General features: G+C 61.2%; 61 protein-coding genes and 1 tRNA gene (2 of these 62 cut by a window edge). 30 read left to right on the plus strand and 32 right to left on the minus strand.

Annotation, left to right across the window (positions count from 1 at the left end):
* From MY55_RS06570 to MY55_RS06585, 4 genes are all read right to left on the minus strand, one after another.
* Positions 1-460, minus strand: the 5' portion of a protein-coding gene (locus MY55_RS06570) for a hypothetical protein (protein WP_152681556.1). Its footprint begins 173 nt before the window's first position; only the first 460 of its 633 coding nucleotides appear in the window; its start codon is at positions 458-460; the stop codon falls past the left edge of the window.
* Complete coding sequence (locus MY55_RS06575; protein ID WP_043580999.1) at positions 453-794, minus strand: FKBP-type peptidyl-prolyl cis-trans isomerase; 342 nt, start codon at positions 792-794, stop codon at positions 453-455. Before MY55_RS06575 ends, MY55_RS06570 begins: the two co-directional genes overlap by 8 nt.
* Before the next feature lie 66 nt (positions 795-860).
* Positions 861-1,664: a 2,5-didehydrogluconate reductase DkgB gene (gene dkgB / locus MY55_RS06580; RefSeq protein ID WP_099049611.1), complete on the minus strand. Its 804-nt coding sequence runs from the start codon at positions 1,662-1,664 to the stop codon at positions 861-863.
* 53 nt (positions 1,665-1,717) lie between these two features.
* Entirely contained in the window at positions 1,718-2,911 is a 1,194-nt protein-coding gene (locus MY55_RS06585) for an MFS transporter (protein WP_065202136.1), read from the minus strand.
* A gap of 98 nt (positions 2,912-3,009) precedes the next feature.
* Between MY55_RS06585 and MY55_RS06590 the strand changes: the two genes are divergently transcribed.
* Complete coding sequence (locus MY55_RS06590; protein ID WP_043581003.1) at positions 3,010-3,957, plus strand: LysR family transcriptional regulator; 948 nt, start codon at positions 3,010-3,012, stop codon at positions 3,955-3,957.
* Positions 3,954-4,724, plus strand: a complete 771-nt coding sequence (locus tag MY55_RS06595; protein WP_047238079.1) for a substrate-binding periplasmic protein — start codon at positions 3,954-3,956, stop codon at positions 4,722-4,724. The genes MY55_RS06590 and MY55_RS06595 overlap by 4 nt, the downstream gene beginning before the upstream one ends.
* Positions 4,725-4,908: 184 nt before the next feature.
* Here the strand turns inward: MY55_RS06595 and MY55_RS23140 are convergent, their stop codons facing one another.
* Positions 4,909-5,064: a DUF3309 domain-containing protein gene (locus tag MY55_RS23140; protein ID WP_101527478.1), complete on the minus strand. Its 156-nt coding sequence runs from the start codon at positions 5,062-5,064 to the stop codon at positions 4,909-4,911.
* Positions 5,065-5,544: 480 nt separating this feature from the next.
* On the opposite strand from MY55_RS23140, the gene MY55_RS06600 reads away from it, so the two are divergent.
* Positions 5,545-6,327, plus strand: a complete 783-nt coding sequence (locus tag MY55_RS06600; protein WP_043581005.1) for a 3-hydroxybutyrate dehydrogenase — start codon at positions 5,545-5,547, stop codon at positions 6,325-6,327.
* 9 nt (positions 6,328-6,336) lie between these two features.
* On the plus strand, positions 6,337-7,545 hold the full coding sequence (locus tag MY55_RS06605; protein WP_047238081.1) for a patatin-like phospholipase family protein: 1,209 nt from the start codon (positions 6,337-6,339) through the stop codon (positions 7,543-7,545).
* A gap of 76 nt (positions 7,546-7,621) precedes the next feature.
* On the opposite strand, the gene MY55_RS06610 is transcribed toward MY55_RS06605, so the two are convergent.
* Entirely contained in the window at positions 7,622-8,359 is a 738-nt protein-coding gene (locus tag MY55_RS06610) for an SDR family oxidoreductase (RefSeq protein WP_047238082.1), read from the minus strand.
* A gap of 103 nt (positions 8,360-8,462) precedes the next feature.
* Here MY55_RS06610 and MY55_RS06615 point away from each other — a divergent pair, with 103 nt between their 5' ends.
* The gene (locus MY55_RS06615) at positions 8,463-9,392 is read left to right on the plus strand and encodes an AraC family transcriptional regulator (protein WP_047238083.1); all 930 of its coding nucleotides are present in this window, start codon (positions 8,463-8,465) and stop codon (positions 9,390-9,392) included.
* Positions 9,393-9,528: 136 nt separating this feature from the next.
* Here MY55_RS06615 and MY55_RS06620 read toward each other — a convergent pair whose 3' ends face one another.
* The 3 genes from MY55_RS06620 to MY55_RS06630 all read right to left on the minus strand — a co-directional run bounded on the left by MY55_RS06620 (position 9,529) and on the right by MY55_RS06630 (position 11,981).
* Positions 9,529-9,831, minus strand: a complete 303-nt coding sequence (locus MY55_RS06620) for an FKBP-type peptidyl-prolyl cis-trans isomerase (RefSeq protein WP_244270662.1) — start codon at positions 9,829-9,831, stop codon at positions 9,529-9,531.
* A 271-nt stretch (positions 9,832-10,102) separates the two neighbouring features.
* Positions 10,103-10,738 carry a hypothetical protein gene (locus MY55_RS06625; RefSeq protein ID WP_052941288.1) on the minus strand — a complete coding sequence of 212 codons (636 nt, stop codon included), beginning with the start codon at positions 10,736-10,738 and terminating at the stop codon, positions 10,103-10,105.
* A 271-nt stretch (positions 10,739-11,009) separates the two neighbouring features.
* A complete protein-coding gene (locus MY55_RS06630) occupies positions 11,010-11,981 on the minus strand; it encodes a LysR family transcriptional regulator (RefSeq protein WP_047238084.1) in 972 nt (323 codons plus the stop codon).
* A gap of 127 nt (positions 11,982-12,108) precedes the next feature.
* Between MY55_RS06630 and MY55_RS06635 the strand changes: the two genes are divergently transcribed.
* The 3 genes from MY55_RS06635 to MY55_RS06645 all read left to right on the plus strand — a co-directional run bounded on the left by MY55_RS06635 (position 12,109) and on the right by MY55_RS06645 (position 14,553).
* Entirely contained in the window at positions 12,109-12,954 is an 846-nt protein-coding gene (locus MY55_RS06635) for an SDR family oxidoreductase (RefSeq protein WP_047238085.1), read from the plus strand.
* Between the two features lie 64 nt (positions 12,955-13,018).
* The gene (locus MY55_RS06640; RefSeq protein WP_047238086.1) at positions 13,019-14,077 is read left to right on the plus strand and encodes an NAD(P)-dependent alcohol dehydrogenase; all 1,059 of its coding nucleotides are present in this window, start codon (positions 13,019-13,021) and stop codon (positions 14,075-14,077) included.
* Positions 14,074-14,553 carry a (R)-mandelonitrile lyase gene (locus tag MY55_RS06645; RefSeq protein ID WP_065202137.1) on the plus strand — a complete coding sequence of 160 codons (480 nt, stop codon included), beginning with the start codon at positions 14,074-14,076 and terminating at the stop codon, positions 14,551-14,553. Before MY55_RS06640 ends, MY55_RS06645 begins: the two co-directional genes overlap by 4 nt.
* A 244-nt stretch (positions 14,554-14,797) precedes the next feature.
* Here the strand turns inward: MY55_RS06645 and glmS are convergent, their stop codons facing one another.
* A complete protein-coding gene (glmS, locus tag MY55_RS06650; RefSeq protein ID WP_065202138.1) occupies positions 14,798-16,627 on the minus strand; it encodes a glutamine--fructose-6-phosphate transaminase (isomerizing) in 1,830 nt (609 codons plus the stop codon).
* Positions 16,627-17,421, minus strand: a complete 795-nt coding sequence (locus tag MY55_RS06655; protein WP_065202139.1) for a DeoR/GlpR family DNA-binding transcription regulator — start codon at positions 17,419-17,421, stop codon at positions 16,627-16,629. The genes glmS and MY55_RS06655 overlap by 1 nt, the downstream gene beginning before the upstream one ends.
* Before the next feature lie 177 nt (positions 17,422-17,598).
* Between MY55_RS06655 and MY55_RS06660 the strand changes: the two genes are divergently transcribed.
* Entirely contained in the window at positions 17,599-18,000 is a 402-nt protein-coding gene (locus MY55_RS06660) for a DUF6404 family protein (protein WP_047244106.1), read from the plus strand.
* A 91-nt stretch (positions 18,001-18,091) separates the two neighbouring features.
* On the opposite strand, the gene glmU is transcribed toward MY55_RS06660, so the two are convergent.
* The 14 genes from glmU to mnmG form a co-directional block, all read right to left on the minus strand.
* Positions 18,092-19,456 (minus strand): bifunctional UDP-N-acetylglucosamine diphosphorylase/glucosamine-1-phosphate N-acetyltransferase GlmU, encoded by a 1,365-nt coding sequence (gene glmU / locus MY55_RS06665; protein ID WP_047257700.1) that lies wholly within the window; start codon positions 19,454-19,456, stop codon positions 18,092-18,094.
* An 85-nt stretch (positions 19,457-19,541) separates the two neighbouring features.
* A complete protein-coding gene (locus MY55_RS06670) occupies positions 19,542-19,964 on the minus strand; it encodes a F0F1 ATP synthase subunit epsilon (RefSeq protein WP_043581011.1) in 423 nt (140 codons plus the stop codon).
* Between the two features lie 11 nt (positions 19,965-19,975).
* The gene (gene atpD, locus MY55_RS06675) at positions 19,976-21,373 is read right to left on the minus strand and encodes a F0F1 ATP synthase subunit beta (protein WP_043581012.1); all 1,398 of its coding nucleotides are present in this window, start codon (positions 21,371-21,373) and stop codon (positions 19,976-19,978) included.
* Between the two features lie 41 nt (positions 21,374-21,414).
* Positions 21,415-22,281, minus strand: coding sequence for a F0F1 ATP synthase subunit gamma (atpG, locus tag MY55_RS06680; protein WP_043581013.1), 867 nt, complete (start codon positions 22,279-22,281; stop codon positions 21,415-21,417).
* A 40-nt stretch (positions 22,282-22,321) separates the two neighbouring features.
* Positions 22,322-23,866 (minus strand): F0F1 ATP synthase subunit alpha, encoded by a 1,545-nt coding sequence (gene atpA, locus MY55_RS06685; RefSeq protein ID WP_043581014.1) that lies wholly within the window; start codon positions 23,864-23,866, stop codon positions 22,322-22,324.
* Positions 23,867-23,874: 8 nt separating this feature from the next.
* A complete protein-coding gene (locus MY55_RS06690; RefSeq protein ID WP_043581015.1) occupies positions 23,875-24,411 on the minus strand; it encodes a F0F1 ATP synthase subunit delta in 537 nt (178 codons plus the stop codon).
* A gap of 7 nt (positions 24,412-24,418) precedes the next feature.
* Positions 24,419-24,889: a F0F1 ATP synthase subunit B gene (locus tag MY55_RS06695; protein WP_043581016.1), complete on the minus strand. Its 471-nt coding sequence runs from the start codon at positions 24,887-24,889 to the stop codon at positions 24,419-24,421.
* A gap of 61 nt (positions 24,890-24,950) precedes the next feature.
* Positions 24,951-25,238, minus strand: coding sequence for a F0F1 ATP synthase subunit C (gene atpE / locus MY55_RS06700; protein ID WP_043581017.1), 288 nt, complete (start codon positions 25,236-25,238; stop codon positions 24,951-24,953).
* Positions 25,239-25,303: 65 nt separating this feature from the next.
* Positions 25,304-26,116, minus strand: coding sequence for a F0F1 ATP synthase subunit A (gene atpB / locus MY55_RS06705; RefSeq protein WP_043581018.1), 813 nt, complete (start codon positions 26,114-26,116; stop codon positions 25,304-25,306).
* Between the two features lie 10 nt (positions 26,117-26,126).
* Positions 26,127-26,465, minus strand: coding sequence for an ATP synthase subunit I (locus MY55_RS06710; RefSeq protein ID WP_230623458.1), 339 nt, complete (start codon positions 26,463-26,465; stop codon positions 26,127-26,129).
* Between the two features lie 115 nt (positions 26,466-26,580).
* Entirely contained in the window at positions 26,581-27,438 is an 858-nt protein-coding gene (locus MY55_RS06715) for a ParB/RepB/Spo0J family partition protein (protein WP_043581022.1), read from the minus strand.
* A gap of 4 nt (positions 27,439-27,442) precedes the next feature.
* Entirely contained in the window at positions 27,443-28,234 is a 792-nt protein-coding gene (locus MY55_RS06720) for a ParA family protein (RefSeq protein ID WP_065202140.1), read from the minus strand.
* Complete coding sequence (gene rsmG / locus MY55_RS06725; protein WP_047244099.1) at positions 28,231-28,860, minus strand: 16S rRNA (guanine(527)-N(7))-methyltransferase RsmG; 630 nt, start codon at positions 28,858-28,860, stop codon at positions 28,231-28,233. Before rsmG ends, MY55_RS06720 begins: the two co-directional genes overlap by 4 nt.
* Positions 28,857-30,758 (minus strand): tRNA uridine-5-carboxymethylaminomethyl(34) synthesis enzyme MnmG, encoded by a 1,902-nt coding sequence (gene mnmG / locus MY55_RS06730; RefSeq protein ID WP_047237834.1) that lies wholly within the window; start codon positions 30,756-30,758, stop codon positions 28,857-28,859. The genes rsmG and mnmG overlap by 4 nt, the downstream gene beginning before the upstream one ends.
* A 193-nt stretch (positions 30,759-30,951) precedes the next feature.
* On the opposite strand from mnmG, the gene MY55_RS06735 reads away from it, so the two are divergent.
* From MY55_RS06735 to MY55_RS06750, 4 genes are all read left to right on the plus strand, one after another.
* Positions 30,952-31,701: a GNAT family N-acetyltransferase gene (locus MY55_RS06735; RefSeq protein WP_043581029.1), complete on the plus strand. Its 750-nt coding sequence runs from the start codon at positions 30,952-30,954 to the stop codon at positions 31,699-31,701.
* Positions 31,702-31,753: 52 nt separating this feature from the next.
* Positions 31,754-32,440: a tRNA (N6-threonylcarbamoyladenosine(37)-N6)-methyltransferase TrmO gene (gene tsaA / locus MY55_RS06740; protein WP_047237833.1), complete on the plus strand. Its 687-nt coding sequence runs from the start codon at positions 31,754-31,756 to the stop codon at positions 32,438-32,440.
* Between the two features lie 66 nt (positions 32,441-32,506).
* On the plus strand, positions 32,507-33,508 hold the full coding sequence (locus MY55_RS06745; RefSeq protein WP_043581033.1) for a Tim44 domain-containing protein: 1,002 nt from the start codon (positions 32,507-32,509) through the stop codon (positions 33,506-33,508).
* Between the two features lie 167 nt (positions 33,509-33,675).
* A complete protein-coding gene (locus MY55_RS06750) occupies positions 33,676-34,878 on the plus strand; it encodes a sensor domain-containing phosphodiesterase (RefSeq protein WP_043581035.1) in 1,203 nt (400 codons plus the stop codon).
* A 34-nt stretch (positions 34,879-34,912) separates the two neighbouring features.
* On the opposite strand, the gene MY55_RS06755 is transcribed toward MY55_RS06750, so the two are convergent.
* From MY55_RS06755 to MY55_RS06775, 5 genes are all read right to left on the minus strand, one after another.
* Positions 34,913-35,350 (minus strand): hypothetical protein, encoded by a 438-nt coding sequence (locus MY55_RS06755; protein ID WP_043581037.1) that lies wholly within the window; start codon positions 35,348-35,350, stop codon positions 34,913-34,915.
* 90 nt (positions 35,351-35,440) lie between these two features.
* Entirely contained in the window at positions 35,441-36,028 is a 588-nt protein-coding gene (locus MY55_RS06760; RefSeq protein WP_047244095.1) for a BON domain-containing protein, read from the minus strand.
* Between the two features lie 2 nt (positions 36,029-36,030).
* Positions 36,031-36,621: a phosphoheptose isomerase gene (locus tag MY55_RS06765; RefSeq protein ID WP_043581041.1), complete on the minus strand. Its 591-nt coding sequence runs from the start codon at positions 36,619-36,621 to the stop codon at positions 36,031-36,033.
* 23 nt (positions 36,622-36,644) lie between these two features.
* A complete protein-coding gene (locus MY55_RS06770; RefSeq protein WP_047257707.1) occupies positions 36,645-36,983 on the minus strand; it encodes a YraN family protein in 339 nt (112 codons plus the stop codon).
* Positions 36,980-38,119 carry a penicillin-binding protein activator gene (locus MY55_RS06775; RefSeq protein WP_047238724.1) on the minus strand — a complete coding sequence of 380 codons (1,140 nt, stop codon included), beginning with the start codon at positions 38,117-38,119 and terminating at the stop codon, positions 36,980-36,982. Before MY55_RS06775 ends, MY55_RS06770 begins: the two co-directional genes overlap by 4 nt.
* A 60-nt stretch (positions 38,120-38,179) precedes the next feature.
* On the opposite strand from MY55_RS06775, the gene rsmI reads away from it, so the two are divergent.
* The 9 genes from rsmI to MY55_RS06815 all read left to right on the plus strand — a co-directional run bounded on the left by rsmI (position 38,180) and on the right by MY55_RS06815 (position 45,942).
* Positions 38,180-39,010 carry a 16S rRNA (cytidine(1402)-2'-O)-methyltransferase gene (gene rsmI, locus MY55_RS06780; protein WP_043581047.1) on the plus strand — a complete coding sequence of 277 codons (831 nt, stop codon included), beginning with the start codon at positions 38,180-38,182 and terminating at the stop codon, positions 39,008-39,010.
* 57 nt (positions 39,011-39,067) lie between these two features.
* Positions 39,068-39,152: transfer RNA gene (locus MY55_RS06785), tRNA-Leu, on the plus strand.
* A 242-nt stretch (positions 39,153-39,394) separates the two neighbouring features.
* Positions 39,395-40,573 carry a tyrosine-type recombinase/integrase gene (locus MY55_RS06790; RefSeq protein WP_065202141.1) on the plus strand — a complete coding sequence of 393 codons (1,179 nt, stop codon included), beginning with the start codon at positions 39,395-39,397 and terminating at the stop codon, positions 40,571-40,573.
* Positions 40,574-40,660: 87 nt separating this feature from the next.
* Positions 40,661-41,776 (plus strand): hypothetical protein, encoded by a 1,116-nt coding sequence (locus MY55_RS23335; protein ID WP_157889269.1) that lies wholly within the window; start codon positions 40,661-40,663, stop codon positions 41,774-41,776.
* A 400-nt stretch (positions 41,777-42,176) separates the two neighbouring features.
* Positions 42,177-42,842 carry a hypothetical protein gene (locus MY55_RS22580; RefSeq protein WP_208856027.1) on the plus strand — a complete coding sequence of 222 codons (666 nt, stop codon included), beginning with the start codon at positions 42,177-42,179 and terminating at the stop codon, positions 42,840-42,842.
* A gap of 576 nt (positions 42,843-43,418) precedes the next feature.
* Positions 43,419-43,889: a helix-turn-helix transcriptional regulator gene (locus MY55_RS24250; RefSeq protein WP_244270663.1), complete on the plus strand. Its 471-nt coding sequence runs from the start codon at positions 43,419-43,421 to the stop codon at positions 43,887-43,889.
* A 30-nt stretch (positions 43,890-43,919) separates the two neighbouring features.
* Entirely contained in the window at positions 43,920-44,645 is a 726-nt protein-coding gene (locus MY55_RS06805; protein ID WP_065202144.1) for a hypothetical protein, read from the plus strand.
* A 14-nt stretch (positions 44,646-44,659) separates the two neighbouring features.
* The gene (locus tag MY55_RS06810; protein ID WP_065202145.1) at positions 44,660-45,649 is read left to right on the plus strand and encodes a P2 family phage major capsid protein; all 990 of its coding nucleotides are present in this window, start codon (positions 44,660-44,662) and stop codon (positions 45,647-45,649) included.
* 11 nt (positions 45,650-45,660) lie between these two features.
* Positions 45,661-45,942: an Ogr/Delta-like zinc finger protein gene (locus MY55_RS06815; RefSeq protein ID WP_065202146.1), complete on the plus strand. Its 282-nt coding sequence runs from the start codon at positions 45,661-45,663 to the stop codon at positions 45,940-45,942.
* Positions 45,943-45,976: 34 nt separating this feature from the next.
* On the opposite strand, the gene MY55_RS23340 is transcribed toward MY55_RS06815, so the two are convergent.
* Complete coding sequence (locus MY55_RS23340) at positions 45,977-46,576, minus strand: hypothetical protein (RefSeq protein WP_152681558.1); 600 nt, start codon at positions 46,574-46,576, stop codon at positions 45,977-45,979.
* 327 nt (positions 46,577-46,903) lie between these two features.
* Here MY55_RS23340 and MY55_RS23985 point away from each other — a divergent pair, with 327 nt between their 5' ends.
* From MY55_RS23985 to MY55_RS06835, 8 genes are all read left to right on the plus strand, one after another.
* Complete coding sequence (locus tag MY55_RS23985; RefSeq protein WP_167595291.1) at positions 46,904-47,080, plus strand: hypothetical protein; 177 nt, start codon at positions 46,904-46,906, stop codon at positions 47,078-47,080.
* Positions 47,077-47,403, plus strand: a complete 327-nt coding sequence (locus tag MY55_RS06820; RefSeq protein ID WP_065202147.1) for a DUF1484 family protein — start codon at positions 47,077-47,079, stop codon at positions 47,401-47,403. Before MY55_RS23985 ends, MY55_RS06820 begins: the two co-directional genes overlap by 4 nt.
* Positions 47,404-47,493: 90 nt before the next feature.
* A complete protein-coding gene (locus tag MY55_RS06825; RefSeq protein WP_065202148.1) occupies positions 47,494-48,516 on the plus strand; it encodes a DUF7146 domain-containing protein in 1,023 nt (340 codons plus the stop codon).
* A complete protein-coding gene (locus MY55_RS06830; RefSeq protein WP_065202149.1) occupies positions 48,503-50,317 on the plus strand; it encodes a DUF927 domain-containing protein in 1,815 nt (604 codons plus the stop codon). The genes MY55_RS06825 and MY55_RS06830 overlap by 14 nt, the downstream gene beginning before the upstream one ends.
* A gap of 546 nt (positions 50,318-50,863) precedes the next feature.
* Positions 50,864-51,370, plus strand: coding sequence for a hypothetical protein (locus MY55_RS23345; protein ID WP_157889270.1), 507 nt, complete (start codon positions 50,864-50,866; stop codon positions 51,368-51,370).
* Entirely contained in the window at positions 51,363-52,103 is a 741-nt protein-coding gene (locus MY55_RS23350) for a hypothetical protein (RefSeq protein WP_157889271.1), read from the plus strand. Before MY55_RS23345 ends, MY55_RS23350 begins: the two co-directional genes overlap by 8 nt.
* A gap of 160 nt (positions 52,104-52,263) precedes the next feature.
* The gene (locus MY55_RS22585; protein ID WP_157889272.1) at positions 52,264-53,223 is read left to right on the plus strand and encodes a reverse transcriptase family protein; all 960 of its coding nucleotides are present in this window, start codon (positions 52,264-52,266) and stop codon (positions 53,221-53,223) included.
* 1,037 nt (positions 53,224-54,260) lie between these two features.
* Positions 54,261-54,677, plus strand: coding sequence for a DUF1484 family protein (locus tag MY55_RS06835; RefSeq protein ID WP_047248647.1), 417 nt, complete (start codon positions 54,261-54,263; stop codon positions 54,675-54,677).
* A gap of 160 nt (positions 54,678-54,837) precedes the next feature.
* On the opposite strand, the gene MY55_RS06840 is transcribed toward MY55_RS06835, so the two are convergent.
* Positions 54,838-54,877 carry the end of a DUF3761 domain-containing protein gene (locus MY55_RS06840; protein WP_047249952.1) on the minus strand. Its footprint extends 242 nt past the window's final position, so 40 of the gene's 282 nt are visible here — the last part of the coding sequence; its start codon lies beyond the right edge, outside the window; its stop codon occupies positions 54,838-54,840.

Genomic DNA, 54,877 nt, shown 5'->3' on the forward strand with positions numbered 1-54,877 from the left:
GACGCTCGGACCAGGCCTGCGGCAAGGTCATGCTCAGGCAGCGGCCCATTTCGTCCGTCACCAGCTGGGCCAGCCGCGCCCGCTCCTCGTCCGCCTGCTCAGTGTTCTTCAACTGGTACAAATCGCTGGCCAACACCGCCAGCGCTTGCGGCTGGCGATCGAAATACGGGTCGCCGGAATGCAGCAGCAACAGCGGGTGATCATAGCCGCCAACCTCGAACAGCAAGCGGTTGGCCTGCACCAGCGCGGCCCAGCGCACGCTGCCGTGGTTGAACAGCAGCCTCTGCTGGCGATAGATTTCCTGCAGGCCGTCCTCTGCCGCGATGAAGGTTGGCGGATGGGTGTGCAGCAGGCGCCCGCACACGCCGTGCCACCATCTGGGACGCTTGGCGAAATTGCGCCGGGTTTGCGCCAGCAGCTCGCCCATCGAGGTATCGACAAAAAACTCCGGCTTATTCATCGCGCGTCAGCACTTCCAGCAACTCGATCTCGAACACCAGATTGGAATGGGCCGGAATGCGGTCGCCGATCTGGCGCTCGCCATAGGCCAGGTGCGCCGGCACCCACAGCTTGCGCTTGCCGCCCACTCTCATGCCCATCATCCCCTGGTCCCAGCCCTTGATCACGCGGCCGGTGCCGATCACGCACTGGAACGGCCGGCCCTTGTCGATGGAGGAGTCGAACTGGGTCCCATCCTCCAGCCAGCCGGTGTAATGGGTGGTGATCAGAGCGCCGCGCACGGCTTCCTTGCCCTCGCCCACCACCAGGTCTTCCATCTTCAATTCTTCGCTCATTGCTCTTCATCCACCAACGCCGCGCGGGCGCAAACCGCTATTGTACTCCGCGCGGCGAGCGATGGATCAGGCGTCCCAGGCCGGGGCGAAATCCGGATCGGCGATGCGGCCGCCGTCTTCCAGCTTGGCGATGCGCGCCATGTCGTCCTCGTCCAGGCGCAGCGTCAGCGCGTCCAGATTGGCCGCCAGATTGGCGCGTTTGGTCGACGACGGAATCACCGCGATGTCCTGCCGCAGCTGCCAGGCCAAGGCCACCTGCGCCGCCGTCGCGCCATGCTTCTGGCCGATGGCTTGCAGAACCGGATCGCTGACAACGCGACCGTAGGCCAGCGGCATGTAGCCGGTCAGCGCGATGCCGTGCTCGCGGCAAAAATCGCGCACCTTCAGGTTTTGCAGGTAGGGATGCACTTCCAGCTGGTGGGTGCCGATGGCGTCGGCGCCGACGGCGTCCATCGCCTGCTTCAGGTGGGCGATGGTGAAGTTGGACACGCCGATGTCGCGGGTCAGGCCCAGTTGCTTCGCCTCCGCCAGCTGTTCCATGTACACCGCCACCGGCACTTCGTCCTTGGGCGACGGCCAATGGATCAGCGCCATGTCCACGCTGTCCAGGCCCAGCTTGTCCAGGCTCTCGCGCAGGCTGGGGATCAGCAGGCCGGGGCCGAACTTGTCGGTCCAGATCTTGGTGGTGACGTAGAGTTCGCCGCGCGGCACGCCGCCCTTGGCGATGGCGCGGCCGACGTCGGCCTCGTTGCGGTAGATCTGCGCGGTGTCGATGTGGCGGTAGCCCAGCTCCAGGCCCATCGCCACCGATTCTTCGGCTTGTTGATCCTTCAGGCGGAAGGTGCCCACGCCCAGTTTCGGCATTTTCATCATGCGTTTCCTTTTGCGATGTGAGGCCGAGCGGCGCGCGCCCGGCGAGAGAATCAGATGCGGCCGGCGGCAACCGTCATGCCCGAAGCATGGCCGGCATCCAGCCTACCCGACCAGGCGGTCAACAGCCAGGCCCCCAGCACGATCAATGCGCCTATCCAAGGCGTGGCCATCAGCCCCAGGCTGGCCACCACGTGGCCGCCCAGCCAGGCGCCGCCGGCTATGCCGACATTGAAAGCCGCGATATTGAGGCCGGAGGCCACGTCCACCGCCTGCGGCACCCGCGCCCTGGCCTGCGACACCACGTACAGCTGCAGTCCGGCCACGTTGCCGAAGGCCACCGCGCCCCAGGCCAGCACCGTCAGCGCCACCAGCCACTTGGAGCCGGCGGTGAAGGTCAGGGCCAGCAGCACCAGCGCCAAGCCCGCGAAAATGATCTTCAGCGCGGCCACCGGCCCCTTGCGGTCGGCCAGGCGGCCGCCCCAGATATTGCCGATGGCTACCGACACGCCGTACAGCAGCATGATCAGCGCCACCGCGCCCGGCGCGAAGCCGCTCACAGTCTCCAGCATCGGCGCAAGGAAAGTGAAAGCGGTGAAGGAGCCGCCGTAGCCCAGCGCCGTCATCGCGTACACCAGCAGCAGCCGCGGCTGCGCCAGCACCGCCAGCTGGCTGGACAGCGAAGCCGGCGCCGGCTTGGGCAGATTGGACGGCACCAGCGCCAGGCTGCCCAGCAGCGCCACAACACCCAGCAGCGACACCGCCAGAAAGGTGGCCTGCCAGCCGAAATGCTGGCCGATGAAGGTGCCCAGCGGCACGCCGGTCACCAGCGCCACGGTCAGGCCGGAGAACATCAGCGCGATGGCGCTGGCGCCCTTGTCCTTGGGCACCAGGCCGGTGGCCAGCGTCGAACCTATCGAGAAGAACACGCCGTGCGCCAGGCCGGTCAGCAGCCGGGCGGCAATCAGCGCCTGGTAGCCCGGCGCCTGCCAGGCCACCAGATTGCCGATGGTGAACAAGGCCATCAGCCCGATCAACAGCCATTTGCGCGGCAGGCGGCCGGTCAGCGCGGTCAGCAGCGGCGCGCCGACGGCCACGCCCAGCGCGTACAGGCTGACCAACAGGCCGGCCGACGGCAGCGACACGCCGAGGCTGGCGGAGATGGTGGGAATCAGGCCGACGATGACGAATTCCGTCGTGCCGATGGCGAAGGCGCTGAGCGTCAGCGCCCAAAGTGCGAGAGGCATGATGCGCTCCGGTTGGGAATCAGGACGCCGATTGTCCGCGCTTGCCTTCCGCGGAAAAATGGGCTGTAGTGACAAGGTCTTTTGCGTAAAAATTGATAATGCTGAGCACGGAAAGCCTGATTACCTTTATCGCCATCATGGATTGCGGCTCGTTCACCGCCGCCGCCGAGCAACTGGGCGTCACCGCGTCCAATGTCAGCCGCAGCCTGGCGCAGCTGGAAAAGCAGCTGGGCGTGCGCCTGCTCACCCGCACCACGCGGCGGCTGGAGCTGACCGAGGAAGGCGCCTGGCTGCTGGAGCGCGCCCGCGCCATCGCGCAAAGCCTGGACGACGCCGAACAGCAGCTGCAGGCCGCGGCGGCGCGCCCGTCCGGCCTGGTGCGCGTCAACGCCGCCATCCCGGTGCTGAATCATCTGCTGGCGCCGCTGCTGGCCGGTTTCCAGGCGCGCTATCCCGACATCCGGCTGGAGCTGACCGGCGCCGAAGCCGTGGTGGATTTGATAGAGGAACGCGCGGACCTGGCGATACGCGTCGGCCCGCTGGCCGACTCGACGCTGAACGCGCGGCTGCTGTGCGAAAGCCCGCTGCGCATCGTCGCCGCGCCCGGCTATCTGCGGCAACGCGGCCATCCCCGAAGCGCGGCGGACTTGCCGGGCCACCGCCTGCTCGGCTTCACCAGCCCGGCCACGCTGAACCTGTGGCCGCTGGGCGCGCGCGGCCTGAAAGTGTCGCCGTCGCCGGCCGCCTCCAGCGGCGCCACGCTGCGCGCGCTGGCGCTGCAAGGCTGCGGCATCGCCTGCCTGGCGGACTTTCTGGTGGGGCCGGACATCGCCGCCGGCCGCTTGGCGGACATCCGCTTGCCGGAACAGCAGGACTGGAAACAGCCGATCTGGGCGGTGTTCTACAAACAGGGCCGGCCGCAACCGCGCGTCGCCTGCCTGGTGGACTACCTGGCGGCGGCGCTGGCGGAGCCGGCCGGCGGCTCCCCGCCCGCAAGCCAGCACGCCGCCGCGGCCGCCAACCCTTCCCCCGCCCATCCAACATGAAACGGCTGCCTCCCCTGTTGCTGGCCTGTTGGGCCGTCAGCGCCACTGCAGCCTCGGTGGTGGTGGGCGTCGGCGACCAGGCGTTTCCGCCATACAAGCTGGGCAACCAGACGCTGGACCCGCGCCGCCCGGGCCTGTCGGTGGAGCTGGTTCGCCTCGCCAGCCAAAGCTGCGGACTGCAGGCCGATTTCCGGCTACTGCCCGGCGCCCGGCTGTTGAAGGAATTGGAAAACGGCAATGTCGACGCGGTGATGATGCTTTCCTACACGCCTGAACGCGCCCGCTTCGCCGTCTATCCGCTGCGCAGCGGGCTGCCGGACGAAGCCCGCCGGCTAGCGACGCTCAGCTACGTGCTGTACGCGCTCAAGGGCAGCCGGCTGGCCTGGGATGGCCATCATCTGTCCAATCAAAAACGCGCCATCGGCACCAACGCCGGCTGGTCCATCAACCTGGATCTGCAGCGCATGGGGATTCCGGCCGAGGCCGCCAACAGCGTCGAACAGAATTTCGACAAGCTGCTCAGCCGCCATATCGACGGCTACGCGGTGCACGAATCGCTGGGCGACGCGTACCTGGCGCGCCATCCGGCGCTGCCGGCGCGCAAGCTGTCGCCGCCTATCAGCACCAAGCCCTACTTCCTGCCGTTTTCGCGCCGCTACGCCGCCACGCAGCCCAGGCAGATGCAGTGCGTCTGGCAAGCCATCGCCGCCAATCGCGACGAATTGCTGCGGCAGCGCATCGCCGCTTATCTGGACGACAAGCGCTGAAACGGGGCGATATTCGGTCAGCGGAGCGATAACACTGCCCGCCGGGATGAAAAACACGCCGGCGCGACGGCGCCGCGGGCGATAGCGAACCTGGGAAAATTAGAACAAACAACAGCAAACGCCGCTCGCAGGCCAGCGAACAGCCAAACGCCAACAGGCGGATATGAAGGATATGAGGCGGAATTTACCTGCGCTGCTTAAGCTGCACCAACGCCATCACGATCAGCAACAGCAGCAGGATGGCTGCCACGCCAATAGGCGCCAGCCCCCACCAAACACTGTTGCCGGAAAGATACGCCACCAGCGCAATCAACAAGCTCAACAAGATGAAAATCTTCATTCGCATACACTACCTGGGGCCCCGCCATGACAGTCGAACGACGCCTCGACACAGCCTGGCCCGTGCTGGAAAAACAAAAATAGTTACACTTATTCAATATGTTACATCAGAAACCAGCCATCGTTCCCTCTATGGCGGCATTCAATAATAGGTACTTAAAATAGTATGCATTGTGAAATATGATATCACGCCAAACCTACTGACGGCTGATGCCATCCGCGCGCTTGCGCCGACACGCATAGCCATCATTCTGCCAGTCGCCCCACCCCGCATGCTACAGACGGCTCATCTCCCGCGCGGCTCCACCAGCCGTCATTGCCGCTAAGCTCTCTCCCCTGCACTACAATACCAAAAGCATAAATCTCCCTATCTTTGTCCGCGGGAACTTCGCCGGAGAACGCACTTCCTAGCAATAAGCGCGCCATCAGCAGCACCGTATCGCCATACCGCATCCATCCCGGAATCCACTGGAGAAACGCCATGCAATTGAACGGAAAAGTCGCCCTGATCACCGGAGCCGCCAGCGGCATAGGCAAGGAAATCGCCATTGTGTACGCCAAGGCCGGCGCGGCGGTGGCCATCGCCGACATCAATCTGGACGCCGCCCGCAAGACCGCCGACGAAATCGCCTCCGCCGGCGGCAAGGCAATCGGCGTGGCGATGGACGTCACCAACGAGGACGCGGTCAACCAGGGCACCCAGCAGGTGGTGGACGCCTTCGGCCGGCTGGACATCCTGGTGTCCAACGCCGGCATCCAGATCGTCAATCCCATCGTCAACTACAGCTTCGCCGACTGGAAAAAGATGCAGGCCATCCACGTGGACGGCGCCTTCCTCACCACCAAGGCCGCGCTGCAGCACATGTACAAGGACAAGCAAGGCGGCGTGGTGATCTACATGGGATCGGTGCACTCGCACGAGGCCTCGCCGCTGAAATCGGCCTACGTCGCCGCCAAGCACGCGCTCTTGGGCCTGGCCCGGGTGCTGGCCAAGGAAGGCGCGCCCTACAATGTGCGCTCGCACGTGATCTGCCCCGGCTTCGTGCGCACGCCGCTGGTGGACAAGCAGATTCCGGAACAGGCGAAGGAGCTGGGCATCAGCGAGGACGAAGTCGTCAAGCGCGTGATGCTGGGCAATACCGTCGACGGCGTGTTCACCACGGTGGACGATGTGGCGCAGACCGCGCTGTTCCTGGCCGCCTTCCCCAGCGCCGCGCTGACCGGACAATCTTTCGTGGTCAGCCACGGCTGGTTCATGCAATAAGGGGCCGGCATGGCGCAAACCAAGCTCAACCCGGCCTGCCACGTCGACGCCGGCATCCACCACAGCCCCGCCCTGCCCGCCGGCCACCGCTACCAGGTGGTGGCGCTGGTGCTGCAAGGCGGCGGCGCGCTGGGCGCTTATCAGGCCGGCGTCTACCAGGGGCTGGCCGAGGCGAACCTGCACCCCAACTGGGTGGCCGGCATCTCCATCGGCGCCCTCAACGCCGCCATCATCGCCGGCAACCCGCCCGAAACGCGCGCCGACAAGCTGGAGCAGTTCTGGAACACCATCAGCCGCCAGCCGCTGCTGCCGCCCAGCCCGCACAATCTGCTGGACCTGGGGCAGACGCTGCCGCCGTCGCTGCAGGGCCTGTTCAACGGCTGGGAAGCCTGGCGCGCGCTGACCGAAGGCCAGAACGGCTTCTTCGTGCCGCGCAAGCTGGTCGGCGCCGGCAGCCTGCTGCGCCCCGGCAACGCCAGTTTCTACGACACCTCGCCGCTGAAGAGCACGCTGGAAAAGCTGGTGGATTTCGACCGCCTCAACGACAGCGGCGAAATGCGGGTGTCGGTGGGCGCGGTGAACGTGAGAAGCGGCAACTTCGTCTACTTCGACAACACCCGCGAAAGGCTGCGCGCCGAGCACTTCATGGCCTCCGGCGCGCTGCCGCCGGGCTTTCCAGCGGTGGAGATAGACGGCGAGCACTACTGGGACGGCGGCATGGTGTCCAACACCCCGCTGCAGCAGGTGCTGACGGCCCAGCCGCGCAAGCATTCGCTGGTGTTCCAGGTGGACCTGTGGAACGCGCGCGGCGCGCTGCCGGAAGACTTGTCCAAGGTGGCGCTGCGGCAGAAGGACATCCAGTTCTCCAGCCGCACCCGGATGATCACCGGCTATATGCAGGAAGCCCAGCAGTTTCGCCAGATGCTGCGCGAAGTGCTGGAACTGGTGCCGGAGGAGAAGCGGCAGGCGCCGGCCTACCGACGCGCCGCCCAGCAAGCCTGCGACCGGCTGTTCAACGTCATCCACCTGATCTATCAGGACAAACCCTGCGAAGGCCACTACAAGGACTACCAGTTCAGCGCCAGCACCATGCGCGAACACTGGCAGAGCGGGCTGTCCGATATCCGCCGCAGCCTCAGCCACCCCGACTGGCTGCAGATGCCGCCGCCGGAGCGGCCCTTCACCACCCACGACGTGCACCGGCTCCACCAGGCCTAACCCCCTCGCCCGCCGCCGTCCTCCCGGACGGCGGCAAGCCAGATCCAGCCCCAGAGGCTTTCGACGCGGCGCCGGCCTAAGCCTGCGCCGTCGGCCGGATGATGATTTCGCCCACATCGACATCAGCCGGCTGTTCGATGGCGAAGGCTATCGCGCGGGCCACCGCTTCCGGCGGCAGCGCGAATGCCTGCATGCTGGCGGCGATGTGCGCTTTCACCGCCCGATTGGTCATCGATTCGGCGAAGTTGGTGCGCGTGAAGCCAGGGGAGATCACAGTGACCCGCAGCTTGTCGCCGGCCTCCTGCCGCAGGCCTTCCGAAATCGCGCGCACCGCGGCCTTGCTGGCCGCATACACCGCCATGTTCGGCAGGATGCGCTGCGCGGCGGTGGACGCGGTATTGATGAAATGGCCGAAACCCTGCGCGCGAAACACCGGCAAAGCAGCGTAAATTCCATACAGCACGCCTTTGATGTTGACGTCCACCATCTGCTCCCAATCGTCGACGCGCAATTCGTCGAGAGGGGAGATCGGGCCGACGCCGGCATTGTTGATCAACGCATCCAGCCTGCCGTAGCGTTCGCACGCCAGCCGCACCAGCCGCGACGCGTCCTCCCGCCGCCGGACATCCGCGCAAGTCCAGGCGCAATGTCCGCCTGCTTGCGCTATCCGCTCGGCCAGGCCGCGCAAGCGCCGCTCGCCGCGGGCCGCCAGCACCACCTTCGCTCCGCGCTCCGCCAACAGCAGCGCGGTCGCCGCGCCGATTCCGCTGCTCGCGCCGGTAATGGCCACCACCTTGTCTTGGATTGCCGCCATGATGTTCTCCTTTCCGCGTGTCCAGAAGCGCCATATTCATCCAACCCCGTCGTTCAATCTATAATCAATCAGGCAAAATTATTAATTGATCGTACAAATCTCCATGGACCCGCTTTCCGATATCTTCCACCTGCTCAAAGTCGAAAGCGTGCTGTCGGCGCGGATCGAGGCGCATGGCGCTTGGTCGCTGCGGTTTTCCGCCTACCAGCACATCAAATTCGGCGGCGTGCTGGCAGGCTCCTTCTGGCTGTGGTTTGAAGATGGCGCGCCGCCGCTCCGGCTGAAGCCAGGCGACTTCTACCTGCTGACCCAAGGACAGCCGTATTGCGCCGGCAGCGATCCGGCGCTCGCTCCTGTCGACGGCCGCGAGGTGCTTGCCGCAAACCTGTGCGCGGATGGCATTGTACGTTATGGCCAGGGCGGGGAGACGGTCAGCGCGGCAGGCGGCCGCTTCGTCTTCGAGCCCCACTCCAGCGCCTTGCTGCTGCAAGCGCTGCCGCCGCTGATCCATATTCCGGCGGCGTCGGCAAGCGCGCAGGCCTTGCGCGCCACACTGGAGCTGCTGCGCTTGGAAACGGAGGCATCCCGCCCCGGCGCGTCGATGGCCGCCGCCAGCCTGGCCAATATGGTGCTGGTGCAGGTGCTGCGCGCCCACCTGGCTTCCGGCGCGCATACACCGGGCTGGCTGGGCGCGCTGGCCGACCCCAGAATCGGCAAGGCCTTGGGCCTGATGCATGCCGACGTGGCCCGGCATTGGAAAGTGGAGGAGCTGGCGTCGGCAGTGGCGATGTCGCGCACCAGCTTTGCCGAGCGCTTCCGGGCGCGGGTCGGCATGGCGCCCATCGACTACCTGACCCGCTGGCGCATCGCCAAAGCCGGCGCCGCGCTGAGAGCCGGGCAAAGCCTCGCCGCCGTCGCCCAAAGCATAGGCTATGGCTCCGAAGCCGCCTTCCACACCGCCTTCAAGCGCATCGTCGGGCATAGCCCGGGCCGCTATCGACGGCGGCAGGCCGCGGAACCCGCCCAACGCTAGCCGCGCGCAGCGCGGCCAAGCCTAAAACGGGAAAGCGTGGAAGACTAGCGGCGGAGCAGTCCGGCCACGCCCCGCTGCCGGACAAAACAAAGCCCTCCCGAAACGGGAGGGCTTTGTTCATGCGGAACCGGTGCGATCAGTGTTGATGCCCATGCTCGCCATGCACATGCTGGTGAGCGATTTCCTCGGCGGTCGCCTCACGCACATCGATGACTTTGAGGGCGAAACGCAGGTCTTGGCCGCACAGCGGGTGGTTGCCGTCCAGCAATACCGTCGGGCCTTTGATCTTGGTGACGAAATAGTAGAGCGGCTGGCCATCCGGGCCGGGACGCTGCAATTGGCCGCCTACCTTGATGCCGGGCGGGAAATCAGCCTTGGACATGGTGGTGACCAGCGCTTCGTCGCGTTCGCCGAAGGCGTCTTCGGCAGCCAGCGCCACAGTGATTTGAAAACCGGACTCCTGGCCTTCAAGCGCGGCTTCCAGCTTGGGGAAAAGATTGTCGTAATCGCCGTGCAGGTAAGAGACGGGGTGCTTGCCATCGTCGTAAACCAGACCCTGCTGTCTGTGACTTTCATGCGCAGGGTGACGGCGGAAAAATGGAAGCGGGAAGGTTGGCAGCTCAACGCGGGAGTGTCAACTGGACGACGCCGGTTCTCAAGAGGATATTGCCCAACGCGAAAATGCCGGGGGCGCCCGCAGAAGCGAGGAATTAGCTATCGGATTGCGCAGTGCCATGCTGATGCAGCTTTGAAGCTAAATCCAGCCTTGCCGCCCGAAGCAACGCATCGGATGGCGTGGCATCCGCTCTGGATCGGAACATTTCCGCAAGGTTGGAAATGATTTGCGCAGGCGTGATGATCAAGCCCCACGGCATGCCCCACCAACCGAATGCGAAGGAGAAGATGAGGCATGCGAAGTTGGTCTTCCGGCCACAAGAATGGCAACAAATATGCGTTCGTTTGGTCCATCGCGTAAGGATGCCGATTGACCAGACCCGATAGTAAGGGCGGACCTCCGTCGTGGAGGATGCCTTCTTGCACAAGGAGCAGGAACCTTGTTTGATGCGGCATGCATGCTGGAAGATCATGTCCGTCGGGATATCTTCCGAGATCTCAAGTAACCGCGCCTCCCTCAGGCAAGCCTGGCGACAAAACCGCTGCCCCCCATCCACCACCGCCGAGCGCCCAGCCCAGCTGCCGCAGAAGTCGCACTCCATCCAGCCCTTGGTTTGACGATAAGCCGCCTTGCGCGCCGCGAGAGCCAATGGCGGCAATATCGACTCATCCAGGCCTCTGGACTGCAACAAGGAGCGGATGGCCTCTTTCGCCTCATCGGTAAGATCCATCGTAGCGTAACGCCGCAAGAGTTCTTCAGTTTCCTCTGCCTTGAAACGCTCTAAATGGACTCCCCGCGTCTCCCAAACACAAATCTCCCCGCACAAGGAGGATGCCCAAGGAGGGCTGGCGACTGGTTCTCGGCCGAAGCGGTCGACAAGCTGACTATCTAACAATGGCAGGTATGCACAAAAACCCGGACACGTTCAAACGCAAGAAATCACTAATTTGAATAACAATGGATTTCGGCAGTATTTTTTGTGGCAAATCCGGCATCCGTACTCATAGCGGATACCGTCGCGCGGCAAATGCGGCGTGAGCGGCAGCCAGCTCGATTGAAGACAGCACATAGTCTGGGCTGTCAGATAACTTCGATATGGCCAGATCGAGAAATGACCGCACTCGGCTGGGTTGTGCCGCCCGGCTGCCATAGTAGACATGGAGGGCAATGGGTGCGCTCATAAAAGGCAACAGTACCGGAATCAGACGGCCTGCACGGATATGCGGCGCTGCCGACAGATTAGCAACTTGTCCGATCACCTGACCGGCCAGCATGGCCTGCAGCTCCAACTCGGTATCGTTGCTGTAAAAAGCAGGTGAAAAGTGGCGCTGCACCACGCTGCCGTCGATAGTTAGATACCAGGGTGAAACCTTGCCGCTACTGGGGTGGCGGAAAATACTGCAACGGTGCGCTGCCAGCTCTTCCAGCGTATCTGGCATGCCATGCCTTGCCAGATAATCAGAGGCAGCGCAAACGATTAGCTGGATGGGGAATAGGCGGCGGCTGATCACCCCATCTTGTGCCGACGCCCCGATCCGAAAGCCCACATCCACCCGTTCCAGCACCCAGTTGCCAATGCCGTCGTCCAGCTGGACATCAGGACGAACGCCAGGGTGCTCGCGGCAAAAAGTGTCCAGCAAGGGCATCAGGATGCTGGCAAAGGATGACTTGGGCCCGACAATGCGCAGCGGACCGCTAATCCCCTCCCTACCCGCACGGGCGGTACTTACTGCGCGCTCCAATGTAGCCAGTGCCGGCTGCGCATCCTCCAAAAACTGCAGGCCTTCTTCAGTCAGTGCCAAGCTGCGCGTAGTCCGGTGCAGCAGACGCACCCCCAGATGTTTTTCCAGCAAAGCAATGGTCTGAGTCGCCGCTTGCGGTGATACGCCTTGGGCCTGCGCCGCCTTGCGGATGCTGCCAAGCTCTACCGCTTTGGCAAACATGGAGATAGAGCGCAATTCATTGATGGGCATGAGAGTACCTGCTGTGTCTGCCGAATTATCAATAAAAAATTGCCACTGATGCAAGGTTTTATCGGCTACTCGATTGATATTTAACGACTTATAGTCACCTCATCAATTTGCGCTAGAGGTGAATCATATGAAAGAAACCCTTGTCGTCGTCGGAGCCGGGCAGATCGGCCAGGCCATCGCGCGCCGAATTGGCGTTGGCAAACAGATCATGCTGGCTTCGCTACGAATAGAAGAGGCCGAACAGGCGGTGGAACTGTTTCGCCATGCCGGTTTCAGCGCCACCGCAGCCAGTGTGGACGTGAGCTCGCGCGCTTCTGTCAGCGCATTGGTGGAACAGGCCTGCCAGTTGGGGCCGATCACCGGGCTGATCCACGCCGCCGGCGTATCGCCCTCTCAAGCGCCGGTTGCCGCCATTTTGCGGGTGGATCTGTATGGTACGGCGCTGGTGTTGGAGCTGTTTGGCAATGTCATGGCCTCCGGGGGCTCTGCCGTGGTCATCGCCTCGCAGTCTGGCCACCGCCTGCCGGCACTGAGTCAGCAGCAGGATCGGTTACTGGCGCTGACACCAACGGAAGAACTGCTGCAACTGGATTTTCTGCAACCTGGGCAAGTGCTTGACACCCTGCATGCCTACCAGTTGTCCAAACGTGCCAACTCACTGCGGGTGATGGCCGAGGCGGTACGCTGGGGCCCGCGTGGAGCGCGGGTGAATACCATCAGCCCCGGCATCATCATCACCCCGTTGGCCAACGACGAGTTGAACGGCCCGCGTGGCGCCGGCTATCGCAGCATGATTAGCGCCAGCCCGGTGGGACGTGCCGGAACCCCCGACGAAGTAGGCCATGTCGCGGCCCTGCTGATGGGGCCGGATGGCACTTTTATCACAGGCAGCGACATTCTGATGGATGGCGGCGTGACCTCAGCCTTCCGTTTTGGGGACATTGCACAGCCGGTCGCGCAGGGAGGAGCCTGATTGCGCGGCGATCAGCTGATGCGAGACAAGATTAACGATTGAACCATTCAGAAAGAACCGAACAATGAGCTACCGCGTTAAAAGTTATGCGGCACAATCCTCCAGCAGTCCGCTGGCCCCGTTTCAGTTTGAACGCCGCATTCCCCGTGCAGACGATGTGGTGATCGAGATTCTGTATTGCGGCGTCTGCCATTCCGATGTCCACAATGTACGTAACGATTGGGGCAATGCCAATTATCCCATGGTTCCCGGTCATGAAATCATCGGCAGGGTCATTGCCACCGGAGCTGGCGTTACTCGTTTCAAGGAGGGCGATCACGTCGGTGTTGGCTGCCTGGTGGCCTCCTGCCAGCGCTGCGACGCCTGTGACCATGGCCACGAGCAGTACTGCCAGAATGGCGCTACCTACACCTATAACCACACCGACCCGATAGACGGCACGCGCACTTTTGGCGGTTATAGCGAAAAGATCGTGGTGGCGGAAGACTTTGTCCTGAAAGTACCGAATACGCTGGACCTGGCCGGTGCGGCACCCTTGCTGTGCGCAGGCATCACCACTTATTCCCCACTGCGCCACTGGAAAGTGGACAAGAGCAGCAAGGTGGCGATTGTCGGCCTGGGGGGGCTCGGACACATGGGATTGAAGTTGGCCAAGGCCATGGGGGCGGAGGTGACATTGTTCAGCCGTTCGCCGGGCAAGGAGCGTGACGCGCGCAGGCTGGGGGCTGACCATATCGTCATTTCCACCGATGTACAGCAGATGGCCGCCATTGCGGGCCGCTTCGACCTCATCATCAACACGGTGCCCTACAAGCATGATGTCAACCCCTACATTCCGACGCTGGCCTCCGGCGGCACCATGGTGATGGTGGGCTATCTGGGGCCGCTGGATAACTTCAATACCGGACCGCTGGTATTCCGCCGCAAGGCATTGGCCGGTTCGCTGATCGGCGGCATTGCCGAAACTCAGGAAATGTTGGATTTCTGCGGCCTGCACGGCATTCACTCCGATATCGAGCTGATCGCCATCCAGGACATCAACCAGGCCTTCGAACGCATGCTTAAGGCTGATGTGAAATACCGCTTTGTGATTGACATGAACACCTTGAAAGAGTCCATATGAACGCCCTGAGCCAGAATACGAGTCAGCCCTCGGAGCAAAGCTTGATGATTACGCCCGCCTCTGGCCGCGACACCGTGTATGCGCCTGCCGAGTTTTTTACCGGCAGCGTCAAACTTGAAATGCTGTTTACACCGGCGGGGCCTGATCGCACTTCGGCAGGTCTAGTCACTTTTCCTGCTGGCGCTCGCACCCACTGGCACAGCCATCCGCTGGGACAGACCCTGGTAGTGACCGCAGGCACGGGTTATGTGCAACGGGCAGGCGGACCGCTGCAACCGATCAGGTCGGGAGATGTGGTGCGCATTCCGCCTGAGGTAAAACACTGGCATGGCGCCGCATCGGATAGCAGCATGAACCACATCGCCATTCAGGAGGCGCTAGATGGCAAGTCTGCCACCTGGCAGGAGGCGGTCAGCGATGCGGATTATCTCGGTGGTAAGCTAGATGTCAATCTGAGCGATCAGAGCCCGCCGTAACCCATGTCAGTATGGATTACCGCTCATTTGCTAGATACTTTTATGACTGCTTCCAATACGAAAACAGCCGTCTTTTATCTGGCACGCGAAGGACAGCTTTAGCCGAAAAGCGGACATCTGAAGAATTGATACGACATCACTAAAGAAGAAGGGGCCAACGGCCCCTTCTCTGTTGTCAGACTCCGACGAACTTTATTCGGATCCGACGGACTTTATTCGCTCTAGTCACGTTCGCGAATGCCCATTACTCCACCGTCACCGATTTGGCCAAATTCCGCGGCTTGTCGACATCCGTGCCACGCGACAGCGCGACATGGTAGGCCAGCATCTGCACCGGGATGGTGTGGACGATGGGGCTGAGGATGCCGACGTGGCGCGGGGTGCGGATCACGTGCACGCCGTCGGACTCGCTGAAATGGCTGTCGGCGTCGGCGAACACGAACAGCTCGCCGCCGCGGGCGCGCACTTCCTGCATGTTCGACTTCACCTTTTCCAGCAACGCGTCGTTGGGGGCGATCACCACCACCGGCATGTTCTCGTCCACCAGCGCCAGCGGGCCGTGCTTCAGCTCGCCGGCCGGGTAGGCCTCGGCGTGGATGTAGGAGATTTCCTTCAGTTTCAGCGCGCCTTCCAGCGCGATCGGGTAATGCAGGCCGCGGCCGAGGAATAGCGCGTCGTCCTTGGCGGCGAAGCGCTCGGACCAGGCCTTGATCTGCGGCTCCAGATTCAGCGCGTGCTGCACGCTGCCCGGCAGGTGGCGCAATTCGTCCAGGTATTGCGCTTCCATTTCAGCCGATACGCGGCCGCGCGCCTTGCCCAGGGTGGCGGCCAGCGCGAACAGGCCCACCAGTTGGGTGGTGAAGGCCTTGGTGGAGGCCACGCCGATTTCGGCGCCGGCGCGGGTGTAGAACACCAGATCGCTGGCGCGCGGGATGGCGGATTCGCGCACATTGCAGATGGACAGCGCGTACTGGTGGCCCAGCTCCTTGGCGTACTTCAGCGCCTCCATGGTGTCCAGCGTTTCGCCGGACTGGGAGATGGTGACGATCAGGTGCTTGGGGTTGGCGAAGGCGTCGCGGTAGCGGTATTCGCTGGCGATTTCCACATCGCACGGCAGGCCGGCGATGCTTTCGATCCAGTATTTGGCGGTGAGGCCGGCGTAGTAGCTGGTGCCGCAGGCCAGGATCTTCACGCCTTCCAGTTGCGGCAGGATGCCGGCGGCGGCGTCGCCGAACAGCTCGGGGTTGAAGCCGTAGTCCTGCACCGCTTCGATGGTGTCGGACAGCGCCTTCGGCTGCTCGTGGATTTCTTTCTGCATGAAGTGGCTGTACGGGCCCAGTTCAAGGGATGCCAGCGAGACGTCGGACAGATGCACCGGGCGCTCGATGGCCTGGTCGTGCTTGTCCATCAGTTTGACGCCGTCGCGGGTGAGGTGGCCGATGTCGCCCTCTTCCAGGAAGATCACGCGGCGGGTGGCGGACAGGATGGCGGAGACATCGGAGGCGATGAAGTTTTCGCCTTCGCCCAGGCCCACCAGCAGCGGGCAGCCCATGCGGGCGCACACCAGTTCGTCCGGGCGGTCCAGCGCGATCACGCCGATGGCGTAAGCGCCGGTCAGCTCGCGGGTGGCCTTTTTCACCGCGTCGAACAGGCTGTCGCCGGACTGGTAATAGTGATGCACCAGGTGGGCGATCACTTCGGTGTCGGTTTGCGATTCGAAGGCGTAGCCCAGATCCTTCAGGCGCTGGCGCTGCTCTTCGTGGTTTTCGATGATGCCGTTGTGCACCACGGCGATCTTGCCGAAGGAGATGTGCGGGTGGGCGTTGTATTCGGTCACGCCGCCGTGGGTGGCCCAGCGGGTGTGGCCGATGCCGAGCTGGCCTTGCAGGCTTTCCTCGGCGGCGGCGCTTTCCATTTCGGCGACGCGGCCGACGCGGCGCACCCGGCGGATTTCGTCGCCGGCCAGCACGGCCACGCCGGCCGAATCGTAGCCGCGGTATTCCAGACGCTTCAGGCCATCCACCAGGATGGGAACGATATTACGCTTGGCGATGGCGCCAACGATGCCACACATTATTTTCTCCTTGCACTGCTGTCTTGAACTGCGGGCGCGCAAATCAGCGTCACGCCCTTCGCTTGAATCTTGTCTCTGGCGTCCTGCGCCAGGCCGTCGTCGGTCACCAGGGTGTGGATCTTGTCCCACGGCAACTCCAGATTGGGAATGCGGCGGCCTATCTTTTCCGACTCCACCATCACGATCACTTCGCGCGCCACTTCGGCCATCACCCGCGACAGGCCCACCAGTTCGTTGAAGGTGGTGGTGCCGCGCTCCAGATCTATGCCGTCGGCGCCGATGAACAGCTGGTCGAAATCGTAGGACCGCAGCGCCTGCTCGGCGATCTGGCCCTGGAACGATTCCGAATGCGGGTCCCAGGTGCCGCCGGTCATCAGCAGGATGGGTTCGTTCTCCAGCTCGCGCAGTTGGCCGGCCACATTCAGCGAGTTGGTCATCACCACCAGGCCGCGCTTGCTGCCCAGCAGCGGAATCATCGCGCTGGTGGTGGTGCCGCTGTCGACGATCACGCGGTTGTGGTCGCGGATGCGTTCCGCCGCCGCGCGGGCGATCGCCTGCTTTCGTTTCGAAACCTGGCCGACATCCGGCTCGGCCGCCATTTCGCTGGGCAGCGACACAGCGCCGCCATAGCGGCGCAGCAGCAGGCCGCCGGTTTCCAGCAGCGCCAGGTCCTTGCGGATGGTGACCTCGGAGGTGGCGAAACGCTGGGTCAGCTCTTCCACGCTGACCTCGCCGCGCTCCTGCACCAGGGTGGCGATGGCATGGCGGCGTTGTTGGGTGTTTCGTTTCGTCATATTAAGTTTCGTTTCGAAAGTTTTTGCATGATAACGCTCAATCGCATGAAAGACAAGATGTCCCTAAAGCCCGCTCTCCAAGACCTTGCCTCCTCGGTCTCAGCTATCTGGACATAATTCATTCGTCATCGCAAAATCAAAATCCTGCCTATTCACCTCATGCAAAGGGAGCCCGCCATGTTCGGCCAGCCCGCTTCGTCCACACCATCCCAACGAGAGCAGGCCCTGCAAATCCTGGCCCGAACCGGGATCGGCAAAGCCAACTATGCGCCGCCATTATTCCGGCTGCTATGGCGGTTGCAGGCGAACTGCCCGCCGCCGCATTTCCTGCCGTTCTGGCAGGCAGCTCTGCTGTTAGGCTTATTTCTGGGCCCAAGCTGGGCCGGATTGATGTGGCTGTTGAGCCATCTACTGGCGTGGCCGCAGCCAAGCCTGCCGATTTTGTCCGTCGCCGCACTGGTCATCGGCGCGCTGTTTGGCTTGAGCATGGCGCTTTATTACGCATATGGCCGCCGCAAATACCGGCTGCCAACATGGGAAGCGCTCGCATCGCCTCTTGCCGCCCACAAGCGAGCATGAGCATCGCGCCCAAAGAAAAACGCCCTGTTCCGGGAGAGGGAAACAGGGCGCGGCGGCGTGAGTGAATGGCGGCAATTGCCGCTGTCAGGCCTCAGGACTTTTTCTGCGGCCGCTTCCAGCCCGGAATCGTCACCTGGCGCGCGCGCGCCACGGTCAGCTCGCCGGCCGGGGCGGTCTTGTTGATCACCGAGCCGGCGGCGATGGTCGCGCCGTCTTCCAGCGTCACAGGGGCCACCATCAAGGTGCCGGAGCCGACGAATACATCGTCGCCGATCACGGTCTTGAACTTGTTGACGCCATCGTAGTTGCAGGTGACGGAACCGGCGCCGACGTTCACCTTGCGGCCGATTTCCGCGTCGCCGATATAGGTCAGATGGTTAACCTTGGAGCCATCGCCGATCTTGCTCTTCTTCACTTCGACGAAGTTGCCGATGTGCACATGGCCGGCCAGGTCGGCGCCTGGACGCAGGCGGGCGTACGGCCCGATCCGGCATTCCTCGCCTACCATGGCGTCTTCCAGATGCGAGAACGGCGCGATCTGGCTGCCGGCGGCGATCTTGACGTTTTTCAACACGCAGTTGGCGCCGATAAGCACCTTGTCGCCCAGCTCCACCACGCCTTCGAACACGCAGCCCACGTCGATGCTGACGTCCATGCCGTGTTTCAGCTCGCCGCGGATGTCGATGCGCGCCGGATCGGCCAGCGTGACGCCGGCTTCCAGCAAGGCGCGCGCCTGATTGGTCTGCAGGATGCGCTCCAGCTCGGCCAGCTGCAGCTTGTTGTTGACGCCGGCGGCTTCCCAGCTGGCATCGACGCTGGCGCTTTCCACCGCCACGCCGTCTTTCACCGCCAGCTCCAGCACGTCGGTCAGATAGTATTCGCCCTGGGCGTTGCCGTTGTTCAGCGCGTTCAGCCAGCCGGCCAATTGCGCGTTCGGCAGCGCCATCATGCCGGTGTTGATCTCGCGGATGGCCAGTTGCTCCGCCGTGCAGTCCTTGTGCTCGACGATGGCTTTGAGCTTGCCGTCGGCGCCGCGCAGCATGCGGCCGTAGCCGCTGGCGTCGGCCAGCACGTCGGTCAGCACCGCCATGCCGCTGCCGGCGGCGTCGATCAGCCGTTGCAGCGTGGAGGCGCGGGTCAGCGGCACGTCGCCGTACAACACCAGGGTTTTGCCGTCTTGCGGCAGGTGGGGCAAGGCCATTTTCAACGCATGGCCGGTGCCGAGTTGTTCGGTTTGTTCGGCCCAGACGATATCGGCGTCCGGAATCCGGGCGCGCACCTGGTCGCCGCCGTGGCCGTACACCACCACCAGGCGGGAAGGATTGAGGCCGCGCGCGGTGCGGATCACCCGCGCCAGCATCGGCTCGCCCGCTATCGGGTGCAGCACTTTCGGCATAGTGGAATACATGCGCTTGCCTTTGCCGGCGGCAAGAATAACGATGCTGAGACTATCCATGATGATTTTTTTGCTTGGGCCAAAAACGGAAAAAGGCTGCCACTTGCGTGGCAGCCTGCACTATACACGATTACATCTCGCGCATTCAGTGAGCGCGCTTCTTGAGGTAGTCCAGCGTCTTGAGCTCGGCAATCGCCACCGCCAGTGCGGCGTGGGCTTTGGCCGTGCTCATGTCGTCGGTCGCGTGCTTGAGGGCGTCCTCGGCAGCGCGTTTCGCCTCATTGGCGCGGGCCTCATCGAGATCCTCGCCGCGGATCGCCGTATCGGCGAGCACGGTGATCAGGCTCGGCTGCACTTCCATCATGCCGCCGGACACCGCCACCAGTACTTCTTCCTTGCTGTCCGGCACGCGAAGGCGCAGGACACCAGGCTTGATACGGGTCAGGAGCGGCACGTGTTGCGGGTAGACGCCGATCTCGCCTTCGGTAGCCGGCGCGACGACGAATTCCGCCTCGCCGGAGAAGATGAGTTGCTCGGTGCTAACCACTTCCACACGCATCTTGGACATCCGCCCTCTCCTTAGTTAAGGGTCTTGGCTTTCTCGGCAGCTTCTTCGATCGAACCCACCATGTAGAACGCTTGTTCCGGCAGGTGGTCGTATTCGCCAGCGAGAATGGCCTTGAAGCCCTTGATGGTTTCGCGCAGCGGCACGTATTTGCCCGGGGAACCGGTAAACACTTCGGCTACGTGGAACGGCTGGGACAGGAAGCGCTGGATCTTACGGGCGCGAGCCACGACCAGTTTGTCTTCCTCGGACAGTTCGTCCATACCCAGAATCGCGATGATGTCGCGCAGTTCCTTGTAGCGCTGCAGGGTGGACTGCACGCCGCGGGCGATGGTGTAGTGCTCGTCGCCTACGACCAGCGGGTCCAGCTGGCGCGAGGTGGAGTCGAGCGGGTCCACGGCCGGGTAGATACCCAGCGAGGCGATGTCGCGCGACAGAACCACGGTTGCGTCCAAGTGGGCGAAGGTGGTCGCCGGAGACGGGTCGGTCAAGTCATCCGCAGGTACGTATACGGCCTGGATGGAGGTAATGGAACCATCCTTGGTCGAGGTAATACGTTCTTGCAGACGGCCCATTTCCTCGGCCAGCGTCGGCTGGTAACCCACCGCGGACGGCATACGGCCCAGCAGAGCGGACACTTCGGTACCGGCCAGGGTGTAGCGGTAGATGTTGTCCACGAACAACAGAACGTCGCGGCCCTTGCCGTTTTCGTCCTTCTCATCGCGGAAATGCTCGGCCATGGTCAGGCCGGTCAGGGCCACGCGCAGACGGTTGCCCGGCGGCTCGTTCATCTGACCGTACACCATCGCTACCTTGTCCAGAACGTTGGAGTCCTTCATTTCGTGGTAGAAGTCGTTACCTTCACGGGTACGCTCACCCACGCCAGCGAACACGGACAGACCCGAGTGGGCCTTGGCGATGTTGTTGATCAATTCCATCATGTTGACGGTCTTGCCCACACCGGCGCCGCCGAACAGGCCTACCTTGCCACCCTTGGCGAACGGGCACAGCAGGTCGATTACCTTGATGCCGGTTTCCAGGATGTCGGAGGCGGCCGACAGTTCGTCGAACTTCGGCGCAGCTTGGTGAATGGCGCGACGCGCTTCGGTCGCTACCGGACCGGCTTCGTCCACCGGGTTGCCCAGTACGTCCATGATGCGGCCGAGGGTGGCGGCGCCAACCGGCACCGAAATCGGTGCGCCGGTGCTGGCTACGGCCATGCCACGCTTCAGACCGTCGGAGCTGCCCATCGCAATGGTACGGACCACGCCGTCGCCCAGCTGTTGCTGAACTTCGAGCGTCAGGTCGGCGTCTACCAGCTTCAGGGCATCATAAACCTTCGGCATGGCGTCGCGCGGAAATTCCACGTCGATCACCGCGCCAATGATTTGTACGATTTTGCCTTGGCTCATTATCGCTTCCTAAAAATAAACTTTTACAGTTCCGTTGACGGTTACACCGCCGCGGCACCGGCCACGATTTCCGACAGCTCGGTCGTAATCGCCGCTTGACGCGCCTTGTTGTACACCAGGCGCAGCTGCTTGATGGTGTTGCCCGCGTTGTCGGTGGCGGCTTTCATCGCCACCATCCGCGCGGCCTGCTCGGAAGCCATGTTCTCGGCCAGAGCCTGGTACACCACCGATTCCAGATAACGGCGCACCAGGAACTCCATCAGCGTCGGCGCATCCGGCTCGTACAGGTAATCCCACGAGTGCGAATGCTCCACCACCATGTGGTGCGGGGTCAGCGGAAGCAGCTGTTCGAGTGCCGGCTCCTGCTTCATGGTATTCACGAAGCTGGAGTAGACGATGTAGACCGCGTCCAGTTCGCCTTCGGCGTACTGCTTGAACAGAACCGTAAGCGGGCCAATCAGTTTTTCCATCTTCGGCGTATCGCCGAGATGAACCGCGCTTGCCACCACGTTCAGACGAGCGCGCTGGGCAGCTCCCAGGCCTTTTTGGCCCAGGCAGCAAACGTCGATTTCGACGTTCTGATCCTGCAGTTCCTTGACCTTGGCGAAGAAGCGCTTGAACGAGTTCACGTTCAAGCCGCCGCATAGGCCCTTGTCGGAGGAAACCAGGATGATGCCGGCGCGCTTGATCGTCTCGCGACGGGCAAGCAAGGGGTGACCAAGTTCCGCGTTCGCCTGAGCGAGGTGCGCCATAACCGTGCGCACCTTCTCGGCGTAAGGACGGGCAGCGCGCATACGCTCTTGCGTTTTGCGCATCTTCGAGGTCGACACCATCTGCATAGCGCGGGTGATCTTCTGCGTGTTTTGCACGCTGCGGATCTTGGTGAGAATCTCTTTACCGACTGCCATATCCTGAACCTTTCTTTAGCAACGACTTATCGTCTAAGGCTCAGTTGAAGCTGTAGCCAGCCTTGAACGATTCCATCGCCTTGGCCAGTACCTTCTCGTTGTCGGCAGACAGATCACCGGAAGCGTTCACGGCCTGCAGCACTTCGGCGTGGTTGGCACGCACGTTGGCCAGGAACTCGGCTTCGAAGGCCAGGGCCTTCTTCACCGGAACGTCTTCGTACGAGCCCTTGTTCACCGCCCACAGGGTCAGCGCCATTTCCGCGGTCGACAGGGTGGAGAACTGCTTCTGCTTCATCAGTTCGGTCACCACTTCGCCGTGCGACAGCTGCTTGCGGGTGGCTTCGTCCAGATCGGAAGCGAACTGCGCGAACGCAGCCAGCTCGCGGTACTGGGCCAGAGCCAGACGGATACCGCCGCCGAGCTTCTTGATCACCTTGGTCTGAGCGGCGCCGCCCACGCGCGATACCGAGATACCGGCGTTGATGGCCGGACGGATGCCCGCGTTGAACAGGTCGGTTTCCAGGAAGATCTGGCCGTCGGTAATCGAAATCACGTTGGTCGGAACGAACGCGGAAACGTCGCCGGCCTGGGTTTCGATGATAGGCAGAGCGGTCAGCGAACCGGTTTTGCCCTTAACGGCGCCGCCAGTCAGCTTTTCCACTTCGTCTTCGTTGATGCGCGCGGCGCGCTCCAGCAGACGGGAGTGGAGGTAGAACACGTCGCCCGGATAGGCTTCGCGGCCCGGCGGACGGCGCAGCAGCAGCGAGATCTGACGGTAGGCGACGGCTTGCTTGGACAGGTCGTCGTACACGATCAGCGCGTCTTCGCCGATGTCGCGGAAGTATTCGCCCATCGCGCAGCCGGAGTACGGAGCGATGAACTGCAGGGCGGCGGCTTCGGAAGCGGTGGCGGCCACGATGATGGTGTGACCCATCGCGCCGTGCTCTTCCAGCTTGCGAACCACGTTGGCGATGGAGGAAGCCTTCTGACCTACGGCTACGTAGATGCAGATGACGCCATTGCCCTTCTGGTTGATGATGGCGTCCAGCGCCACGGCGGTCTTGCCGGTCTGACGGTCGCCAATGATCAGCTCACGCTGGCCGCGGCCAACCGGAACCATGGAGTCGATCGACTTCAGGCCGGTCTGCATCGGCTGCGATACCGATTGACGCGCGATCACGCCCGGAGCGATCTTTTCGATCGGGGACGATTTCGTGGCGTTGACCGGGCCTTTGCCGTCGATAGGCTGACCCAGAGCGTTGACCACGCGGCCAATCAGCTCCGGACCCACCGGCACTTCCAGAATGCGGCCGGTGCACTTGACTTCGTCGCCTTCGGAGATGTGCTCGTACTCGCCCAGAACCACGGCGCCGACAGAGTCGCGCTCCAGGTTCATCGCGAGGCCAAAGGTGTTGCCCGGAAATTCGAGCATTTCGCCCTGCATCACGTCGGCCAGGCCGTGGATGCGGACGATACCGTCGGTCACGGAGATAACCGTGCCCTTGGTGCGAACTTCAGCGCCTTCAGCCAGATTCTGGATCTTGGCCTTGATCAGATCGCTGATTTCAGAGGGGTTCAACTGCATGATCTCTCCTAATTCTTGAGGCTTGCTGCCATTGCTTGCAGTTTGCCGCGCACGGAAGCGTCGATGACATCGTCGCCAACCAGCACACGCACCCCGCCAATCAGGTCGGGGTTTTCACGCACGTCAAGACGCACGGTCTTGCCGTACTTCTTGGAAAGCGTGGTGGTCAGTTCGGCTTGTTGTGCATCGGACATGGCAAAAGCGGACTCCACCTGGGCGTCCACTATGTCTTCCGATTGCGCCTTCAGCAGTTCAAACTGCGCGGCGATTTCCGGCAGCAGCGTCAAACGGGCGTTCTCGATCAGCGCGGCGATGAAGCGTTTCACGTCTTCGTTGCCGCGGCCGCCGAGCACATCCAGCATCAGCGCCTCAACCTCTTGTGCGGTATGTTTCGGATTGGTGACTACCTGCGCCAGATCCGGGTTGTTCACCATGGCAGCCAGCCACGACAGCGCATCCGACCACTGATCGAGGCTACGCTGTTCGGTGGCCAGGCTGTATACCGCTTCGGCGTAGGGCCTTGCGACGGTAATGAGTTCTGCCATGAGTTAATTAAAACTCCGCTTTGATGGAGGCAAGCAGGTCGGCGTGCTTGGCGGCGTCGATTTCCTTGCGCAGGATCTTCTCTGCGCCGGCGACGGCCAGTTCGGCCACCTGCGCGCGCAGGGATTCCTTGGCGCGCAGCACTTCCTGATCGATTTCCGACTTGGCGTCGGCCACGATGCGGGCACCTTCGGTGCGGGCCGCGTCCTTGGCTTCGTCCACGATCTGGTTGGCGCGCTTCTCGGCTGCAACCACGATCTCGGTAGCTTGCTGCTTGGCCTTGCGGATTTCGTCCGCAACGCGCTTTTCAGCCGCTTCCAGATCCTGCTTGCCGCGTTCCGCAGCGGCCAAGCCATCAGCGATACGCTTGGCCCGCTCATCCATCATGTTGGTAAGCGGAGGCCAAACAAACTTCATGGTGAACCATACCAGGATGGCGAACGTGATCGCCTGGCCCAGTAGTGTTACGTTGAATTCCACGCTTGTTTTCCTCCAGAGTATGACTACAACAACCGTTTACACGTATCCGTCGGCAGACGGATTAGTGGGCAGCCTTGACAACGGCCAGAGCGGCAGCCAGGAACGGGTTGTTGAAGGTGAACAGCATGGCAACACCGACACCAATCATGGAGATCGCGTCAAGCAGACCGGCGATGATGAACAGCTTGGTTTGCAGAACCGGGATCATTTCCGGCTGACGAGCGGAGGACTCGAGGAACTTGCCGCCCAGAATGGCGAAACCGATAGCGGTGCCCAGAGCGCCCAGACCAATGATCAGGGCTGCAGCGATAGCGGTCATCGACTGGATCTGAGAAACGAGTGCTTCCATTGTGTATCTCCTAAGACTTAAAGCAAGGATGGTTGGTAAAAAAGTATGGTGAATCTACAGGTAAATCAGTGCGCTTCCACTGCCAGGCTCAGGTACACGATGGTCAGCATCATGAACACGAAGGCCTGCAGGGTGATGATCAGGATGTGGAAGATCGCCCACGGCGCGCCCAGCACCCACTGCAGGCCCCAGGGCAGCAGCGCGATCAGGATGAAGATCAATTCGCCGGCGTACAGGTTACCGAACAGACGAAGAGACAGCGAAATCGGCTTGGCGGCCAGCTCTACCAGCTGGAACGCGAAGTTCAGCGGGGCCAGGATCACGGCGCCCACCGGGTGGGAGCTGTGGAACGGCGCGGTCAACAGTTCCTTGCCCCAGCCGCCCAGGCCCTTGGCCTTGATCGAGAAGCCGACGATCAGGATCAGCACCGACAGCGACATGGCGAAAGTGGAGTTCACGTCGGCGGACGGCACCACGCGGAAGTACACGTGATGCGGCTCCAGGCCGAAGAAGGTGTAGCCGATCCATTGCGCGGCCATCGGGAACAGATCCACCGGGAACAGGTCCATGAAGTTCATCAGGAACACCCAGCAGAAGATGGTCAGCGCCAGCGGGGCGATCATCTTGCTCTTGCCGTGGAACACTTCGCGCACCTGGGTCTGCACCAGCTCGATGATCATCTCGACGAACAATTGCAGACGGCCCGGCGCTTCGATGCTGGCGCGGCGCGCCACCATGGCGAACACGCCTACGAACAGGAAGCCGAGCAGCAGGGAGATGGAGAAGGTGTCGACGTGCAGGCTCCAGAAGCCGGCCGACGGGTCCGAGTTCCAGAACGTGAGGTGGTGCTTGATGTAATCAGTTGCGTTGCTTGCCATCGCTCTTTTCTCAATTTTTGATTAGAAGCCCGAAACCGTAGCCGGAGATGGCGGCAAAGAACCCACCGAGAAAGCCGACTACGGACAAATCCTTGAAACCAGCCAAAACCGCGCCACTTAGTAGTACGGTCAGGCAAAACTTTACCGCTTCGGCCAGAAAATGCGCCTTGATCAACGCCGCGGGAGGAACATGCCGCTTGGCATAGGCGATCCTGGCGTACACCAGGGCCGGCACCAGCACCACGATCCCGCCCAGCAAGGTGGACACTGCCACCACCAGGCTGCCGGCGCCGACAAGCAGCGAAATCAGCACTGCCAGCCCGACCAGGCTGGCCTGCAGGCGCAGCACGCGCCTCACTTCCGGATTTACCATGACTGCCAGTGCAAAAAAACCGCTGGATTATAGGCTTTGCGCTTGAGTTGCGTCAACTTCGCCGCCAGGCCTATTTTGCGGCGCAACATTTTCATTTTTGAGGTTTTTTCTGCAGTTTCTCCAGCAGCGCGTCCAGCTCGTCCAGGCTGGCATATTCTATGACCAGCCTGCCGTTTCCGCCGTTTGCATGACGAATGCTGACCTTGGCGCCTATCGCTTCCGACACCTGGTTTTCCAGCCGCTCGACATCGGGATCGACGCGATTTTGTTGCGCGGCAACTGTGGTTTTTTGCGCATCATGCTGTTGCACTCGGCGCTCCACCTCGCGCACCGACATCCCCTTGCGCACCACCTCCTGCGCCAGCTCCAGCTGCGCGACGGTGGGCAGAGACAGCAAAGCGCGGGCGTGGCCCATCTCCAGTTGGCCTTCGTGCATCATCTGCTGCAGCGGTTGCGGCAGCACCAACAGGCGCAGCAGGTTGGACACCGCGCTGCGCGAACGGCCGACCGCGTCGGCGGCGGACTCGTGGGTGAGGCCGAATTCGTCGATCAGGCGCTTGATGCCCTGCGCCTCTTCGATCGGATCCAGCTCCTGGCGCTGGATGTTCTCGATCAGCGCCATCGCCAGCGCCGCTTCGTCGGGCACGCTCTTGATCACCACCGGCACTTCGACGAGACCGGCCTTGCGCGACGCGCGCCAGCGGCGCTCGCCGGCGATCAGTTCGTAGTCGCCCAGGCCCAGATCGCGGACGATCAGCGGCTGGATGATGCCCTGCACGCGGATGGAAGCCGCCAGCTCCTCCAGCGCGGTTTCGTCCATGAAACTGCGCGGCTGGTATTTGCCGGGGCGGATGCTGTCGATGGGAAGGGAAGTCAGTCTGTCGTCCACCGTGTCGACGGTGGACAGGAGCGCGTCGAGTCCGCGCCCCAATCCTTTGAGTTTGGCCATATTGTCAGACGGTGGGAGTTGCGGTTGCGGGTTCTAGTCGTTCGATCAGCTCTTGCGCCAGCGTCAGGTAAGCCTGCGCGCCGCGCGAGTTGCGATCGTAGACCAGCCCCGGCAAGCCGTGGCTGGGCGCCTCGGCCAGGCGCACATTGCGCGGGATGACGGTCTGGAACACCTTGTCGCCGAAGTGGCGCGCCAGCTGCGCCGACACTTGTTGCGACAGATTGTTGCGGGCGTCGAACATGGTGCGCAGCAAGCCCATGATCTCGATCTTGGGGTTGACCGCCAGCCGCACCTTGCGCAGCGTGGACACCAGGTCGGACAAGCCTTCCAGCGCGTAGTATTCGCACACCATCGGAATCAGCACGCTGTGCGCGGCCACCAGGCCGTTCAGGGTCAGCAGGTTCAGCGACGGCGGGCAGTCGATCAGCACGTAGTCGTACTGGTCTTCCACCTCAGCCAGCGCGCTCTTCAGCCGCGCCTCGCGCGCCAGCTCGTTGACCAGCTCCAGCTCGGCGCCGCCCAGATCGCGATTGGCCGGCAGCACATGGTAGCCGCCCGCCTTGGCGTCCTGGCGCGCCTCCTCCACGCTGGCCTCGCCCAACAGCACGTCATAGCCGGATTTCTCCAGCGACTGCTTGGCGATGCCGCTGCCCATGGTGGCGTTGCCCTGCGGGTCCAGATCGACGATCAGCACCCGCTTGCCCAGCTCGGCCAGTCCGGCCGCCAGATTGACGACGGTGGTGGTCTTGCCCACCCCGCCCTTCTGATTGGCCACCGCGATCACGCGTGGATTCATTGCAGCACCATCCTCACCAGATGGCGTTCGGCGTCCAGCCCCGGCACCGTTACCGGCAGCACCTCCGAAACCGCCACGCCTTGCGGCAGCAAGGCGATTTCCTCATACGGATACACGCCCTTCATCGCCACGTACTGGCCGTCTTCAGCCATCAGGTGGCGGGTCAGCTTGACGAACTCGGCCAGTTCCGAGAACGCGCGGCTGGTGATGCGATCGAACTTCTGCTCCGGCTGATAGGCCTCGACGCGGTCGGTCACCACCTGGACGTTGGCCAGGCCCAATTCCACCACCACCTGGCGCAGGAAGGTGGTTTTCTTGTGGTTAGAGTCCAACAGCACCACCTGCATATCCGGCCGCGCGATGGCGGTGGGAATGCCCGGCATGCCGCCGCCGGAGCCGACGTCCAGCATGCGCGCGCCGCCGGCCAGGTGCGGCACCAGGCTCAGGCTGTCCAGCAGATGATAGCTGACCATCCGCTCTTCCTGGCGGATGGCGGTGAGATTGTAAGTCTGGTTCCATTTCACTAGCAGCGCTAGGTAGCGCTGCAGCAAAACCTGCTGCGATTCAGTGAAGTCCAGGGCCAGCGCGGCCAGCCCTTGCTGCAATTCTGCGATATGTTGTGTCATGCGGTTTTCGTGGCGTCGGTGAAGCCGCGCTTCAAGTGCACCATCAACAGGGCGACGGCGGCCGGGGTGATGCCCTGAATGCGCGAAGCCTGGCCCATGGTTTCCGGGCGCTGCTGGTTCAGCTTCTGCTGCACTTCCTTGGACAGGCCCTTCACCAGACTGTAGTCGATGTCGCCCGGCAGACGGATGTCTTCCAGATTGTCGCGGCGCGCCAGCTCTTCGTTCTGGCGGTTGATGTATCCCTGGTATTTGACCTGAATTTCCACCTGCTCGGCAACCACCTCGTCAAGCTCCGGCGCGCCGGCCGCGGCGTCCGGCACCGACATCAGGTCGCGGTAGGCGACATTGGGGCGCTTGAGCAGGTCGGACAGCGTGTATTCGCGTTCGATGGGCTTGCCCAACACGTTCGCCAGCGCGTCCGGGGCCTGCAGTTTGGACGGATGCAGCCAGGTGGCCGCCAGCCGCGCCTTTTCCGCCTCCACGGCATCGCGCTTGCGGCAGAAGGCGTCCCATTGCGCATCGCCGACCAGGCCCAGCTTGCGGCCCATTTCGGTCAGGCGCAGGTCGGCGTTGTCTTCGCGCAGCTGCAGGCGGAATTCGGCGCGGCTGGTGAACATGCGGTACGGCTCGGACACGCCCTTGGTGATCAGGTCGTCGACCAGCACGCCGAGGTAGCCCTCGTCGCGGCGCGGGCACCAGGCGGCTTGCTCACGCACGTACAAGCCGGCATTGAGGCCAGCCAGCAGGCCCTGGGCGGCGGCTTCTTCATAGCCGGTGGTGCCGTTGATCTGGCCAGCGAAGAACAGGCCCTGAATGGCCTTGGTCTCCAGCGAGGCCTTCAGGCCGCGCGGGTCGAAGTAGTCGTACTCGATGGCGTAGCCGGGGCGCAGGATGTGGGCGTTTTCCATGCCGCGGATCGAGCGCACGGCGGCCAGCTGGATGTCGAACGGCAGACTGGTGGAGATGCCGTTCGGATAGAATTCGTGGGTGGTCAGGCCTTCCGGTTCCAGGAACACCTGGTGGCTGTCCTTGTCGGCGAAACGGTTGATCTTGTCTTCGATCGACGGGCAATAGCGCGGGCCGACGCCTTCGATCACGCCGGTGAACATCGGGCTGCGGTCGAAGCCGCTGCGGATGATGTCGTGGGTGCGCTCGTTGGTGTGGGTGATCCAGCACGGCAACTGCTTGGGGTGCATGTCGCGCTTGCCGCGGTAGGAGAACACCGGCTCCGGCGTGTCGCCCGGCTGCTCTTCCATCACGGAAAAATCGACGCTGCGGCCGTCGATGCGCGGCGGCGTGCCGGTTTTGAGCCGGCCCACCGGCAGGTTCAATTCGCGCAGGCGCGCGCCCAGCGTGCTGGCCGCCTGGTCGCCGGCGCGGCCGCCGGTGTAGTTTTCCAGGCCGACGTGGATCTTGCCGGACAGGAAGGTGCCGGCGGTCAGCACCACGGTCTTGGCGCGGAAGGTGATGCCGATGGCGGTGATGGCGCCGGCGACGCGGTCGCCGTCCATCAACAGGTCGTCCACCGGCTGCTGGAACAGCGTCAGGTTGGGCTGGTTTTCCAGCATCTCGCGGATGGCGGCCTTGTACAGGATGCGGTCGGCCTGCGCGCGGGTGGCGCGCACCGCCGGGCCTTTGGAGGCGTTGAGCGTGCGGAACTGGATGCCGCCGATGTCGGTGGCCAGCGCCATCGCGCCGCCCAGCGCGTCCACCTCTTTCACCAGATGGCCCTTGCCGATGCCGCCGATCGACGGGTTGCACGACATCTGACCCAGGGTCTCGATATTGTGCGTCAGAAGGAGGGTGGCGCACCCCATGCGCGCCGCGGCCAGCGCGGCCTCGGTGCCGGCGTGACCGCCGCCCACCACTATCACGTCGAAGCTTGTCGGATAAATCATGGCTGAAAGAGCAAATCTGGCGGAAAAACGGCCTATTCTACGCCAAAACGGTTTAGCTGATAAGTCCTTGATTTCAATAAATCCAAGCGCGTAACGCTATCGTCAAGCCACGGTCATCACAAGGTCATCGCGCGGACATTAGCGCGTCAAACAGCCCCCCTAGCATGTGGCTCATCACCACAGGGGGCAAAACATGCTGCTAAATGAACAGCTTGCAGGCAGAAGCAAACCGCGGCTGGCCGTGCGCCTGGCCGCCGGCGCCGAAGACATCCGCCGCGCGCAGAAGCTGCGCTACGACATTTTCGCCGGCGAAATGGGCGCGGAACTGGCGTCGCGGGATTTGGGCATAGATTGCGACGAATACGACGAGCTGTGCGACCACCTGATCGTCGAGGACCACAACAGCGGCATGGTGGTCGGCACCTACCGAATGCTGTCCCCCGCCAACGCGCGCCGCGCGCCGCGCCTGTACTCCGAGCATGAATTCGACCTGTCCCGCCTTTCCCATCTGCGCGATGGCTTGATTGAAATGGGACGTTCCTGCGTGCACCGCGACTTCCGCTCCGGCGCGGTGATCGCGCTGCTGTGGTCGGGCCTGGCCGACTACGTGAGCCAGCGAGGCGGCGAATACCTGGCCGGCTGCGCCAGCGTGTCGCTGACCGACGGTGGCCACCAGGCGGTCAGCCTGTATCGCCAGCTGGAGGGCCAATACCTGGCGCCGGCGGAATGGCGGGTGTTTCCGCACTTGCCGCTGCCGCTGGACCGAGTGGTGGACGACACCGCGCCGGTGCCGCTGCCGCCGCTGATCAAGGGCTATCTGCGCGCCGGCGCCCACGTCTGCGGCGAGCCGGCCTGGGACCCGGACTTCAACTGCGCCGACTTCTTCATGCTGCTGCCGATGAGCCGGCTGAACGCGCGCTACAACAAGCACTTCATCGGTTGAGTCCGCGGGGCGCGCGCCCCGCGCCGCGGCCCGCGGATGCTACAATCCGGGCATGACTTACGCTTTCGAAGCGGTGGGCGTGATCCGCTCGCCCTACCGCGAAAAATTCGGCATCCCGCGCCAGCCGTCGCTGGTCAACGCCGCCCGCGTCACCCTGGAATTGCTGCCGCCCTACAACCACCCCGACTGCGTGCGCGGCTTGTCCGAGTTTTCCCATGTCTGGATCAGCTTCATCTTCCACCAGACCATGGCGCGCGGCTGGCAACCGCTGGTGCGCCCGCCCCGCCTGGGCGGCAACGCCAAGGTGGGGGTGTTCGCCAGCCGCGCCACCCATCGGCCCAATCCGTTGGGCTTGTCGCTGGTGGAGCTGGCCGGCGTGGAGTGCGACAACGGCGTGCGGCTGCATCTGGCCGGCGCCGACCTACTGGACGGCACGCCGGTGGTGGACATCAAGCCTTATATTCCGTTCGTGGAATCGCGGCCACAAGCCCGCGGCGGCTTCGTCGACGGCCCGCCGCCGCAGCTGACGGTGCGATGGAGCGAACAGGCCTTGCGGCAGCTGGCCACGCTGGCCGCGCCGCCCGATCTGGCGCTGCTGGTGGAGCAGGTGCTGGCGCAGGACCCGCGCCCGGCTTACCAGGACGACCCCGGTCGCGTCTACGGCGTGTCGCTGTATTGCTACAATATCCGCTTCGGCATCCGCGAAGACATCGCCACGGTGCTTGAAATTCTTGAATAAAACCAAAACTAAATCGCATCTCCCCGGTCATACCCGGGCAACTCAAACCACTCAGGAAAATAAAACATGACCACTCGCGCGAAGACGATCGTACTCGCCTTCACCATGGTTTCCGTGTTGGCCACTCCCTTTGCCGAAGCCGCGCGCCTCGGCAAGGGCAAGAGCGCAGGCATGCAGCGCTCCGCCCCCACCCGCACCTATCAACCCAGCACCCCGGCGCCGCAACCGATGGCCGCGCCGGCTCCGCGTCCGGGCGCGCCGGCCCAGGCCGCGCCGCAGAAATCCGGCCCGGGCATCGGCACCGCGCTGGCAGCCGGCGCCGTCGGCGCCGCGGCCGGCTACATGATCGGCTCTTCCGGCAATGAGAAACAGGCGGCTCCGGCGCAGCAAAACGCCGCGCCGGTCGAACAACCCGCCCAGCAGGCCGCGCAATCGGCCCCGGCCCAACAGGAAAAAGGCGGCATGCCCTGGGGCATGCTGGCGCTGCTGGGCCTGGCCCTGGTCGGCGGCATGATGTTCTTCCGCCGCAAAGCGGGCAATCCGGCCGCCAACGCGCCGCAACCGGCCGGCATGCCGCAGGGCATGAACAGCCAGGCCGGCGGTTTCGACGCCGTGCCCAAGATCGGCTCCGGCCTTGACAACGGCAACAGCGGCTTCGGCGGCGGCTTCAACAGCGCGGCGCCGGCCGGCGGCGCGCCTGCGCGCCTGCCCGACGGCACCGAAACCCCCAACTTCCTGCGCCAGGCCAAGGCTACCTTCCTGCACCTGCAAAGCCTGAACACGCCGGAAAGCCTGGAGGAAGTGCGCAAGTACTTGACGCCGGAACTGTTCGAAGCGCTGCGCGGCGACATCGCCGACAACGGCGCCGTGGCCGACTTCCCGCAGCTGGACTGCCAGCTGTCCGACGCCAGCGTCGAGAACGGCCGCTACATCGCCAGCGTGCGCTTCTCCGGCCAGGTCAGCGAAGAAGTGAACGCCCCGCTGGCGCCGTTTGGCGAAACCTGGCACTACATCAAGGATGGCAACACCGGCGGCAAGTGGCTGGTGGCAGGCATCCAGCAAGACTGAGGCTGGCCCGGCGGGATGTGGTTTTTCCCGCCGGCTTAACACTCGTTGACGACGGGCCCTGGGGCCCGTTTTTTATTTTAACGGCCATGCACTAAACTGGAATGCCGATTGCTTGAGCAGCGGGGATACGGACCAACAGAGCCCGGACACAAGGAGGCAGTATCGCCATGACAGCATTCGAGCACGCCGGCCTGAAAATCGGCAGCCACTTTCAGCCCATCTACAGCCTGGCGCATCGGCGCAGCATAGGCGTGGAGGCGCTGTTGCGTGCCGAGCAGGGCGATGTCGCGCTCAGCCCCGCCGAGGCCTTCTACACCGCCGTCTCGCCGGAAAAGCGCCACCAGCTGGACCTGGCCGTCTGCCAGGCGCACATCCAGCGCTTTCTGCAGCTGCCGTCCGATCAGCCGCGCTGGCTGTTTCTCAACCTCGACGCCGCCTCGCTGTCGCGCCCCGACCGCGCGATGGCGCTGGTCAACAACATCCGCCAGGCCGGCCTGGAGCCGCACAAGGTGGTGCTGGAAGTGCTGGAGCACGTGCTGGAAGTGGACGAGGCGCTGATCGAAGGCGTCAACATCCTGAAGAACAACGGCTTCATGATCGCCATCGACGACTTCGGCGTCGGCCACTCCAACCTGGAGCGGGTATGCCAGCTGGAGCCCAGCCTGGTGAAATTCGACCGCCAGCTGCTGCGCAACGCCATCCAGCAGCCGCGCAGCCGCAGCCTGCTGACCAGGCTGGTGCGGCTGATGCACGAGATTGGTGCGATGGTGGTGGTGGAAGGCATAGAAACCGAACGCGACGTGCTGGTGGCGATGGATTCCGGCTGCGACCTGATCCAGGGCTACTTCATCGCCCACCCGGCCGAGCAGCCTACCAGCGACGAGATCATCACCCCCAAGCTGGACGAACGCTGGGACGAATTGATGGCGCACGCGCTGCTCAAGCGCAAGCTCACCCGCCGCCAGATCGAGCTGGCGCGGCAATGCTTCGTGCAAAGCGCCATCTCGCTGATGCAGGGCACCCCGTTCGACCTGGCCGCCAAACCGATGCTCAGCCTGCCGGACGTGATCCGCTGCTTCCTGCTGGACAGCGAGGGCCGGCAGATAGGCCGCAACCTCAACAGCCGCCAGTCCACCGCCGCCACCGACCCGCGCTACGCGCCGCTGGCCGACACCACCGGCGCGGTGTGGTCGCGCCGCAGCTATTTCCAGCACGCGGTGGACCAGCCCGGCGTGCTGTACATGAGCGAGCCCTACCTGTCGATGACCGACCCGCGCTCCTGCGTGACGATGTCGATGGCGATAGAGATCGACGAATACATGCACGTGCTGTGCGCCGACCTGCTGGTGCCGCAGGCCAGCACCGTATGAAAAAGGGCGGCCTCCGGGCCGCCCTGCCGTCCGGCTAGATCACCTCAGCCGGCAGCTTGATGTCTTCCATTTCCTGCAAAATCGGCTTTTTGCCGGAACAATACACCGTAGCCGCCCACTTCTCTTTCACATACACATGCACGCCGGCCTCGACCGGCAGGCTTTCGACATTCCTGTCAACACCCCAGAAAACGGTGTAAACCGTATCGCCGTTCGGCACATTCACGGTATAGGACGGCGAACCCACGCCAGTCCACTGCCCCGTGCTCGCGCGCTTGCGCTCCACGCTCAGCGCGATTTCCGGCGCGCCTGGCTTGCCGAAGGCATAGCGGATGGTTTTGCCCGCATCGCACAGCTCCACCTTCTTGCCAGCCTTGGTCGTGCAGGCGAACACCGTCTTCGCCCCGGCTCCGCAGTCCGCCCACGCCAAAACCGGCAGCAAGGCCAGCGGCAACAACAGCTTGTTTTTCATTTTTCTCTCTCGTTTCATCACGCAGCAGGGCCGATGCGCCCCGCAAAAAAAACGGCGGCCCGCATGGACCGCCGCTTCTCTCTCCCAGCCTTACTGCGCCGGGGTCACATCCTGGATGTATTCGAACAGCGTCACCACCTTCTGCACGCCGGCGGTTTCGCTGGCCACCCGCGCCGCCTCGGCGCCTTCACCCTGGGTCACCAGGCCCAGCAGGTAAACCACGCCCGCCTCGCTCACCACCTTGACGTTGTTGGGATTGACGCCCTTGCCATCCAGCAGCCGCGCGCGCACCTTGCTGGTGAGCCAGGTATCGTTGCTGCGCTCGGAAAAACCGGACACCGGCGCCACCACCGTGTAGTTGTAGACGCGGCGCACATTGGGAATGCCGCGCGCGATCAGCTCGGCCTGCTGGCGCGCCTCGTCGCTGGGCACTTCGCCGGTGAGCAGCACCGCGCGGTTGAAGCTGGTGCGGTTGACGTGGGAGGACGGCAGGCGGTTGGCAATCTGCTCGCCGGATTTCAGCTCGATCGCCTGATCGTCGACATACGCGCCGCTGGTGCGGCGGTCGGACGCCACCAGCGCCCCGCCGGCTGCGCCCGCGGCCACCAGGCCGACGCAGCCGCTCAACACGCTGGCGCAACCGGCGGCCAGCAACAATGCGAATACACTACGCTTCATTCTCATTCCCCTCCCAACAGCATGCAGTCGATGGCGTCGCACAGCGCGTGGATCAGCAGGATGTGCACTTCCTGGATCCGGCAGGTGCGCAGCGACGGCACGTTCAAATGAATATCTTCCGGCGACAGGATTTCCGTGATCTTGCCGCCGTCCTTGCCGGTGAGCGCGATCACGCTCATGCCGCGCTCGTGGGCGGCGTAAATCGCCTCGATCACGTTGGCGGAGTTGCCGGAAGTGGAGATCGCCAGCAGCAGGTCGTTGGTATGGCCCAGCGCCCGCACCTGCTTGGAGAACACCATGTCGAAATCGTAATCGTTGCCGATGGCGGTGAGCGCCGAGGTGTCGGTGGCCAGCGAAATGGCCGCCAGGCCCGGACGCTCCTTCTCGAAACGGCCCACCATCTCGGCGGCGAAATGTTGGGCGTCGGCGGCGGAACCGCCGTTGCCGCAGGCCAGAATCTTGCCTTCGTTCATCAGGCAGGCCACCATCCGCTCCGCGGCGGCCGCCACGCCAGGCGACAGCAGCTCCATCGCCTCCTGCTTGGCGGCGATGCTTTCCAGGAAATGGCCGTTGACCCGGTCAATCAGATCCATTGGGGGATCCCCTTCTCTCAAACTTACTGCGTGAAAATGTTCTTCAGCCACTGCGGCTTGGCGCCGCCCACGCTCACCACCGCGTCAAAGCGGCAGGACGCGTCGATCTTGTGGCTGGCTAGATAGACCTCGGCGGCCAGCAGCAGTTTCCGCTGCTTGGCCTGGGTAATGCTGTCGGCGGCGCTGCCGAAGCGGCTGCCGCCGCGATGGCGGACTTCGATGAACACCAGGCACGCGCCCTCGCGCATGATCAGGTCGATCTCGCCGCCGCGGCAATGCCAGTTGCGCGCCACCAGCTTCAGGCCCTGGGCCTGCAGCAGCGCCAGCGCGCGGTCTTCGGCTTCGCGGCCCGCCTGGTTCATCGCAGCGCGTTGCCGCCCATCACGCCGGCCGGCAGCTGGCGCTCGAACACCCGGTCGCGGCCCAGCTTCAAGTCCCCGGTCACGCCGTCCAGCCGCACCGCCGCGCCGGGGCGGCTGGCCGCCATCTGCACCGCCAGCCGGTAAGCGTCGATACCCAGCGCGTACAGCCGCTCGGTTTGCGGCGTCAGCGCGGCGGCCGGGCGCGGGTAGCGCTTCACCGCCGGATGGTCCGGCATCAGGAACCACGGCATGTCGATGAAGCGCACGCCGGCCAGCTCCGGCTGATTGCCGCCGATATTCAATTGCGAGGTGCCGTACACCGGCATGTCCGGCGTCAGCGCCGCCTTCAGCTTCGCCGCCTGGGCGGCGTCCAGCGCCAGCGCCAGCGCATCGGCCTGGCCGCTGGCCTCCAGCAGCGCCGGCAGGTTGCCGCCGTCAAACGGCCGGCGCTGCGCGTCCTTGCCGGTCAGCGCGCGCCATTCGTCGGCAAACGCCTTGGCCAGCCGCTGCGACAACGCGTCGCCGCCCTCCACCAGGAGCGGATTGACGCGGCCGTCGTCGCGCATCAGCCGCGCCAGCTGGCGGGCTTCGCCCTCCACCACCAGCGACAGCGAAAACAGCTTGGGATTGGCCGCCGCCTGGCGGTCGATCGAATTGAGCGCGATGGTGGGCACCGTCACCGCCGGCGCCAATTGGGCGATGGCCTCGCGCGACAGCGGGCCGATCACCACGTTGACGCCGTCGGCCACCGCGGCGCGGTAGCGCTGCACCACGTTGTCGGTGGTGGCGTCCACGCTCACCAGCTCGGCGTTCTGCTCCACCTGCGCCGCTGCCTCCACGCCGCTGCGCACCACCGCCGCGGCCTCGCCCAGCGCCGACGATTCCACCGGCAAGATCACGCCTATGCGCACCCGGGCGCGGGCCGCGCTCCTGGCCGCCGGCGCGCTGGCTAGCGCCGCCAATGGCGCGGCCGCCACGGGTTGGGCCGGCGCCAGCCGCGGCGTCTGGCCCGGCGGCGCGCTCAGCGCGCGGATCGGCGCGCTATTGCTTTGAATGATATAGTCGGGGGTTTGCGCCATCGCCGGCGCCAACCAAGTCAACAAGACGCCAACCAACAGCGGAGTCAGTCTTTGCATACGTCGTTCGCCCACCTGCTTGATGCTGCCAGGGAAAGTTTCTGTCGCGGCACATTATATGTGGTGGCCACGCCCATTGGAAATCTGGCCGACATCAGCGCCCGCGCCCTGGCGGTCTTCGAAGCGGCCGACGTCGTCTGCGCCGAGGATACGCGGGTTACCGGCCAGTTGCTATCCGCATATGGCATCCGCGCCAAGCGCCTGGTCAGCCTGCGCGAACACAACGAGCGCGGCATGGCCGAACAAGTGGTGCGCTGGTTGGGCGAAGGCCAGATTGTGGCCCAGGTGTCCGACGCCGGCACCCCGGCGGTGTCCGACCCCGGCGCGCGGCTGGTGGAAGCCGTGCGCGCCGCCGGCCACCCGGTGCGCCCGCTGCCCGGCGCCAGCGCCGTGATCGCCGCGCTGTCCGCCAGCGGCTTCACCGCCCCCACCTTCCTGTTTCACGGCTTTTTGCCGCCCAAAAGCGGCGAGCGCCGCAAGACGCTGCAGCAATGGCTGGACGCGCCCCACCTCACCATCTGCTACGAAGCGCCGCACCGCATCGTCGACGCGCTGCAGGACATCGTGGCGGAACTGGGCGGCGAACGCCGGGTGATGATAGCCCGCGAGCTGACCAAAACCTTTGAAACCTTCCACGCGCTGCCGGCGGCGGAACTGCTGGAATGGGTGAAGGCCGACAGCAACCAGCAGCGCGGCGAAATCGCGCTGATCCTGGACGCCGCGCCGGCCGCAGCCCCCGGCGCAGACGACATGCCGGCCGAAGCGCTGCGCGTGCTGCAGCTGCTGGCGGCGGAGCTGCCCACCAAGCAGGCCGCCACCCTGGCCGCCCAGATCACCGGCGCCAACCGCAAGCAGCTGTACGACCACGCGCTAAAACTGAAAAAAGACTGAGCGCCAACTATTTACAAGCCGTTGGCGCAAGGTTAATATCCGTGTCTCGCAGGTGTCGCCCGGATGGCGAAATTGGTAGACGCAGGGGATTCAAAATCCCCCGCCGCAAGGCGTGTCGGTTCGAGTCCGACTCTGGGCACCAGCGACAACTCCGAGAGAGTCCGAGAAGTACCAGGAAACCCGCACAGCACAAGGCTTTGCGGGTTTTTTGTTGTCCATTTCCGTCCGGACTCATCCGGCCAGATCCAGCATTTTTGTGTATAGAACCGTGTATAGATGCCAACGCAGGGCTAAAATCTATACACACCCTCCTCAGAGGCCCGCAGCTCAAGGCTGCGCGCCCATCGCCACCAAGAGCGAATCTATACACAGGAATCTATGCACATGGCCCTGACCGACCTTGCCATCCGGCAAGCCAAACCCCAAGACAAGCCCTACCAACTCGCCGACGGCGAAAGCCTCTATCTCGAAGTGTCCCCATCCGGGGGCAAGCTCTGGCGCTTCCGTTTCCGCTTTCAAGGCAAGGCCGGCATCCTGGCCCTAGGCAAGTACCCCGCTGTCGGCTTGAGCGATGCGCGCCAGAAAGCCCACGAGGCGCGAGTACAGCTCGCCCAAGGCATCAATCCCAGCCAGGCCAAGAAAGAAGCCAAGGTTGTCGCCCAGATCGCGGCAACCAACGCTTTCGAATTGGTGGCCAGAGAGTGGCATGAAAAGCAGCTCGACCGCTGGACGCCAGATCATGCGAGGCGAGTGATGGACTCGCTGGAGATAGACGCCTTCCCCGACCTAGGCAAGCTGCCCGTACCCGACCTGACCGCCCCTCTCATCCTGAACACCATTCTCAAAATCGAAAAACGCGGCGCAGTTGAAACCGCGCAACGGGTTTTGCAGCGCATCAGCGCCATTATCCGCTTTGCGATCCAAACCGGCAGGGCCACCGATAACCCAGCAGTCAACCTAGTAGGGGCGATACGCGCAAAGAAGGTGGAACACCGCCCAGCACTGCCACGCGGCGAGCTGCGCGAGTTCTACCGCCGCCTGGCGACCGAACCTCTCTACATTCCGACACGCATTGCCATGCATCTGCTGATGCTGACCTTCGTCCGTCCTGGCGAACTGCGCGCCGCGCGCTGGGAAGAGTTTGATGAAGAACGCGCCGAATGGCGTATTCCAGCCGAACGCATGAAAATGCGCGAGCCCCACCTTGTACCTCTATCGCGCCAGGCGCTGGAGCTGCTGAAAGAACTACGCCCGCTGACCGGCAAAAGCGCGCTGCTCTTCCCCGCCGTGACTGACCTCAAGAAACCGATGTCCGAGAACACGCTGGGCTATGCCATGGGACGCATGGGCTACAAAGGCACGGCAACCCCTCACGGCTTCCGTGCCCTTGCTTCCACAGTTCTTAACGAAGAAGGCTTTGATCCAGATATCATAGAGAAGCAGCTCGCTCACGCCGAGCGCAATAAAATACGCGCCGCCTACCATCGAGCTGAGTATTTAGAAGAGCGCAGGAAAATGATGCAGTGGTACGCAGAATTCTTAGACAGCCATCAATCAAGGTGATATCTCAATTGCAGACATTTCAGCGCGCCTGGATTATGTTTATGGCTCGATGAGACCTTCGATGGCAATACGAGAGGTGTGATAGCAATGCTGTTAGCCCGAATCCAACGCGATTTATTTGACTTCACATGCCAAGAAGACCCTGAGGACTTCGGTCCTCTCTTGAACTTCTGGTATCGCGCAAACACCCCTGCACTTTCTGCGGCTCTCACTGCACAGCCTGGGCTGAAGCTGATTATTGATGCTCCGAGTGTTCGCGCGCTTGAGCAGATGTCGCAAAAATTATTTCTTCTTGCCGACACCATTGTCTTGCGTGGATTGTTACCAGAACCTCCCCGTAACCTAGAGCTCCTCGAGCCCGAATATTTAGCGCCAACAGGGAGTTACAAACCTGGCTATGCTGACGAAATCGTTTCTCAGCTAGAGAAGTTACAACCCTCTCCCCTAACCTTAATGAGCCCTGCACCGTTCTGGACATCCACCGCCAAGACCTTGAAAAATGGGCTACACGCCGCTTACGCCATGGATATGGATAGAGGTACTCCAAGAGAGATTGTACAGTGGATATCCGGTCCCGGTAGGCCGCTTCTTGAGTCAGGGCGGCTTGCGTATGCTCCATTTATTCCTTCACTTGAAATGGAGCATGAGTTCCTCCGTCAGAGAGTGGATCTTTCTGCATACTTCAATACCTCGCCTTGCTTCCATCACTCTGTAGATTGGCTAACCAAGGAGCAGCTCGATGTTTTGTTTTCATTGCAGTTCCCCTGCTTGGATGGCCTCGATCTAGATACTCTGGCAAAAATAAAATACGACTACCACGAAGAATTCGAGACCTTTAGCCGCCTAATGCTGAACTCACTCAATACCGTCAAGGCAGCTGTCAATACCGAACAGTTCGCCGCAGAAGTGCGCAACGTTCAACGCAACATGATTGATGCGGGTGTAAGTGATGTAGAAAAGACTTTCAAGAAAATCGAAAATCTTTCATCGTTACGCAAAAAAGGGATGGTTATCGGCCTACTTGGATTGAATGCGGCAGCGTACTTAGGGGCGCCTGAGCTTTTCCTCGTATCCGGCCTAGCTGCTGCCGGAGTAAAAATGGTAGCAGATAAGATTGATGAGCTAAAAGAACAAAGTCAATTAAAAGAATTCCAACACTACTTTCTCTGGAAGGTCCGTCACCAGACAAAGCACTCTCATTAGCGGATACTATCATGTCTTAATGCTAAAAATCTGGCGCAGTCAAAGAAAAACATGAAGGTCTGCTTTTTCGAAGGCGAAGGGCCGCTTCGAGTTGTTTTCTTTCATTAACTACAGTCGACATTTAACCAGAGCTTTCGTTGTATATGCCGGTGATTTGAGATCAAATTCTCGTCCAAGATCGTCACTCATTTTTCATCGCACGCATTACTAGCTTCCACGAATAAGCTAACTGTACAAGATTTTTAGTGTTACACCCACAAATTTTGGCTAATTTAAATTTTCTAACACATGCACAAATTGCATGCAATTCTTGGCACCAAATTTAAATCAGAGTTAATATCTTTCTGAAAAGCGACTACCTGAAATGGGCTTGATGCTAAAAATTACCTTAGGAGATTCGGTGCCTAGCATTCGAAAAAAATTGATTCTATGCAATCAGTGCAAAAGCAAAATACCAGCAGGGGCGAAGATGTGCTCAGTGTGCAAGTCCTATCAAGACTGGCGCCAATTCGTTCCCTTTTCCAGTACAGCAGTCGCCCTACTGACTGCACTTATTTCCGTTATTGGAATTGTAGTACCTCCAATTTATAAAATTGTTCACAAGCCTCACTCAGAGGCGGCACTCATGATGCCATCAGTAGATGGCACAACTCTTAGAGTCGTTGCAATTAATCGTGGCGATGCACCAGCCTCTCTTATAAAAGCGTGGGTAGACAGTCAATACCTAGCACCTGCGACTAAAGTTAAATTGAGAAATGATTCTGAAGCCATCATAAACCCAGGCAGTCAGTTAATTACATTTGATATTATTCCGCTTCTGAACGAAGGCGAATCTTACCGTGACTCCTTGGAAATGCTAGGTGTTGCAATTAATAAAAAATCCGCACCACGAACTGAAATTCGCTTTCATGTTTTGCAGTCTGATGGACGTTTTGCAGTCCAAGCAATTTCATTAGATTCCGAACAGCTATTTTCCTTACTACGTGCAAATGCTGATCGTTGCTCAGCCATCAAGACAGCTAACTTTGAAAATGGATGTATTGGTCGAGGAGATCCGTCAAAATAACCAGTTTTGGGGCCAGTTGCATATTCGATAATTTTTTGATGAAATCGAGTTGCGTACCAATCGACAATGCGTAGGAAACGTGTCCAAGTTTATGTGTTAATCAGTCTTTTGTTATCGATTGGTAGACTGACAACTCCGGACAAATGGGAAGATATTAACAGATTGAGTTCTAACCTCTTCTTTGGATCGATTCCTGCCACAGCATGCGTTTTAATGCTCAATTGGCCCATCTACCTGTCCCATAAATAACCGCTGCTGAATGCTGCTCTCCAATGAGCTACGTTCGCATGACGCACGTCTGCCATGCCTGGCAGCACTGCCGGGCATTAATGGCCTCTCTTTGCCTCCAGCCCCCAGCGCGCGCCATCGAAGCCCCGCCTCGCCCCCGCGCTTCATGTGCCGCTAATCATGCACCTGCATGAACCCGCTCCAGGCCCGCACCGTATGGCTTGGCTCGCTGTTTTCTCCCTGCCAAAATTCATGCGTTCTCATGCACTCTATGCATGCATTCGCGCTTTTCGCTGACTGACCTTTTCGCCCTTTCCTCTCGCTTCCCGCCTAAATCTGCCGCCGAGTGTGTCCGGTGCGATCCGTATTCGTCCGATATGGTCCAGTTATTCAGTAATTGCCCTGCTGATTTCCGTTTCCTCGTCTGTCGTCAATAGCCAAATCCGTGTTTTTCCGGCTTTTCAAGTTTCGTTGTTGTGTGGCGATTCCACACAACAAGCCCGCCAAACTCGATTTGAAATTTCTGAAATACTGCATTCGCTGATCGGCGTATCCGATTGCATCCACCGATATTCAGACAAAACGATAAGGACAAATCCAATGACCGCCATTGCCCCTTCGCTCACCGCCCAGCCGCTGCGCTTTCTGCGCTTGCCGGAAGTCATCTCTACGTGCGGCCTGTCCCGCTCGTCGGTATACGACGCCATCAAGCGCGGCAGCTTTCCGGCCCCGGTGCCGTTGGGCGGTAAAAGCGTGGCCTGGCTGTCGTCTGAAATCGATGTCTGGATGGCTGGACGCATCGCTGCCCGCCACGCCTAACCCCCCAATAAACGCACCCGGACTCAGAACATGCATATCCAGAACCCCAACACCCAAGAAACCGTCGCTTTCGCCGTCGCCGGCCTGACCGAACGCCTGGCCACCTTCGAGCAAGACCTCAACGCCTGGCAGACCCTGGCCGACAGCGCCGCCCGCCGCATCCAAACCGCCGAAGCTCTGCGCAATGAAGCCGAGCAGACGCGCAAGGACTGCCGCCAGGCGATGCGCGCAACCCTGGGCATTCCCACCAAGGCTGTGCGCGAGCTGAAGAGCAAGGAGATGGCCAATCTGGAATTGGCCGAGGAGACGCTGAAGATCGCCGCAGAAGAAAAGATTCAGGCGGAAGTGCAGCAGGAAGCGCTGTTCGAGCAGCGCCAAGCCCTGGCCAAGGAGCGCGAGGCGCTGCGCCACCAGTATTGGAACGCGGTGCTGGACGACCAAATCGCCCAATGGGGGCAACAGCTGCCGGTGCTGGCGCTGCTGCTGGACCAAGCGCCCAGGGCTTGCATCGAGCGGCTGTTCGGCCGCGCCGAGCTGCGCAGAAATCAAGATGAGTTCTATGCCGCGCAGCTGCCCGGCGAGCTGCAACAGGCGCTACAAGCCGCGCCGCAGGCGGAGCCGGATGAATTGCTGACTCTGCTCAACCATCCGCTGCCGCCGCTGGCTGAACCCGCCTCGATGCAGCACAACCCGCTGGCCCGCATGCGCTATCAAGCCGAACGCGACGCGCAATACCAAGCCCTGATCAACCGCTAAGCGAGAACAACCCCATGCAAAACACGACCCGCCAAGCCCTGGACCACTTCATCGGCCGCTATTTCAGCCATATGGACGCGCATCAAACTCAGGACAGTTGCCACGCCGCCCCGGAGCCGCAAGCTGCGCAGGCCCGCATCAATGCGCTGAAGACCCATAGCCGGCTGCTGTCCGCCATCAACATCCTCGGCGTGGCGAACATCAAAGGCCGTTCGCAAAACTTCGACCTCGCCGGCACGCTGGCCGCCACGGTGGACACCAACCGCCATGCGTGCCAGCCGGCGCAAAAGACCTGGCAGCCGGCGCAATACTTCTGCCGGCAGACCAACTTCGACGCGGCGTTTGATTACGAGATGCTGGACGCCTGGATGAGCGAGACGCAAGACCAAGCCCTGTTCGAGGCCCGCGCGCGGCACACGCTGGAGCGCCGCATCTTGCTGGACCGGGTGATGATCGGCTTCCGTGGCCTGATGCGCGCCGCAGACTCCGACCGGGCCAAACATCCGCAGCTGCAAGACGTCAATGTCGGCTGGCTGCAGCAAATTCGCGAGCAAGCGCCGAAAGCCTGCCTGGAGCGCGTGCGCGTCGGCGAAGGCCAGCGTTTCCACAACCTGCATCGCCTGGTGCGCCATGCGGTCAACCACCTGCTTGCGCCGGCCTGGCGCGACGATCCGCTGCTGGTGGCGCTGGTGGGCGCGGACCTGCTGCCGGATGCGGTGTGCGAGTCAAACGGCCAAGCCGCGCCCGTCGACGATCTGGTATTCCACAAGCAGCGCCTGGGCGGCCTGCAAGCCGCGACAGCCGCCTTCTTCCCCGGCGACAGCATCCTGATTACCCGCCTGGACAACCTGTCGCTGTACTTCAACCAAAACGCCGTGCGCTACCGCTATCAGGAAGACCCCGCCATCAACAGCGTGCTGTTCTACCACTCCAGCGAAGATGCCTATGTAGTCGAGAACCTGGCCGCCTGCGCGCTGATTGAAGACGTCGAGATCGTGGACTGAGGAGACCGAAGATGGCCTTTCCCTGCCCGCTGTGCGGCGCGGTGTCGAGAGTGCGGACCAGCCGCATGCTGACCGCCACCGCCAAGGAGATTTACTACAACTGCAGCAATGACGACTGCTGCCACCAGTACAAGACGATGGAAAGCGAGCCGCGTACCGTCGCCCAGCCGATCAAGGGCGGCGCGCTGATACCGCCCGAGCGGCTGCGCGCGCTGTCTAGCTTGGCCAAACCCGCGCCGCCGCCAGCGCTGACCGTTACGCCCGGCCGGATTCAGCACAAAGTCTTGAAGTAATGAAAATGGCCCGCTGGAGGGCGGGCCATTTCTATCATTTGGATACAACCTTTAATTTTTCACGATGCTTGGCAAGCCATCCTCTTACACCGGCATGAGATATTTCCGATGCCATTTCCAATTGCCGATTGATTTCATCATCAGTCAAGTCATTATCATAAGCAATATCTAAAACCGCTTCATATTTTTCATGAACAGACTCAAGCTCCCTTTTTAATCGCTTCATTTCCTGTTTGCACGAAGAAATACTGGATCGAATAATCAAATCCATCAGCATGAGATTACTTGCATGAACATACAAATCATTAGATATCTCACCAGGGGTGAAAAGATCGAGAATTTCGTCCGCGCGGATATTCTCATCCGAGACACTCCACAACACCTTTTCTATTCTGGTTTCTGTATGCCCGCACTCTTTGCATTGCAAAAAATATGCTTTGTGATACGCGTAAACCTCCCGGCTTGTGCGGATAAACATGATTTCTTTTTCACATGCCGGACATAGAACATTGCAAACATTTGGCGGAGGAAAATCGTGGCAAGTACGCTGGTCTTTTTTATTAACTTTCAATGCAATGCCTTTAGAACAAGGCCCCTGCCAGGGCCTGTATAGAAAACAAAAATCGAATCCCACGCAATTGTACCCATATGAAATGCACCGCTCAAACGCAATATGTGAATCACATGCTTGACAGCCCCGCACGATTCCCGCACCATTACCGCGTCGTGTTCAATAGCGCGACCGGGTTTGGCGACCTGAACAGTAAGGCGGACAGCCGCCTTTTGCGGCTATTTTTACGTCCGTCACACACCATTGGTGCGTCCTTTTCTATGGCGGGCCGTGGTGGGGATACCTTCGGGTATGCCGGTTCCTTACTGCCGGTTCGCCAACCCTGCCATGCGCCCGCCTCCCCCGTTTGGCGACGAGGGACGGGCTTAACGCTCAGTAGGGAGGCACAACATGCCCAATATCGCCCTGCGCACTTTCCGCGCCCTATTCCCTCAAAGTACCCGTCCCGTTTCCACGCTGCCCAACGAGGCCCAAGCCCGCGCGCTCGCCGCTTTGCTGGTCGCCCAGGGGCAACGCGCCTTGATTCATCGCACCGCCGCCGGCTTCGCTGTGGAGGTGATCGCATGAACGCCCTGCCGCTGATTGCCCCGCTGGCGTTGTCCGCCGTCCATCACCAATTGGCCCAGCTGCAATTGCTGGCCAACTCGCCCGAACACGCCGCCTTGCGCGACCCCTTGAGCCAGTTGGCCAGCTTGTGCCAGGGCATCGAACACACCGTCAGCGCCGGCGTGTCGCGCCTGGCGCGCACCGGCGACGGTCTGCAAGGCTTGGTCGAGCTGCTGGATTGCGCCGAGGACCAACCGTTGCCGGCGCAGCGCCTGGCCGGGCTGCTGGCTCCGCTGCAGCAGCAAGTCATCGACGCCAGCGCCGACATCGGCCAACTGCTCTAAGGAGCCACCCATGCATGCTAGAAACCCTCTCCCGCGCACCGGGCGAGACGCCCCCGGCTTGTCTGGCGTCATCCAATGGGAGGCCCAATCATGAGGCTCGATCTCGCGCAATTGCGTCTGCAGGCCCGCGACCGCTGGCCGGACATCCTGATGGCGCTGGGCATTCCTGCCGAGGTCTTTACCCAGCGCCGCAACCAGCCTTGCCCGGCTTGCGGCGGCAGCGACCGCTTCGAATGGATCGACAAGGGCAGCGGCCGTTTCGTCTGCCGCGCCCTGGATAGCCAGGGCGGCGACGGCTTCGTATTGGCGCAACATTGGCTAGGCGGCGACTTCTTCCACGCGGCGCAAGCCGTCGCCCAGGTCTTGAACGGGGCGAAGGGGGAGCCGGCGCGCGTGTCGGCCGCACCCGCGACCACACATCCGCAACGAGACCAACGCGAGCGCCTGGCGCAGCTGTGGCGCGCGGCGCGGCCAGTGAAGGCTGATGACCCGGTGGGCCGCTATCTGCTGCGCCGAGGCTTGAGCCTGACCGCTTACCCCCGCGCGCTGCGCTATCACCCAGCCTTGGCCTACTGGATCACCTTGCACGGCCGGCCGCAGCTGCTGGGCCACTTCCCCGCCATGCTGGCGCTGGTGACGTCGCCGCAAGGCATCAACGTGGGTTTGCATCGCACCTGGCTGACCCTCGACGGCCACAAGGCCGCGCTGCGTCACCCCGTCAGCGGCGAAGCGCTGCCGGCGAAGAAACTGGCCTTGGGCCGTTCCGGCGACCTGTCCGGCGCAGCCGTTCGGCTCTATCCGCCCACAGACGGCCGGCTAGCGCTGGCCGAGGGCATCGAAACCGCGCTGGCGGTGCGCGAGGGCAGCGGGCTGCCGTGCTGGGCGGCGCTGTCGGCCTGGGGGCTGTCGCATGCGGTATTGCCGGATGAAGTGAGCGCGCTGTTTGTGATGGCCGACAACGACGCCAACCAGGCCGGCCAGAACGCCGCCCGGCGCTTGGCGCGGCGGATGCAGGAGGACGGCCGGCCCGTCCATCTGCTGATTCCCGAGCGGCCGGATAGCGATTGGCTGGATGTGTTGAACGAACAAGGAGAACCGAATGGGCAGCGCTGACAAGCAGGCTTTGAAGATGGCCGCGAAGGCCCCGGCGCTGGCCATCGGCCCGCGTTATGAAGTGAACCGCGATGGCGTGCATTACATCGCCGTCAAACGCGACCGCGATACCGGCGAGCTGTTGGAGCAGCCGCCGGAATGGCTCAGCGACAAGATGGAGCTGCTGGGCTGCGGGACGGATGCGGACGGGAACCATCACCGCATCGTCAAATGGCAGCGCCAGGGCAATGGGGAAGTCATGACCACCGCCTTGCCCAGCGCCGACATCGGCGAGCGCGCCGGCTGGGCGCTGCTGCGCAAAGGCGGCCTGACGCTGACCACCGACCGCGGCGGCCAGGCGCGGCTGGCTCACTGGCTGCAGCGCGAAGGCTCCACCGAGTGGCACGACATCGTCAATATGTCGGGCTGGCAGCATGGCGCGTTTGTGCTGCCGAACGGCGACATCATCGGCCGCCCCAACCGCAAGATGCATTTCAACGGCCGGCCCAAGGATGCCAGCGCCTACCATCCGGCCGGCAGCCTGGCCGACTGGCAAAGCACGGTCGGCGCGCTGGCGCTGGGCAACCCGCTGGCGATGACCACCATCGCTTGCGCGCTGGCCGGCCCGCTCTTGGCCTTGTGCGGGGCGCGGGATGGCATCGGCCTGCATCTGTACACCAATTCCTCCTCGGGCAAGAGCACCTGCGCCGATACCGCCGCCAGCGTGTGGGGCGACCCGCAGCGCACCTTGCACACCTGGTCCGGCACCGCACTAGGGCTGACCAACGAGGCCGAAGCCAGCAACGACATGATGATCTATCTGGATGAAGTCGGCTCCGGCGACGCCCGCAAGATCGGCCCGGCCATCTACAGCATGCTGAACGGCGTGTCCAAACTGCAAGGCGCGAAGGAAGGCGGCAACCGCGCCGCCCGTTCGTGGAAGCTGACCATGCTTTCCACCGGCGAAGTGGCCATGAGCCAGTATCTGACCGAAGGCGGCCAGACGCCGCGCGGCGGGCAGGAAATCCGCTTGCTCGACATCCCGGCCGACACCGGCCCCTATCGCGCCTTCGACCACATCCACGGCCGCAGCAATGGCGAAGTGTTCGCCGACGAGCTGACCCGCCATGCGCGCAGCCATTACGGCACGGTCGGCCGCGCCTTCGTCGCCTGGCTGCAGGACAACCGGGCGGCGGCGGTGCAGTGGGTGGAGCAATCGCAACAGCGCATGCTGGCGGCCGTGCCCGAAGGCGCCGCACCCACAGTCCGCCGCGCGACGCGCAAATTCGCCATTCTGTCGGCGGCGGCCGAGATGGCCAGTCATGCCGGCCTGACCGGATGGACGGTGGAACAGGCGATTCAGGGCGTAGAAACCACCTGGCAGCGCTGGATGCAAGCTTTCGGCATCGAAGACCGCGACGACGCGCGCTTGATCGACCAGGCCGCCGCCGTGCTGCAAGCCAGCCAGTACGCCCGCTTCGTATTGCTGCCGATGAATGACAGCGACCCGCTGGTCCCCAACCTGATGGGCTACAAGCGCTACACGCTGGAAGGCGAAGCGGTGTTTCTGGTGACGCCGGGCGCGTTCAAGGGCGAAGTCATCGCCGGCTATGAAGTGCGGCATGCCTGCGAAGTGCTGTACCGGGCGGGGATGCTGCAACGGCCAAAGGGGGGCGCGCCGGTTGGACCGTGCATGGCGGCAAAGGCGTGGGCCAGGTCTACCGCATGCAGTTGCATCCGCACGACGGCGAAGCGGAAGAGTAAGCGAAAAATTTCTCACGTGAGGCCAAACCCACTGCCAACACTGCCAACACCTATCTAATTAACTGATTTATATGACTTTATCTGTTGGCAGTGAGTTGGCAGTGTTGGCAGTCAATTGGCAGTTCACCCACCCCATCCCGCCCAGTTGGCAGTTTGCCCCCTCCTGTTGGCAGTGCTTTAGCCGCCACTGCCAACAACTAAACCCATACTAATCAGCCACTTACCGACGAGTTGGCAGTGTTGGCAGCGTTGGCAGCGGTTTTTGCTACATACGTAAGAAAATAAACAAGGCCTAGTTTCGAGCGATCAGCCCCTCCCTTCAGGAAGGCTACCCTAGTATGATTGCAGAGCGCTCTTGCAAACCCCACGGCGAACCTACAAATACGACTCACGCAAAGTGACTAAAAACGATTGTGCTTGCATAGTTAATTTCCGTCAGAATTAACCAGCAGCAAGAAATGGTCTACATCGACTTGACAATCGTTTCATTGCACTAATCACACAGAAAATAGGTATAAATGAAGACTGCTAGTGCTGCCGTATCACACGAACAATCTTTATCTCTAGGTTGCCAAAAAACTGTGTATAGGCGAATTAGTTATTTATGACATTTCATCTTGTAGCAGATCACCTTTCTTCCGAAGCTGGAAAAAAAACAGGAACTCCTCCTGCTGATGCATTTGCACGCACCGCATTCAATCGGTACTATTATGCGGTTTATTTGGCAGTGCGCGAATTTATTGGCGAATTCGAAACGGATTGGAAACGTACTACCCATGCTAAAGTTCCTGAGATTGTCGAATTTAATCTTGCCAAGAAAATAAAAAGAGAAGCTGACAAGCTGAAGAAACACAATTCGTTATCGGAATCAGAATATTCCAGAATAATTAGAATATCAAGAGACGCGACAAAAGATATCGCCGGAATAATGAAATCCGCCTATAGCATAAGATGCATATCTGACTATGAGCCGGAGGTTCCGATAGAATTTTCCAATTCTCAATTTTCAATCAAGAGCACTAGTAGCGCAGAAGCTAAGAATTGGGAACGTAGAATTCAGGAGAGGATAGGTCAGATTAAGAAAATAACCAAGGAGGTAGGCCTTGATTAATGAAGAGACAATAAAAGAACACCTTGGGCAGTTTGTCGACATCATTACTGAAATCCGAGTCGACGAACAGAATAAAATTATTTTACTGGATTTATTTGATAATAACGTATCAAATAAAAGGGAGCATAATTCCATATCACCAGGGCAGATTGAATTTCTAAAACGTAAGCTGAGAAAATTATTCGACTTTCGCGTTGAGGTGGTTTTGAAACAGTCCGAATTATCGACTCAGATAGAGGAGGACATTAGGTATGAGGTCAAGAAAAAATACCCGAATCTTGTAGAAAGCGTAAGCCTTTCATTTAAGACTTCAACGGATGCGTACGTTATAGTATTTCCTGCAGCACAACTAAGCAAAGATGCATGCGAAGACATTGAGAGGCATATTAAAGCCCAGCTTGAATTAGTTGAGGTAAAAAGCGTAGGCTTTGATTTTGTTTTAAATAAATGGCTTGAGCCAAGCAATATTCAGATATTAAGGTTGGTGAAAATTACTGCGCCAGTTACATTGGACAACCTTATGGCTCGTATCAACGGACAAAACTTGTATTGCCCATCAGAACGATGGTTAGCCTCCAAGCTCGATCTGTTGCGAAAAAAGAGACTCGTTGTACGCCTGGAAAATGGTACCTATGCCCTATCTGCACGCGGACTGCTAGTAACACCATACGGCACAGATAGGAAGAGTTCAGACGTGGAGCGAATGTTGTTTCTTGGAAAAGTTCATGTATGATAGAATCCTTACGTGGTGGTGTAGTCGTGTGGGTGTGTATCATGCCCATGAGTGACGACCGGGCACAGAAGTGCAGCCTGTCTAACGGCAGCTGCTCCTTCGAATCAGCTGCCGTTAGACAGGCTACATTGACGAAAGTATCTTTTTAGACTTTGCTACCTTGAACACACCACCACTCCCCCTTCTTGTTACTTTTTCGTCACTTCCAGACCTCCTCTTAGCTCTACAGCTTGAGGAAGAGGATCATGAACGAAAAACGCAGATCGAAGCTCTTCACAGGAAGAGTTTGCCACCGGTGACCTCAACTTTGGCGTTGAGCACTATGTTTGGTATCAGCCTCAACTTTATTCATGCTTTAGCCCGGCACCCTGAGAAAAATTACAGAAAATTCAAGATTCGAAAGGGCAAAAAAAATCGTGAAATTAGCTCTCCACGCATTGCACTGAAGCTAATTCAACGGTGGTTTGCTCAACATGCTTCTAGCGCATTGGTATTTCCTGAGTATGTTTGTGGCTTCGTCCCCGGAATCAATGGCGTCACCGAAGCAGCAAAAAGACACTGTAATGCGAAATGGGTTTTCTCCGTTGATCTCCGTGACTTCTTCGGCCAAGTGTCGAGGGCACGAATTCACAACAAACTAGTTGCCTTAGGTTATCCTGAATCAGGAGCTGACCTAATATGCCAACTTTGTTTGTTAGATGACAAGCTACCTCAAGGTTCTCCTGCCAGTCCATTTTTATCGAATTTGGCTTTTCAAGAAACAGATGAGAAACTGAATTTAATAGCCTCTAAATTTAAATGTCGGTTTAGTAGATATGCCGATGATATTGTTTTTTCTGGGAAAAATGAATTCGATCCAATAATAGAAAAAGAGGTCAAAGAATTACTCGAGCAAGAGCGCTGGGTACTTGCCGAAGATAAAACAGAAATATCCCAGCTCCCTCATCGTCTGAAAGTGCATGGACTATTAGTGCATGGAGATAAGCCTAGGTTGACTAAAGGGTATCGAAATCGTATTCGTGCGTACAAACATCTTCTGAGTAATGAAAGAATTCGTGCGGATGATATAAATAAAGTAAAATCTCACATTTCGTACGCAAATATCATTGATTCTATTTGAATTAGCCATGTACTCCATCTGGCTTTGTTGCGCAAATCCATCCTCGCACGACTTGATAAGATATCAGCATGAAGGCGATGGCAAACAATTCAATGGGGCTAAACGTAAACGAACACAGATCTATGGTGAGGCCGCCATTCAATTCTGCGTTATCATCAAGAGCCTGTTTAGACTGAAAGCAAACCATCGGTTTCATACAAAGCCTACTCAATGACAGGCTTCGGCTGGAGACCACTCCTAGTCTCAGAGTTAGCAAACGCTAAAAATCAGCATTCCCTATCAAAAGTACTCTAACGCGTTGCATCTGTCAGTCGATACACGGTATCAAACTTGAACCGTTTCAGTATGCTGGCCCGTCCATGTACGATAGCTGTGACATAAATCTGTTTGGTGAGAAGGGAAACTATCCTTACCCAAGACTTATGCAACAGCGCCATCCGGCCGAGCTGACTTTGACCAAAGACGCATCAATGTTGGTACATTTGTTGGTATTTAATTTTCAAAATAAAAAATACTTCAATAATTTCAATGCATTGATTGATGTTTTCGAGAGTGACTCTGTCCTCGATGTTTGCGCAGGGCGAGTCCAGCCTCGCCTCGGGCCTGACGGCCCCCACGGGCGCCCAAAGCCAGACTAGGATATTTGGCGGTGGCACATCCGGGTAAATATCCCTCCCTGCCGCCGGGCAGTCCCGGCTATGAAAATCATCATCCGCGCAGCGGACTCTACGTACTGCCTCAAAGCACAGCCCTATTCCTGCCCCAACTGCTTGCCTGGCAAGCCTTCCAGCCGGATAATCTCAATCGTGCCGTTCAATAGCGGCACCGGGATTGGCGTCCCGCATTCAGGCGGACTTCTGTGCAAGGCTGGGCCTTGTCGCGTCCGTACACCATTGCACGTCCTCTATGGCGGGCCATGGTGGGAGCATCTATGATGCGCCGCTCCTGGATCGGTACGCCAATCCCGCCATGTGCCTGCCACCCCTACTTGGCGTTGGGGTTGGCAGGGTTAAGCACCTATCCAGGAGGGTTTTGCCATGCCTTGCATCACCCGCAGTCCGTCGCACCTCGCGCTTTCCCTGAAGAACCGTCATCCCGCCCGCAGCCGCTGGCTGCTGCACAACCAAGCCCCCACGCATCCGCCCAGCCTGCTGGCGATGACCCGGCTGCACGAAGCCTTTGCCGCCTTGCAGGCGCAATTGGCCAGCCAGGATCAATCCATGGTTAGAGAGCCGGCCGCGCGCGTCGCGCATTTGTGCCACGACATCGAGCAGGCGGTAGTGGAGTCCATCTGCCACCTGTCCCATGGCCAGTTGGGCTTGCAATCCGTGATCGATTTGCTGGCTTGCCTGGGAGATGACGTGCGCCTGCCATCTAGCCGCATCACGGAGTTGCTGTCGCCGCTGGACAAGCGCATGAATGAGTCGCTGACGCTGCTTACCCGCGTGCTCTAAACCCCGCCTCGTAAACACAACAGCCAGCCCGCTTCAATGGGCTGGCTGTTTTGGTTTTGGCGATGCTTGGAGACGGCGCAATGCCCGGCGGGAAAGGCGGCTGCATCGACAGGTTTCTAGCCGGGTATTGCACCCTACGGTGCGGAAGCCGTCACGATCTTTAGAGCCAGGATGCAACGCCGCCATGGTGTGAACAGGTG

Origin of the sequence: Chromobacterium subtsugae, assembly GCF_001676875.1 — a bacterium.
Classification (GTDB): domain Bacteria; phylum Pseudomonadota; class Gammaproteobacteria; order Burkholderiales; family Chromobacteriaceae; genus Chromobacterium; species Chromobacterium subtsugae.

What these genes read in the sequence shown, in the direction of transcription:
- MY55_RS06575 (WP_043580999.1), bottom strand. Translation starts at nt 794, where the DNA reads ATGAGCGAAGAATTGAAGATGGAAGACCTGGTGGTGGGCGAGGGCAAG.
- dkgB (WP_099049611.1), bottom strand. Translation starts at nt 1,664, where the DNA reads ATGAAAATGCCGAAACTGGGCGTGGGCACCTTCCGCCTGAAGGATCAA.
- MY55_RS06585 (WP_065202136.1), bottom strand. Translation starts at nt 2,911, where the DNA reads ATGCCTCTCGCACTTTGGGCGCTGACGCTCAGCGCCTTCGCCATCGGC.
- MY55_RS06590 (WP_043581003.1), top strand. Translation starts at nt 3,010, where the DNA reads ATGCTGAGCACGGAAAGCCTGATTACCTTTATCGCCATCATGGATTGC.
- MY55_RS06595 (WP_047238079.1), top strand. Translation starts at nt 3,954, where the DNA reads ATGAAACGGCTGCCTCCCCTGTTGCTGGCCTGTTGGGCCGTCAGCGCC.
- MY55_RS23140 (WP_101527478.1), bottom strand. Translation starts at nt 5,064, where the DNA reads ATGAAGATTTTCATCTTGTTGAGCTTGTTGATTGCGCTGGTGGCGTAT.
- MY55_RS06600 (WP_043581005.1), top strand. Translation starts at nt 5,545, where the DNA reads ATGCAATTGAACGGAAAAGTCGCCCTGATCACCGGAGCCGCCAGCGGC.
- MY55_RS06605 (WP_047238081.1), top strand. Translation starts at nt 6,337, where the DNA reads ATGGCGCAAACCAAGCTCAACCCGGCCTGCCACGTCGACGCCGGCATC.
- MY55_RS06610 (WP_047238082.1), bottom strand. Translation starts at nt 8,359, where the DNA reads ATGGCGGCAATCCAAGACAAGGTGGTGGCCATTACCGGCGCGAGCAGC.
- MY55_RS06615 (WP_047238083.1), top strand. Translation starts at nt 8,463, where the DNA reads ATGGACCCGCTTTCCGATATCTTCCACCTGCTCAAAGTCGAAAGCGTG.
- MY55_RS06625 (WP_052941288.1), bottom strand. Translation starts at nt 10,738, where the DNA reads ATGGATCTTACCGATGAGGCGAAAGAGGCCATCCGCTCCTTGTTGCAG.
- MY55_RS06630 (WP_047238084.1), bottom strand. Translation starts at nt 11,981, where the DNA reads ATGCCCATCAATGAATTGCGCTCTATCTCCATGTTTGCCAAAGCGGTA.
- MY55_RS06635 (WP_047238085.1), top strand. Translation starts at nt 12,109, where the DNA reads ATGAAAGAAACCCTTGTCGTCGTCGGAGCCGGGCAGATCGGCCAGGCC.
- MY55_RS06640 (WP_047238086.1), top strand. Translation starts at nt 13,019, where the DNA reads ATGAGCTACCGCGTTAAAAGTTATGCGGCACAATCCTCCAGCAGTCCG.
- MY55_RS06645 (WP_065202137.1), top strand. Translation starts at nt 14,074, where the DNA reads ATGAACGCCCTGAGCCAGAATACGAGTCAGCCCTCGGAGCAAAGCTTG.
- glmS (WP_065202138.1), bottom strand. Translation starts at nt 16,627, where the DNA reads ATGTGTGGCATCGTTGGCGCCATCGCCAAGCGTAATATCGTTCCCATC.
- MY55_RS06655 (WP_065202139.1), bottom strand. Translation starts at nt 17,421, where the DNA reads ATGACGAAACGAAACACCCAACAACGCCGCCATGCCATCGCCACCCTG.
- MY55_RS06660 (WP_047244106.1), top strand. Translation starts at nt 17,599, where the DNA reads ATGTTCGGCCAGCCCGCTTCGTCCACACCATCCCAACGAGAGCAGGCC.
- glmU (WP_047257700.1), bottom strand. Translation starts at nt 19,456, where the DNA reads ATGGATAGTCTCAGCATCGTTATTCTTGCCGCCGGCAAAGGCAAGCGC.
- MY55_RS06670 (WP_043581011.1), bottom strand. Translation starts at nt 19,964, where the DNA reads ATGTCCAAGATGCGTGTGGAAGTGGTTAGCACCGAGCAACTCATCTTC.
- atpD (WP_043581012.1), bottom strand. Translation starts at nt 21,373, where the DNA reads ATGAGCCAAGGCAAAATCGTACAAATCATTGGCGCGGTGATCGACGTG.
- atpG (WP_043581013.1), bottom strand. Translation starts at nt 22,281, where the DNA reads ATGGCAGTCGGTAAAGAGATTCTCACCAAGATCCGCAGCGTGCAAAAC.
- atpA (WP_043581014.1), bottom strand. Translation starts at nt 23,866, where the DNA reads ATGCAGTTGAACCCCTCTGAAATCAGCGATCTGATCAAGGCCAAGATC.
- MY55_RS06690 (WP_043581015.1), bottom strand. Translation starts at nt 24,411, where the DNA reads ATGGCAGAACTCATTACCGTCGCAAGGCCCTACGCCGAAGCGGTATAC.
- atpE (WP_043581017.1), bottom strand. Translation starts at nt 25,238, where the DNA reads ATGGAAGCACTCGTTTCTCAGATCCAGTCGATGACCGCTATCGCTGCA.
- atpB (WP_043581018.1), bottom strand. Translation starts at nt 26,116, where the DNA reads ATGGCAAGCAACGCAACTGATTACATCAAGCACCACCTCACGTTCTGG.
- MY55_RS06715 (WP_043581022.1), bottom strand. Translation starts at nt 27,438, where the DNA reads ATGGCCAAACTCAAAGGATTGGGGCGCGGACTCGACGCGCTCCTGTCC.
- MY55_RS06720 (WP_065202140.1), bottom strand. Translation starts at nt 28,234, where the DNA reads ATGAATCCACGCGTGATCGCGGTGGCCAATCAGAAGGGCGGGGTGGGC.
- rsmG (WP_047244099.1), bottom strand. Translation starts at nt 28,860, where the DNA reads ATGACACAACATATCGCAGAATTGCAGCAAGGGCTGGCCGCGCTGGCC.
- mnmG (WP_047237834.1), bottom strand. Translation starts at nt 30,758, where the DNA reads ATGATTTATCCGACAAGCTTCGACGTGATAGTGGTGGGCGGCGGTCAC.
- MY55_RS06735 (WP_043581029.1), top strand. Translation starts at nt 30,952, where the DNA reads ATGCTGCTAAATGAACAGCTTGCAGGCAGAAGCAAACCGCGGCTGGCC.
- tsaA (WP_047237833.1), top strand. Translation starts at nt 31,754, where the DNA reads ATGACTTACGCTTTCGAAGCGGTGGGCGTGATCCGCTCGCCCTACCGC.
- MY55_RS06745 (WP_043581033.1), top strand. Translation starts at nt 32,507, where the DNA reads ATGACCACTCGCGCGAAGACGATCGTACTCGCCTTCACCATGGTTTCC.
- MY55_RS06750 (WP_043581035.1), top strand. Translation starts at nt 33,676, where the DNA reads ATGACAGCATTCGAGCACGCCGGCCTGAAAATCGGCAGCCACTTTCAG.
- MY55_RS06755 (WP_043581037.1), bottom strand. Translation starts at nt 35,350, where the DNA reads ATGAAAAACAAGCTGTTGTTGCCGCTGGCCTTGCTGCCGGTTTTGGCG.
- MY55_RS06760 (WP_047244095.1), bottom strand. Translation starts at nt 36,028, where the DNA reads ATGAAGCGTAGTGTATTCGCATTGTTGCTGGCCGCCGGTTGCGCCAGC.
- MY55_RS06765 (WP_043581041.1), bottom strand. Translation starts at nt 36,621, where the DNA reads ATGGATCTGATTGACCGGGTCAACGGCCATTTCCTGGAAAGCATCGCC.
- MY55_RS06770 (WP_047257707.1), bottom strand. Translation starts at nt 36,983, where the DNA reads ATGAACCAGGCGGGCCGCGAAGCCGAAGACCGCGCGCTGGCGCTGCTG.
- MY55_RS06775 (WP_047238724.1), bottom strand. Translation starts at nt 38,119, where the DNA reads ATGCAAAGACTGACTCCGCTGTTGGTTGGCGTCTTGTTGACTTGGTTG.
- MY55_RS06790 (WP_065202141.1), top strand. Translation starts at nt 39,395, where the DNA reads ATGGCCCTGACCGACCTTGCCATCCGGCAAGCCAAACCCCAAGACAAG.
- MY55_RS23335 (WP_157889269.1), top strand. Translation starts at nt 40,661, where the DNA reads ATGCTGTTAGCCCGAATCCAACGCGATTTATTTGACTTCACATGCCAA.
- MY55_RS06805 (WP_065202144.1), top strand. Translation starts at nt 43,920, where the DNA reads ATGCATATCCAGAACCCCAACACCCAAGAAACCGTCGCTTTCGCCGTC.
- MY55_RS06810 (WP_065202145.1), top strand. Translation starts at nt 44,660, where the DNA reads ATGCAAAACACGACCCGCCAAGCCCTGGACCACTTCATCGGCCGCTAT.
- MY55_RS06815 (WP_065202146.1), top strand. Translation starts at nt 45,661, where the DNA reads ATGGCCTTTCCCTGCCCGCTGTGCGGCGCGGTGTCGAGAGTGCGGACC.
- MY55_RS23985 (WP_167595291.1), top strand. Translation starts at nt 46,904, where the DNA reads ATGCCCAATATCGCCCTGCGCACTTTCCGCGCCCTATTCCCTCAAAGT.
- MY55_RS06820 (WP_065202147.1), top strand. Translation starts at nt 47,077, where the DNA reads ATGAACGCCCTGCCGCTGATTGCCCCGCTGGCGTTGTCCGCCGTCCAT.
- MY55_RS06825 (WP_065202148.1), top strand. Translation starts at nt 47,494, where the DNA reads ATGAGGCTCGATCTCGCGCAATTGCGTCTGCAGGCCCGCGACCGCTGG.
- MY55_RS06830 (WP_065202149.1), top strand. Translation starts at nt 48,503, where the DNA reads ATGGGCAGCGCTGACAAGCAGGCTTTGAAGATGGCCGCGAAGGCCCCG.
- MY55_RS23345 (WP_157889270.1), top strand. Translation starts at nt 50,864, where the DNA reads ATGACATTTCATCTTGTAGCAGATCACCTTTCTTCCGAAGCTGGAAAA.
- MY55_RS06835 (WP_047248647.1), top strand. Translation starts at nt 54,261, where the DNA reads ATGCCTTGCATCACCCGCAGTCCGTCGCACCTCGCGCTTTCCCTGAAG.